The organism is Sphingomonas faeni (assembly GCF_030817315.1).
Classification (GTDB): domain Bacteria; phylum Pseudomonadota; class Alphaproteobacteria; order Sphingomonadales; family Sphingomonadaceae; genus Sphingomonas; species Sphingomonas faeni_C.
In genome coordinates this window covers 2,909,257-2,965,594 of the sequence record NZ_JAUSZF010000001.1, presented here as the reverse complement: position 1 = coordinate 2,965,594, position 56,338 = coordinate 2,909,257, and the positions used below count along the sequence as shown (strand labels likewise).

Genomic DNA, 56,338 nt, shown 5'->3' with positions numbered 1-56,338 from the left:
GGCGCTCGAACAAAGCTATCTGCGGACCAAGGCGACCGATCTCGCGGGATACATGAAGGTCGCGGCGCTAAAGGCGAATTCGTCGAACGACACGCTGTTCGCCGACAGCAAGGGCGAGATCGCGTTCCTGATGCCACAGTTCATGCCGGTCCGCGACGACCGGTTCGACTATACCCGCCCGGTCGACGGCAGCGACCCCGCGACCGACTGGCGTGGCCTGCACACGCTCCCCAGCCTGCCGAGCGTGCTCAATCCTCGCGTGGGATGGGCGCACAACACCAACGACTGGCCGTGGAGCGCGGCAGGTCCCGACAGCCCCAAGGCAGCGGACTATCCGCGCTACATGGACCAGGTCGGCGGCAATGCGCGCGGCGTCCATGCCGACCTGTTGCTGACGGGCAAGACCGGCTGGACACCCGACACGCTTAGGGCGGCCGCGTTCGATCCCTATTTGCCTGCGTTTGCGCGACTGCTGCCCGGACTGGTCGCGGCGTGGGAGGCGCTTCCCGCCAGCGATCCGCGTCGCGCCGCGCTCGCGGACCCGATCGCGTTGCTCAAGGGCTGGGACCATCGCTGGGCCTATGATTCCACCGCGACCAGCCTCGCGGTGTTCTGGGGCGATCAGTTGTGGCGCGAGGTCGGCAGCTTCGCGCAGGCCGAGCGGCTGAACGTCCCCGATTATATCGCCGCGCGGGTCGGCCAGGACGCGAAGCTCGCCGCGCTCAGCACGGCCGTCGCCCAGCTCAAGCAGGATTTCGGCGACTGGCGGACGCCGTGGAAGGACATCAACCGCTTCCAGCGACTGGACGATTCGATCGCGCCGCATTTTGACGACGCCCGCGCCTCAGTGCCGGTGCCGTTCACCTCGGCGCAGTGGGGCAGCCTCGCGTCGTTCGGCGCGAAGCCGTGGCCGGGGACGAAACGCTATTACGGGACCAGCGGCAACAGCTTCGTCGCGGTGGTCGAGTTCGGCGCGCGTGTGAAGGCGAGGGCAGTCATGGCCGGCGGCCAGAGCGGCGACGTCCGATCGCCGCATTTCGCCGACCAGATATCGCGCTATGCCGAGGGACGGTTGCGGCCGGTCTATTTCCATCCCGACGAACTGACGGGCCACGTCGAACGAACCTATCGGCCGGGTAACTGATCTACCGCATATCCAGCCATGTCGGCGCTTGCGGAGCCACCCAAGCTATTGCACGGACTGGATATGCCTGACGCCCCTCCCCTTCTCGCGGTCCGTGCGCTCGGTAAGTCGGTGCCGGGGCCGCGGCAGTTGTTCCGGCATCTCGATCTCGACGTGGGCGCGGGCGAACTGGTCGCGATCATCGGCGAATCGGGGGTCGGCAAATCGACGCTGCTCAATATCCTCGCTGGGCTGGACGAGGCGGACGAAGGCAGCGTCGCGATCGACGGGATCGAGCTGGGTACGCTCGACGAGACCGCGCGGACCCGGTTGCGGCGCGAGCGGATCGGCTTCGTCTTCCAGGCCTTCCACATCCTCCCCTATCTGACGCTGCGCCAGAACGTCGCGCTACCGCTGGCACTCGTCTCGCCGGACAATGTCGCGGCATCGGCGCGCGCCGAGGAGATGCTCGACGCGGTCGGCCTGGACGGTCGCGGCGACGGCTATGCGCGTGATCTGTCGGGGGGCGAGTTGCAGCGCGTGGCGATCGCCCGTGCGCTCGTCCACCGCCCCGCGCTGATCCTCGCGGACGAACCGACCGGCAACCTCGACCCGGAAACCGCCGCGCGCGTGCTGTCGCTGTTCGCCGATGCGGTGCGCGGCAATGGTGCGGCGGGCGTGATGGTGACGCATTCGGACGCGAGCGCGGCGATCGCCGACCGCGTGCTGACGCTGGGTGCCGAAGGACTGGTGGAGCGGCGTGGCGCCTGAGCACGACCTGAGATCGGGTTCCGGGCTCTGGTCGGGACGTCTGGGACTCAAGTGGCTGATCGCGGGCGAGTGGCGGTTCCACCCTGCCCGCTTCCTGTTGACGGCGGTCGCGATCGCGGTCGGCGTGGCGCTCGGCTTTGCGGTACATCTGGTCAACGGATCGGCGCTGGCGTCGTTCGATGGCGCGATGCGCGGCGTCAGCGGAGCCGCCGAACTGTCGGTCCGCGCGACCAGCCCGCTCGGCTTCGACGAACGCCTCTATCCCCGGGTCGCACGTGCCGATGGAGTCGGCGATACAAGCCCGGTGCTGCGCCTCGATGCGCGAATCGGCAAGGCGCGGCTGACTCTGTTGGGCGTCGACGTGATCCGTGCGGCCACGGTGACGCCGTCGCTGATCGGCATCCGCCCGCGTGGCCCCGATACCGGCAACGACGCGGCGTTCGACGAGGCCGCGCTGTTCCTGTCGCGCGCGGCGCTGACCCAGGTCGGCGCCAAGATCGGGACGCAAGTAATCGTCGTCGCCAATGGCCGATCGGTACCGCTGCGGGTGGCGGGCACGCTGCCGGCGACGGACGAATCGACCGCGGTCGGCGTCATGGATATCGCTGCGGCACAGTGGCGGTTCGGGCGTCTGGGGAGGATCGACCGGCTCGACCTGGCGCTGTCGGATCGTGCGACCGCGGAGCCGGCGTTGCGTGCGATCCTGCCGGCGGACGCTATCCTGTCGACCGCCGAGACGCAGAACGCGCAGGGCGATGCACTGTCGCGCGCGTACCGCGTCAATCTCGACATGCTGGCACTGGTCGCGCTGCTGACCGGCGGTTTCCTCGTCTATTCAGCGCAGTCGCTGTCGGTGGTGCGGCGGCAACGCGCGTTCGCACTGCTCCGGACATTGGGCATGCCGCGCGCCGGGATCATCGCCGCGGTCGTGATCGAGGGGCTCGCGATCGGACTGGTCGGCGCGGCGGCGGGATTGGCGGCAGGATACGGCCTGGCGTGGGCGGCACTCCACTGGTTCGGCGGCGATTTGGGTGCGGGCTATTTCGGCGGCAGCACTGCGCGCATCGTGATCCAGCCCGGTGCCGCGATCGGGTTCTTCGCGCTCGGCCTGCTCGCGGCGATCCTCGGCAGCGCGTTGCCTGCCCGCGTCGCGGCACGTGCAGCGCCGGCCGCAGCGCTCAAGAACGCGGGCGACGTGCTCGATCCGAGGCGGCCGGTCGCGTGGTGGCCCGCCGCCGCGTTGCTCGTTGCGGGAGGCGCCGCGTCGCTGTTGCCCGCGATCGCCGGACTGCCGCTGTTCGGTTTCCTGGGAATGGCATTGATGCTCGCGGGCGGCGTCGCGGGCGTGCCGTGGTTCGCGCGCGCGCTGCTGACCCCGCTGGCGAAGCGGACGCGGGGCAGCGTGCCCGGGCTGCTCGCGGTCCGTCACCTCCACGGCGCCCCCGGCGAAGCGGCGACCGCGTTGTGCGGGATCGTCGCATCGACCGCGCTGATGATCGCGATGGCGACGATGGTGACGAGCTTCCGCGGCGCGGTCGACGAGTGGCTCGACCAGGTGCTCGGCGCGGACCTGTATCTGCGCACCACTTCCGGCGCGACGTTCGATCCGGCGACCCGCACCCGCATCGCAGGGACACCCGGTATCGCCCGCCTCGCTTTCAGCCGCCAGATCCCGCTGACCATCGCCGCGGATCGCCCACCGGTCAGCCTGATCGCGCGACCCGAGCGTGGTGGCCGCGATCCGTTGCTGGTGCTGATCGATCGTGGACCGCCGGTGCCGAAGAACGCGCTGCCGATCTGGGTCTCCGAGCCCGCGCAACGGCTTTACGGCTGGGATCCGGGCGAGCGTATCACGCTGCCGATCGCCGGCCGCACGCAATTCGTGGTCGCCGGCATATGGCGTGATTACGGGCGGCAGGCGGGCGCGGTGCTGATCGACGAAGGCGATTACCAGCGCCTCACCGGCGACGATCGCCGCGACGAGATCTCCGCGACGATTGTGCCCGGTGCGGATCCGGCGAAGGTCGTGCGCGCGATGACCGATCGCCTGCCCGCCGACTTGCGCCCGCAGGTCGAGGTCGGCCAGCCGGCGACGCTGCGGAAACTCGCGCTGACGCTATTCGACCGCAGTTTCGCGGTCACCTATCTGCTGGAGGCGGTGGCGATCCTGGTCGGGCTGGCCGGCGTGGCAGCGACGATGTCGGCGCAGACGGTCGCGCGCGAACGCGAGTTCGGGATGCTGCGGCATCTCGGCCTCACGCGTGGCCAGTTGACCCGGATGCTCGCCACCGAGGGTGCGATCGTCGGTCTCACCGGTGCACTCGCAGGGATCGGGCTAGGGCTGCTCCTCTCGCAGGTGCTGATCCACGTCATCAACCCGCAGTCGTTTAACTGGACGATGACCACCCGCATTCCGATCGGCACACTGATCGGCGTCGCGACCGCGCTGACGGGTGCGGCGGCGGCAACCGCGATGCTGGCGGGGCGGCGTGCCACGGCAAAGAGCGCGGTACAGTCGGTGCGGGAGGATTGGTGATGCTGCGACCTTGGGCCCTGCTCGGCTGGATCGCCGCGATCGGTGTCGCCGCCCCAGCCGCCACGCCCTATCCCGTCGTGCGGCCGGGGATCAGCCTGCGCTTTCCAGCGGATCACGGCGCGCACCCGGCGTTTCGCACCGAATGGTGGTACGTCACCGGCTGGCTGAAGACCGCGGACGGTAAGGATCTCGGCTTCCAGGTTACGTTCTTCCGGACGCGCCCGCCGGTCGATCCGCGCAACCCGAGCCGGTTCGCCGCGCGCCAGGTCCTGTTCGCGCATGCCGCACTGTCCGATCCGGCCACCGGCAAGTTGCTTCACGGCGAGCAGGCGGCACGCGAAGGCTTCGGTCTGGCGCAGGCCCGTACCGGCGATGCCGACGTCGCAATCCGCAACTGGCGATTGCGCCGCGCAGGTGATGGCCGGTGGACGACACGCGTCGACCCGGACGGCTTCGGCCTCGCGCTCGACTTCCAGCCCACCCAGCCTCCGCTACCGCAGGGGATCGGAGGGTATAGCCGCAAGGGACCGCGCCCCGAGGAAGCGAGCTATTATTACTCGGTGCCGCATCTCCGCGTGACCGGCCGGGTCCGCCGCGGAACGGGAACGGTCGCCGTGACCGGCGAGGCGTGGCTGGACCGCGAATGGTCGTCCAACTATCTCGCGCCCACTGCGCAGGGTTGGGACTGGACCGGCCTCAATTTTGACGACGGGTCCGCGCTGATGGCGTTCCGCATCCGACGCAAGGGCGGCGGCACGGTCTGGACGGGCGGCTCGCTCCGCCGCGCCGACGGCAGCATGACGCTGTTCGGGCCCAACGACGTTGCCTTCCGCCCGCTCGCGACATGGCGGAGCAAGGCGACCGGCGCGGTCTATCCCGTCTCGCAGGAATTGAGCGTCCGCGTCGCCGGCGGCATCCAGCGCTGGCGCCTGGTGCCGATGTTCGCCGCGCAGGAACTCGACGCCCGCCGCAGCGGCCTGCCGGTCTATTGGGAGGGCGCGGTCCGCACGCGCGGTGGTCGCGGCTATCTCGAACTCACCGGCTACGAGCGCGCGCTGGAAATGTGAGCGCGCAAAATTTGCGGCAGCGGCGGACGAAACGCCCGCCAGCGCGTTGAGGTCGCTCGAACCGAAACGGGAGAGGACCAGGTTTGCCGCATTTTCTGGTTGCCGAAAGCGAGACTGCGGACGAGCGCGAGGCGCGTCGTCGCCATGCCGGCAAAAGCTCGGGCGAAACCTATGCCGCAACGCTCCGTCAGTTGCAGCCCGATGCCGAGATCACGATCGTCGCGCCCGCCGACGATGATGCACAGGTCTACGAAACCGACGCCCTGGGCGTGTTCGACGCGGTGTTCATCACCGGATCGCCGCTCCACGTCTATGACGACAATCCGGAGGTCCGGCGCCAGCTGACCTTCATGCGATCTGTATTCGCGTCGGGCACGCCGTCGTTCGGATCGTGCGCCGGGCTGCAGCTCGCGGTCGCCGCCGCGGGTGGGACGGTCCGCAAGATGCCTCAGCAGATGGAGGCCGGGATCGCCCGTCGCATCACCCCGACCGACGCCGGCCGCGACCACCCGCTTCTCGCCGGCCGCGCGGCCAGCTGGGATGCCCCCGCGATCCACGGCGACGAGGTCGAAACGCTCCCCGCCGATGCGACCCTGCTCGCGAGCAACGCGGTCACGACGATCCAGGCGGCCGAGATCCGTCACGACGGCGGGGTTTTCTGGGGCGTGCAATATCATCCCGAACTCGCGCTCGGCGAGATCGCCGTGGCGCTGCGTCGCCAGGCCGAGGACATCGTCGAAGCGGGGCTTGCGGAGACGACCGACGACGTCGAGCACCGCGCGGCGCAGCTCGCGGCGTTGCATGACGATCCCGATCGCCGTTCGCTGTTGTGGGCGCTGGGCGTCGACCGCGAGTTCGCCCACGAAGCACGGCGCCGCACCGAACTCAGCAACTTCCTCGATCACCTCGCGGACATCGACGCCAGCGATCGCGCGGATGCCGCATCGCCCGATCTGTGTTCCGCCTGACCCTTTGACCCGCAACAAGGAGCGACCAATGTCTACCACCCTCAAGGCGAAGTTCGATACCCGCCGCGAAGCCGAGATGACCGTCGAGCGCCTGGTCCAGGAGCAAGGCATCGAACGGACGGACATCTTCATCACCACCGACGGCGCAGACAACAGCGTCGGCGACGAGAAGGCCGGTTCGGATACCGAAGGCAAGGACCCGACGCCGGAGTCGCGTGACGATGCGGCGCTAAAAGGCAAGATCGTCGTTTCGGTCGATATCGAGGACGACGCCCGCGCCGCCGAAGTAAAGGCCGCGTTCAAGGAATTCGACGCGAGCGATATACAAGGCTGATATCCCGTCGAGGTACGGCGCCAACCACGCCGTACCTCGTACCTGTCAATGTGGGGCGAGTCTCCGGAACGTCTCCAAAACCGCGGACTCCATGATCGGCTTGTCGAGCACTTCGGCAGGCGGATCGCATGGCACGCAGGCTTCGGGCGTTCCGGTGATGAACATCACGGGGATATTGCCGTGCGCGGCTATGATCCGTTGAACAGCCAGCGGCCCGGTCCCCTCCCGCAGCCGGACGTCGGACACGATCATGTCAGGGATGCGCGCGCCCGCAGCGAAGACAGCGTCGGTTTCGCAATCCGCCTGATCATAGGAAGTCGCGCCGGCTTGTTCGATGAGACTGATGATATGATCCGCGATGAGCCAGTCGTCTTCGATCACAAGCACGTGGCACATCTGCGTTTCCCGTAATTCAGGGTCCCTCAACGCGCTGGGTCCGGGTCGGGTCCCGCCTGACCGCCGTTTACGGTTAAAAGCGTATTATTGTTACGCCGCGTCATCCGCAGTGTCATCGACCGTCGCAAACCAGTCCGCATACGGCGTCGTTCGCGCCATGTGCCGGTTGAGATCGGGTGCACCGTCGGTCCACCACACCGGGCCTCGCTCGCCGAGACCGTGCTTCGCGGCATCGACCGCGGACCGCGCAGCCGCCTCCGCCGCACTGTCACCGCCCCGCTTTGCCGCGGCCACGCCTCTCCGTCCGTCCATCAACGCCGCAACCAGTCGCGCGCGTTCATCGTCGGACAGGTCGGGATTCGCGGTACGCCAGAGCCGTCCGCGCACCACGATATACCGCCCGTCGGGCGTCGTCAGCGCAGGCGGTTTCGGCATCGATGCGCGCGGGCCTAGAGTGGCGCGTCGATCGTGAAGACGACCCCGGTACCGCGATACTCGATCTGCGCGGTGCCGCGCATATGCTGCGCGAGCACGCGTTCGATCATCCGCGATCCGAAGCCGGTGCGCGTCGGCGTCGTGACCACCGGGCCGCCGGTTTCCTCCCACATGAACGCCAGCCTGCGTCCGCCTTCGCCGATGCCGACGCTCCAGGCGATCGTGACATGCCCGCCCGCGACATGGAGCGCACCATATTTGGCGGCGTTGGTCGCCAGCTCGTGAAGCGCCATCGACAAGGCCAGCGTTACGCGCGGCTCGAGCCGGACGTGCGGCCCCTCGACCGAGAACAGGCGACCGCCGCCATCGTCGAACGGCGCCATCACGCCGGTCACGATATCGGCGATCGTCGCACCCTCGACCTCGTCGCGCAGCAACAGGTCGTGCGCGACCGCCAGCGATCCGATCCGCGCACCGATCGTGTCGCGCGCCTCGGACATCGACGCGGCATCACGCAACGTCTGGTTGACGATCGCGCTGACCGTGGCGAGCGTGTTCTTCACCCGGTGCGTCAATTCCCCCGCCAGCAGCGCGCGGTGTTCCTCGGTCCGCTTGCGCTCGGTGATGTCGGTCGAGAACCCGGTCATCGACAGAGCCGTACCATCCGCGCGCGTCAGCAATTCGCCGCGGATCGCGACCCAGCGCACTTCGGCCGCCGGCGTCACGATGCGGTATTCGATGTCGTAGTCGCATCCCGTCGCGACCGTTTCCGCGATCGCCGCGACGACGCGCGCGCGATCCTCCGCATGGATCGTTTCCAGGAATTCGGGATAGCCGAACTCGGCGTCGGGATCATAACCGAAGACGATCTTGCAGCCCGCCGACGCATCGAGCTGCTGGCTTGCCGGATCGAAGGTCCACGCGCCCAGCCGCCCCGCCTTCAACGCGAATTGCAGCCGTGCGGCGCTGTCGACGAGCCGAGCCTGCGTCTCCGCGGCGGAGGCCTCGAGTTCGCGCTGCTCGGCCTCCAGCAGCGCCAGCGTTTCGCGCTCAAGCGTCACGTCGTGCTGCGACGCGACGTAATAGCGCAGGTGCCGGCTGCGATCGAACACCGGCGCGACCAGCAGCCGGTTCCAGAACGGCGTCCCGTCCTTGCGGTGGTTGAGCAGGTCGATCTCGATCCGCTCCGACCGCCCTATCGCATCACGAACACGCGATACGTCCTCGGAATAGGTCTCCGGCCCTTGCAGGAACCGACAATTCCTCCCGATTACCTCGTCGCGGGCATAGCCCGTCAGGCGCTCGAATGCGGCGTTCACGTGAATGATCGGGTTGTCGGGAAGCGTCGGATCGCTGATCGCCATAGGCAAGATCGCTTCGTTGAACCCGACGACGAAAGGATCGGCCGCATCCAGCGAACGGCCGAAAGCCGCCATGATCAGCGTGTGATCGGCGTCCTCGTCCCGCAAGGACGTTTGGTTCGCACTCTGTTCCAAGCGTCTATTTGCTACTCAAAGTCCCACACGTCCACAATAGCATACCGGCATTATGGCAAAGCATTTCGACCGCCCGACAATATTTCGCGGCGCGACGGCGTACCGCACTCGAGGGGGCCACGGGCTCGACCATCGCGACGCGCTCACGCTGCAGAACTGCCGGCAAGCCGTCAGGCGGCGATCCGTGCGACAGGCGAAGGCTTGCCGCAAAGGACACGTTAAGGGAGTCGCACGCCCGGCGCCCTCCCCACCTGGCGATATCGATGCTGGCTACTCGCGCGTCCGAAAGAACCGCAGGATGACGGTCGTACCGCTGGCCACGTCGCCGAACGCCACGGTCGCGTTGAGGCGTGTGGCCGCCGACCGCACGATCGCCAGACCGAGGCCGCTGCCCTCCGAACTGCCGGGCGCGCCAAGCCGGACGAACCGGTCGAACGCCATCTCGCGCTGGTCGATCGGTATCCCCGGACCATCGTCGACGACCGCGATCGTCGTTTCCGACGGCGTCGTCTCGAGCCTGACCGACACGGTGCCGCCGCGCCGGTTGTAGCGGATGCCGTTGTCGATCAGGTTCGACACGATCTCGAAGATCAGCGTGCGGTGGCCGGGCACGACGTGGCTGACCTCCGGGTCGCCCTCGATCGTCAGGTCGATGCCCGCATCGATCGCGCGGTTGATCTGTCGCGTGATGACCGCCGCCGCCACCTCACGCAGGTCGACCGCCTCCAGCGGCGCAGACACGCCGGCCTCCTCCGCGCGCGCCAACGCCAGCAACTGCGTCACCAGCCGTTCGAGACGAGTCACCGCGTCGGCGATCTCGTCAAGCGCGACGCTGCGTTCCGGTCCCGAGCCGCGCCTAGCGAGCGCGACCTGGACCTTCAGCACCGACAAGGGCGTGCGCATCTGGTGCGAGGCGTCGGCGGTGAAGCGGCGGACGCCGACGGTCGCGGTGTCGAGCTGTGCCAAAAGGCGATCGAACGCACCGGCGAGCGGGCGGAGTTCGCTCGGAAGCGGACCGGTATCCAGCGGCGAGAAATCGGGGCGCGCGCGTCCGTCGCGTGCCTCGACCGCACCGCGGAGGCGGGCAAGCGGACGGAGACTCCAGCCTAGCGCAGGGCGGAGGAGCAGTGCCGCGGCACCGACGAGGACGCATTCGCCGATCAGCAAAGCGAGCATCAGCCGGCGAGTGAGTGCGCCGCGGTTGTCGAGCGTCTCGGCGATCTGGACGACGACCGGCTTGTCGATCCGGGGAAGCGAGCGGCGGACTTCGGCGATGCGGATCTGCTGACCGCGGTAGCGGGCGAAGCGGTAGCGCGGAACGTCGATGTCGAGCGTCGCGGAATCGGGGGCGGGGAGGTCCGCGTAACCAGTGAGCAGGTCTGGTCCCACGGCGACGCGGTAATAGACGTTGTCGCGCTCGGTGTTCTCCAGCATCCCGAACGCGGCGGAGGGCAGGTCGAGCGTCACCTCGCCCCGCTCGACCTGCACCGTCTCGGCGATCGCGCCGAGCGCGCCGCCGAGGACGCGGTCGTTGGTACGGCGGACGACGTCGGCGATCAGTGTCGCACCGACCACGCCGATCAGGATCGCCGCCGCCAGCAGCGGCCCGAGCACCGCGACCAGCAGGCGCGTTCTCAGCGCTGGGGTGCCCCGATCGGTAGCTATGGTCTCAGCCGGCATCGAGCATATAGCCGACACCGCGCACGGTACGGATACCGGGGCCATCGGGCGCCAGCTTGCCGCGAAGCCGCGTGACGTGGACCTCGATCGCGTTGTCGCCGACCGGCTCGTCGAACCCGAACACCTCGCCGATCAGGAGTTCGCGCGGCACCACGCGGCCTGCGCGGGTCGCCAGCGCCTCCAGCACCGCACGCTCGCGCCGCCGCAGGTCGAGTGCGCGGCCCGCAATGTCGGCCTCGCCCGTCGAGCGATTGATCGTGAGCGTTCCAACGCTCAGCACCGGCAGCGGATCGCCGCCCCGCCGCCGGCCAAGCGCCCGCACCCTCGCCTCCAGTTCCTCCGGCTCGAACGGCTTCCGCAGGTAATCGTCGGCACCGAGATCGAGCCCCCGCACCCGGTCGTCGAGCGCATCGCGCGCGGTGAGCATCAGTACGGGGACGCGTTCGCCACGCCGCCGCAACGTCTCCAACACGGTGAACCCGTCGATCCCGGGCAGCCCGACGTCGAGGATCACCAGCGCATACGGCTCGCCCGCGACCACCGACAACGCGTCCTCGCCGGTCGCGACGTGATCGACCGCATTCCCGCCCGCGCGCAGCAACGCCGCGATGCTGCGTGCCAATGCCGCATCGTCCTCGATCAGCAGGATGCGCATGAAAAACCATGAAAGGTTGGTGACAGGTTCGCTTCGTACTCCACCGATGCAGTCTATCCGAACACAGAGACGGAAGGCGAGGAGAGTGACGATGACCCGAATTTTTCTGAAGATCGCACTGCTGGCTACGAGTTTCACCGCGACCGCCGTCGTGGCGCAGCGCCCTGCCAATTATCCGCGCTCCTACGACCAGCTGATCTCCGACGCGCGCGCCGAGCGGCAGGTGCGGATCTACGGCAATGCCGATCGCGCCGAGCTGCTGCCGGTCGTCGCTGCATTCCGGAAGCGCTATCCGGGGATCACTGTTCTCTACGCCGACCTCGGCTCGACCGAGATGTACCGCCGCTTCGTCACCGAGACTCGTGCCAGGAAACTATCCGCCGACATCGTCTGGTCGTCGGCGATGGACCTCCAGGTCAAGCTGATCAACGACGGCTTCGCGCAAGGCTATGCCAGTCCCGAAAAGCCCGCGCTGCCGCCGGTGTCGGTGTGGAAGAACATGGGCTTCGGCGTCACCGCGGAGCCGATCGGGATCGTCTACAACAAGCGCCTCGTGCCCGCCGCCCAAGTGCCGCGCACGCACGCCGCGCTGGAGACGTGGCTGCGACGGAACGCCCGCGCGCTGACCGGCCGCGTCACGACGTTCGACCCGGCGCGCTCCAACGTCGGTTATCTATATCTGTCCGAAGACCTCGCGATTACGCGCGATACGCGATCGTTGCTGGAGGCGATCGCCGCGACCAAGCCCGTCCTGTCGCGGACCAGCGAGCCGATGCTGCGTGGCGTCGCCGAGGGGCGGCAAGCGATCGCTTACAACGTGATCGGCTCCTACGCGCTGGAACGCGCGCGAACCGATCCCCGCATCGGCGTCGCGTTCCTCCAAGACTATACGATCGTCACGTCGCGGATCGCGTTCATCGCGCGAGAGGCGGCGCACCCGGCGGCGGCGAAGCTGTTCCTCGATTTCCTGCTGTCGCGCGAGGGCCAGTCGCTGCTCGCCAAGCGCAGCCTGTGGCCGGTCCGCACGGATGTGGCCGCGCGCCGTCTTCCCGCCGCGCAGGCTCGACCGATCCGCGTCGGCCCACAACTTCTCGTCAACCTCGACCGCGTCAAGCGCCAGCGTTTCCTTCGCGACTGGACCGCGATTCTCGCCACCGGAGCCCAACAATGACTCTTTTCCGTACCGGGTGCGCCGCACTCGCGCTGATCGCCGCGACGCCGGCGCTAGGCCAGACTCCGAGCGACGCCGACCTTGCCGCGCTGGTGCGTGCGCAGGCTGCCGAGATCGCCGCGCTGAAGTCGCGGCTCGACCGGCTCGAGAATGTCACCGCCGTCGCGCAGGCATCCGCTCCGGTAGCGCCGGTGCAGATCGCGCCGCAGGCGGTCGCGCAGAATAACGAGCCACGTCGCACCCTGCCATTCGCCCCGCAGCTTGCGCCTCCGGGTCCCGCCGACCGCAGCGTCGCGCAAGCGGTCGCCGCGCGCGACAATCCGTCGGGCGTGACAACCGAATGGGGCGCCGGCCTGCCCGTGTTCCACTCGGCGGACGGCGTCTACACGTTCAAGCCGCGCGGCCGCATCCTGACCGACGTCAGCTCCAGCTTCGGCTCCAAGTACGACGGCCGCAACATCACGACGACGGGCATGCGCGCACTGCGTCTCGGCCTCGAAGGCGGCGTCGGCACGCATTTCTTCTACCAGTTCGAGAGCGACTTTTCGGAGAACGAGGTCGACGTCGTCACCGCGTTCGTCGGCTGGCGCAACCGCATCACGCCGGGCCTGGATTACGACGTCCGCGCCGGTCATTTGTTCAACGACCGCAGCTTCGAGGGCTCGACGGGCTCGGATTCGACGCCGTTCCTCGAGCGCTCCACCGTCTCGACCGCGATCATCCCGCAGCGCGGCTTCTACGGCATCGGCGTGATGCCGCGCATCTTCTGGAAGACCGGCCATGCGTCGGTCACCGTCACCGGCGACCGGATCGACGGCACGCAGGCGGTCGGCGACAGCCGCACGGTGCTGGGTCGTGCGCACTGGAACCCGATCAAGTCCGACACCGGCGTGCTCCACATCGGTGCGTGGGGCTTCGACGAATCACTGTCGTCGGTCGCGGGTACGCTGACTCGAAACACGGTGATCGGCGGCCGCTTCAATGGGGCGTTGCGCGTGTCGACCGGCCCGCTGATCGGCGGCACCGGCACGACCGGCTACGGAGTCGAGCTCGGCGGCTATCGCGGACCGTTGTGGGTGATGGGCGAAGCGGGTCGCCGCAACGCGCGGCTCGACGGCGGGCGTCCCGATTTCGTCAGCAAGGCGTGGAGCGTCTCCGGCGGGCTGTTCCTGACCGGCGACCTGCCGCCATACAACCCGCGGCTCGGCAGCTTCGGCCAGCCCAAGGTGTTGAAGCCGACCTTCGACGGCGGGGTCGGCGCGATCGAACTCACCGCGCGCTACGAAAGCCTCGATTTCGACAATCTGCTGACCGGTGGCGACGGCTGGGCCGCGACCGTCGGGGTCAACTGGTACCTCAACTCCTTCACCCGCTTCCAGGTGAACGCAATCCAGTGGAACACCGACAACCGCGCCGGCGACTACATCGGCAACGACAGCGGCCAGACCCTCAGCGCCCGCGTCGGCGTGACGTTCTGATGCTTGCCGGCATGCGAACCGCTGCCAAGGCGGACCGACCCCACCACTCCGTCATCCTGACGAAAGTCAGGACCCAGGGTTACAGGGTGCAATGCTGCTCGGCTCTGGATCCTGACTTTCGTCAGGATGACGGCGTGTTTGTGGCGCCCCCTGCGGCGGCAACGGCAACGGCGCCTGCCCCCACCCCCTTTTTCACGCCCTTTCCAAGGACGATGCGATGAACCTTGCCCTGCTCGGCTTCCTGATGGTGGCCACGTTCATGACGTTGATCATGACCAAGAAGATGACGCCGCTGGTCGCGCTCATCGTGATCCCGTCGATCTTCGGCGTGTTCGCGGGCGAGGCCGCGGGTCTTGGCCCGATGATGATCGACGGCATTAAGAACCTCGCGCCGACCGGCGTCATGCTGCTGTTCGCGATCCTGTTCTTCTCGACGATGACCGACACCGGCCTGTTCGATCCGCTGGTCGGACGCCTGATCCGGATGGTCCACGGCGATCCGATGCGGATCCTGATCGGGACGGTCGTGCTGTGCGCGCTCGTCAGCCTCGATGGCGACGGATCGACCACCTACATCATCACGATCGCCGCGCTGCTGCCGCTCTACAAGCGCTTCAACATGAACCGGCTGTACCTGGTCTGCCTGTTGATGACGACCAGCGGGATCATGAACCTGACGCCGTGGGGCGGCCCGACCGCGCGCGCGGCAAGCGCCCTCAAGCTCGATCCCGCGACGCTGTTCCTGCCGCTGATCCCCGGCATGATCGCGGGTCTCGCCTTCCTGATCGGTCTCGCCGTGTATTTCGGGCGGAAAGAGCGCGTCCGGATGGGTGAAGCGGGCATCACCGCAGACACCGAGTTCACCGGCATGGCCGTCTCGCAATATCCCGAAGCACGTCGCCCCAAGCTGATCTGGTTCAACGCAGCCCTCGTCATCACGCTGCTGACGCTGCTGGTCTGGGGCATCCTGCCGCTGTCGGTGCTGATGATGCTCGCGTTCGCGATCGCGATGATCGTCAACTATCCCGGCGTCGCCGACCAGAAGGAGCGCATCTCCGCACATGCTGGCAACGTGCTGGCGGTGGTGTCGCTGATCTTCGCGGCCGGCATCTTCACCGGGATCCTCGGCGGCACGGGCATGGTCGAGGCGATGAGCAAGGCGGTGGTCGGCGTGATCCCACCCGCGCTCGGGCCGTACATGGCGCCGATCACCGCGCTGCTGAGCATGCCGGCCACCTTCTTCATCTCGAACGACGCGTTCTATTTCGGAATGCTGCCGATCCTCGCCGAGGCCGGCGCGCATTACGGCGTCGCGCCCGAAGCGATCGCGCGCGCGTCGCTGATGGGCCAGCCGGTCCACCTGCTCAGCCCGCTGGTGCCGTCGACCTATCTGCTGGTCAGCCTGGTCGGGATCGACCTCGCCGATCACCAGCGCTTCACGCTCGTGCCGGCGATCGCGGTCTGCACGGTGATGACGCTGGTCGGCATGATCGCGCTCGCCTTCCCGTTCGTCGCCTGAGGTGAGCATCCCCGCAACCCGCCGCTACCGGAGATTTCGCATGGTCCGACCGCGTATACCGCTGATGCTGCTCCCCGCGATGGGCTGCGACGGGCAGCTCTGGGCCCGCCAGATCGTCGACCTCGCCGCCGTCGCGCAGGTCGAGTTCGGCGACCTCTCTCAGGACGATACGCTGTCCGAAATGGCCGCACGCGTCCTCGCCAGCGCACCGCCACGGTTCGCGGTCGCCGGCGTCAGCCTCGGCGGCTACGTCGCGATGGAGATGGTGCGGCAAGCCCCCGACCGGATCGAACGGATCGCGCTGTTCGGCACGCGCGCGTCGATGGAGGTGCGCCCCCGCACCGTCGTCGGCCAGGGCCTGCTCGCCACCGCGCCGCACGCCGACCCCCGCTTGACCGCGATCGTCGCCGGCCCCGCACAGGCGATGGCGGAGCGAGTCGGCCAGACCGTCTTCGAACGCCAGCAACGCGCCCTGCTCGCTCGTCCCGACATCAGCGAGGCGATCGCCGCGATCCACGTCCCGACCCTGGTAGCCGTCGGCGACCGCGACCTGATCTGCACCCCTGACGATGCACGCGCGCTGAGTGCGCGGATCGAAGGGTCTCGGTTCCACATGCTGCGCTCCTGCGGTCACCTCGCACCGATGGAGCGGCCCGGCGAAGTCACCGCGCTGCTCCGCCAATGGCTGAAGACCGGCTGACCGATCGCCGCGGTGACGCGCAACGCACCCGCCAAGGCACGCTAGATCATCGTGCCCTGCAAGAGCTTCGGCAGGTCGCCGCTTTCGCCACGCGCCTCCGCCATGAAGCGGTCCTTGAGCGGTGGGATCGCATTCACCGCGCTGATGCCGAACCGGCGGACGGCGCTGGCGGTCTTGCCGGGAAGGCCGAACAGGCGGGTGAGCGTATCGGTCGCGGCGGCGGTCATGAACGTGTCGAGCCCGCGCCAGCGCTGGTAGCGCGCGAGCAGCGCGGCGTCGCCGAGATCGAGGCCGAGGCGCTTGCCCTCGACCAGCACCTCCGCGAGCGTGGCCACGTCGCGGAAGCCGAGGTTGAGGCCCTGCCCGGCGATCGGGTGGATGCCGTGGCCGGCGTCGCCGACCAGCGCTAGCCGCGTGTCGGTAATGCGTGCGGCGTGGTGGAAGCCGAGCGGGTAGCTCGACCGGGGCGTCGCCATCGACAACGCGCCGAGGAAACCGCCCATGCTCTTTTCCGCTTCGGCGAGGAACGCGCGGTCGCCGAGCTTGAGCATGCCGGGGGCGTTCTTCGCGTCGACCGTCCAGACGATCGCCGAGCGGTGACCGTCGGCATCGTCGGGGAGCGGGAGCAGTGCGAACGGGCCGCTCGAATAGAAGATCTCGTACGCGACGTCCTCATGCGGGCGTTCGTGATGGAACGCGGCGATGATCGCGGTGTGCTCGTACGACCAGCGCGCGATCGTGATCCCGGCGGCCTCTCGCGTCGGTGAATTGCGACCCTCGGCGGCGATCATCAGCGGCGCGCGGATCGTGTCGCCCGAGTCCAGCGTGACGGTAACGCCCGATTCGGCGCGGTCGACCGATGTTGCGCGCGTCTTCATCCGCAGATCGACTTTGGCTGCGGCGGTCGCGGCATCGAACAATGTCCGGCGGATCAGCTTGTTCTCGTACATCGTACCGAGCGCACCATCGTCGGCAGCCGGGACGAAATCGAGCGCACCGGGCTCCAACCCATCGCTGACACGAATCTGGCGGATCGCACAGCCCTGCCCCGCCAGCTTCGCGCCGATGCCGATCGCGTCGAGCATGCGGTGGCTCGCGCTCGCCACGGCCGACGCACGACCGTCGAAGCCGGGCGCCAGCGTAACCGCCGGGTCCGCGGGATCGATCACGATCGTCGAAATGCCGTGCACGTCGAGCGCCACGGCGAGCGTCGCGCCGACCAGCCCGCCACCGAGGATGATTACATCTGTGTCCATGAGCCCGCTTTATCCCGCCTGCCGGTCGCTGCCAACGACGATCCGGACGCAGCTTAACCCGTGTTGTCGCGCGGTTAGCTTGACGTTGAGGCTGCCGAGGACGATGAATTTCTCCATTATTTCGAATTTGGAGAATACGGGTCATGGCCAGCCGCGCGCAGCCAGCCTTGTGGCGTGAGACGGTGAAGGCGGGCGCCGTCCGCAGCGGTGCGCTGATCGCGGCGATCGCGTTGTTCGTCGGCACGCTGCTGATGGCGTTGGCCCTGGCGAGCTATCACCCGAGCGACGCGGCCTTGAACACTGCGTCGGGCGGCTATCCGGCCAATCTGGTCGGTCCGCCGGGCGCGTGGTTCGCCGATATCGCACTCACCCTGTTCGGGCCCGCGGTGGCGCTGATGCTGCCAATCGGACCCATCCTCGGCATGCGGCTGTGGCGGGATGCACCGCTCGGGCATTGGCTGCGGATGGTACGCGGGGCAGCGATCGGCGTCGCGCTGATGGCGAGCGCGCTGGCATTCGTGTCGGGCAATTCGGTGTTGGCGCTCCCCGCCGGCTGGGGCGGCGTGATCGGCCTGTCGGTCTCCAGCGCGGTGCACTGGGCGCTGAGCTTCATCGGCCAGCCGGTCGCCGAACTCTGGTCCGCCCGCGCGGTCGGGCTGATCGCGGCGATCGCAGGCGCGATCGTCTGGGGCAAGAGCATCGAGATCGACCTCGGCGAGCGCAAATGGCGCCTTCCCCGCCGTAATCGGACCGAGGCGCTCGGTTATGACGGCTTTGCCGACATCAACGAGGACGACGACGAGCCGCTGACCCTCACGCGCAAACCGGTCGAGCCGCGTGCGGTCGCCGAACCGGACCCGCGCCCCGCCCCCGTGATCGCGGATCGCCAGAACGCACCGTCGCAGGCCAAGCCAAAAGAGCGCCAGTCGTCGCTCGACCTGCGCGACAATTTCACGTTGCCGAGCCTCGACCTTCTGACGCCGTCGCCGCCGAGCCAGGGCAACGTGATCGATAAGGCTGGGCTCGAGCGCAACGCACGGCTGCTCGAGAACGTGCTCGACGATTTCCACGTGAAGGGATCGATCATCGAGGTGCGGCCGGGCCCGGTCGTGACGATGTACGAACTCGAGCCCGCGCCCGGCATCAAGGCGAGCCGCGTGATCGCGCTGGCCGACGACATCGCGCGCAACATGTCCGCGATTTCGGCGCGCGTCGCGGTGATCCCGGGCCGCAACGTGATCGGTATCGAGCTGCCGAATGCGCGGCGCGAGGCGGTGTCCTTGCACGAACTCGTCGGCAGCCAGACGTTCGAGGATCAGTCGGCGCAGCTGCCGATCATCCTCGGCAAGAACATCGCGGGCGATTCGGTGATCGCCGATCTCGCGCCGATGCCGCATCTGCTGGTTGCTGGTACGACTGGTTCGGGCAAGTCGGTCGGCCTGAACAGCATGATCCTGTCGCTGCTGTACAAGCTCACGCCGAACCAGTGCCGGATGATCATGATCGATCCCAAGATGCTCGAACTGAGCATGTACGATGACATTCCGCATCTGCTGTCGCCGGTCGTCACCGACCCCGCCAAGGCCGTCCGCGCGCTAAAATGGGCGGTCGAGACGATGGAGGATCGTTATCGCCAGATGTCCTCCGTGGGTGTGCGCAGCCTCGCCGGTTTCAACGACAAGGTGCGCGGCGCGAAGGCCAAGGGGCAGCCTTTGGGTCGGAAGGTGCAGACCGGCTATCATCCGGACACCGGCGCGCCGATGTACGAGGAGGAGAAGCTCGAATACGACGTGCTGCCGCAGATCGTGGTAATCGTCGACGAGCTCGCCGACCTGATGATGACCGCGGGCAAGGAGGTCGAATTCCTCATCCAGCGGCTCGCGCAGAAGGCGCGCGCGGCGGGCATCCACCTGATCATGGCGACGCAGCGTCCGTCGGTCGACGTCATCACCGGCGTCATCAAGGCCAACCTGCCGACGCGGATCAGCTTCCACGTCACCTCGAAGATCGATTCGCGCACTATTCTTGGTGAGCAGGGTGCGGAGCAGCTGCTCGGCAAGGGCGACATGCTCTACATGCCGGGCGGCAAGGGCATCGTTCGCGTCCACGGCCCGTTCGTGACCGATGACGAAGTGCGGCTGGTGGCGGATCACTGGCGCTCGCAGGGGCTGCCGGATTACATCTCTTCCGTCACTGAAGAGCCCGAAGAGAGCTTCGCGCTGGAAGGCTCGCCGACCGGCGAGGATTCGGCGGAGGACCAGCAATATCGCCAGGCGATCCAGCTGGTCTGCGAGTCGCAAAAGGCGTCGACCTCGTGGCTGCAGCGCCAGTTGCGGATCGGCTACAATTCGGCCGCGCGCTTGATCGAGCGGATGGAAAAGGACGGCATCGTCGGCCGCCCCGATCACGTCGGCCGCCGCGAAGTGCTGCGCGATACCGAGGGGCATGCGATCTAAGGTTGGGGGTAGGCAAATTTTCTCCCCTGATTGTAATTACATACCGCCTGCCCCCCCCCCCCCTGTTCCCTCGCGAACGCGGGGGTCCAGGAGCCACGAGCGATACCGCCTGGAACCCTGGGCTCCCGCTTTCGCGGGAGAACCGAGAGGGAGTGACCGCCACCGAGTCCTCCGCGCTGCCAGAGGCTTTCGAACAGTCGACACCCCTTCTACGGGCTTGATACAAGTTACGAAAAACAGGTGGGCGTAATGAGGTATCGGCGGTTCTATGCGACAGCAGCGTTGGCGCTAGCCATGTCCGGCCAAGTCTCCGCGCAGGACACCGCCAAGCAAACCCCCGGCAGCAGCACCACCGACACCCAGCACCGCCCCCGCGCGGGTGTCCGCCGCGACAGCGATCTCTCCCCGTCCGCGCTGACCGCCGATACGCAGCGCACCCCGCCCCCCGGCCTGTTCGCGGACTGGTTCGATATCCGCAAACGCCTGACCGAGCGCGGGATCGGCGTCAGCGCGCGTTATGCCTCGGAAAGCGGCTATAATTTCGCAGGTGGCGACCGGAAGCTGCTGCGCGAGACGGGACAGTTCGACGTCGGTGTGCTGCTCGATCTCGACAAGGTGATCGGGCTGCAGGGCGGTGCGTTCCAGGCCACCCTCACCTATCGGCGTGGTCGCGATCTCGGTGCGGATGCCAATCTCGGCGTGCTGCAACAGGTGCAGGAAGTGTACGGCCGCGGCCAGACGCTGCGCCTGACGCAATTCTGGTACGAGCAGAAACTCGGTGAAAAGCTCGAGCTGAAGATCGGCCGTACCAATCCCGGCGAGGATTTCGCGGTATTCTCCTGCTATTTCCAGAACCTCAGCTTCTGCGGCGCGCAGCCCGGCAATCTGGTCGGCGATTACTGGTATAATTGGCCGGTCGGCCAATGGGGCGCACGGCTGCGCTACGACGTCAACGACCACCTCACGCTGAAGACCGCCGCCTACGAAGTGAACCCGCGCAACCTCGAAAAGGACTTCGTGATCGGCCGGTTCCACGGCGCGACCGGCGCGCTGATCCCCGTCGAGGCCGAATGGCGTCGCGGCGACGATGACGGCCGCGTTGGCGCATACAAGGTCGGCGGCTGGGTCAACACGTCGAACGGTGATGACGTGTTCTACGATGTGAACCGCCGGCCGATCGCGATCACCGGCCTCGAACCGCTCCGCCGCAGCGCGCGCTACGGCGTGTATTTCAATATCCAGCAACAGGTCACCGGCACCTCGAAGGACGGCAAGTCGGTCACCGGGCTCAGCGTGTTCCTCAACGCGACGCAGGCCGACCGCGCGACCTCGACCACCGACAACCAGGTCGCCGCCGGGCTGTTCTACAAGGGGCTGGTACCGTGGCGGCCGAACGACATCCTCGGCTTCGGCGTGGCGCGAACCAACGTGAACGGACGTGTCGCCAAGCGCCAGGCGCTCGATCCGACCCGGCCCGCGGTGCAAGATGCGGAATATGCGTCGGAGATATACTACAGCGTCCACCCGACGCGGTGGCTGGAGCTCCGCCCGAACGTGCAATGGGTCCACAACCCCGGTGGCGTGCATGACGCCAATGACGTCGGCGTACTAGGGATGAAGGCGGCGATTACCCTGTAACGGAACTCGTCGAATTCAGTGGCGGTTCAAGCGCGGGGCGGCAATTGTCCGCGTTCCAAGGAGATTTCGATGTTCAATACCCGCCCCGCGGTGATCGCTACGATCACCGCCCTATCGGTCGCCGCCGTACCGGCGCCGATCGCAGCCCAGGCCACCGGCGATCTCGCGGCCGTGCAGAAGCACCTCCAGTCGGTCGAGACGATGACCGCGAATTTCTCGCAGGCGGATCGCAACGGCAAGGTGCTGACCGGCGTGCTGACGCTGAAGAAGCCCGGCAAGCTGCGCTTCCAATACGAGAAGGGCGTGCCGATCCTGATCGTCGCGGAAGGCGGCGCGCTGACCTTCATCGATTATTCGGTGAAGCAGGTGCAGCGCTGGCCGATCAAGAATTCGCCGCTGGGCGTGCTGCTCGACCCGACCCGCGACATCACGCGTTATGCCAAACTCGTTCCCGGTTACGACCAGCGGATCGTGTCGGTCGAGGCGAACGATCCGAAGCACCCGGAATACGGCCGGATCACCTTGGTGTTCGTCCGCAACGCGGGCGCGCCGGGTGGGCTGATGCTGCAGGGCTGGGTCGCGCTCGACAGTCAGAACAACCGGACGACGATCCGCCTGACCAACCAGAAGTTCGGCGAGGCGGTCAGCGACAACACGTTCCGCTGGAACGACCCACGTCGCACGGGTGTAAGAAAGTAACATAAAAAACGCGTCATTCATGCAAGCGACAGGTTCTGCCCACTAGAGAGTGGCTCGCGGATGTGGGGCATTCGGGATTTTTCCCCCTGTTGCCCGGATGGTTTCCTCACCTCTCGCCTGCGTGACGAACGCTGAGTCGGCCCTCGCTCCATGCCCCCGGAGCGGGGGTCATTCGCGTAGAGCGGCAGGCAAATGAATTTGCCTAACTCGCTCAAGCGCGGCCGACGAGCTTCAGCTCGGTCGACGACATGGGCTTTGCCCGTGGCGCCTTCTACCTTCGTCAAGACAGTTCCCAACACGACGGTCAGAACTCGTGGAAGCCGACCCACCCCCTGCCCCTCCCTTTCAGGGATGGGAGACTGTCGCGCCTCAGACGCTTCCTTGTCCCCACCCCCCCGCAACGCTACATCGCGGCGGTGAAGATCGTCTCCTGGAACATCAACTCGGTCCGTTTCCGGATCGCCATCGTCGAACAGTTTCTGCGCGACGAGCAGCCCGACATCCTGTGCTTGCAAGAGACCAAGGTCATCGACGGCGACTTCCCGTTGGAGGCGTTCCGCGCGCTCGGCTACGAACACATCGTCCTGCACGGCCAACGCATGCATCACGGCGTCGCGATCCTGAGCCGAGTCCCGATCGTCGAGGACGACCGATTCGACTGGCAGGCGAACAGCGAGGCGCGTCACATCGGCGTCCGCCTCGAGAACGGCGTACGGCTCGAAAACGTCTACGTCCCGGCCGGCGGCGACGTCCCCGACCGCGAGGTAAATCCCAAATTCGGCCAGAAGCTGGACTTCATCGACCGCATGACGACGTGGTCCGAAACCCTCCCCGGCCCCACCATCCTGGTCGGCGACTTCAACATCGCCCCGCTCGAATCGGACGTCTGGAGCCACAAGCAGTTGCTCGACGTCGTCAGCCACACCCCCATCGAGGTCGAGGCGCTCGGCAAATTGCAAGCGGCCGGCGACTGGGTTGATCTCGGCCGTCGCTTCCACCCTGCCCCCGCCCGCCTGTTCACCTGGTGGAGCTACCGCGCCAAGGATTGGGCCGCATCGGACCGTGGGCGAAGGCTCGATCACATGTGGGCGACCGGTGCGGCTGCCGAAGCGGCGGTGTCGCACCATGTCTATGAACGCTGCCGAAGCTGGCTGAAGCCATCCGACCACGTCCCGATCATGACCGAGTTCGCGTTTTGACCAATCCCCGCGCCGCCGCCCGCGCGGTCGATGCACTGAGACGTGGCTGGCCGATCGCGATCGACGGGCTCGTGCTGCTCGCGGTCGAGACGGCGGATGCGGAACGGTTGGCAGCGTTCGATCCCGAAGCGAACGGCGGCGTGCTGATCTCGTCGGGCCGCGCGGTAACGTTGAAGCTCGCGAACCAGCTCGCGGCGGCGGACCCCACCGAACCCGTACTAGTCGATCGCGCGCCCTGGATCGACTTCGCCGCCGCGACCGCGCTGGCCGACCCGCAATTCGACCTGGCGACTCCGCTCAAGGGTCCGTTCCGCACGCTCCCGGTGACCGATCCCGAAGCGGCCGCCGCCGCGTTACGCCTCGCGCGAATTGCCGGACTGCTACCCGCCTTCTTCCTCGGCACCGGCGAACCCGAAGTCGGCATAACCACCGCCGACATCGACGCCCATGAGGACGCGAACCGCCTGACGCTGGCTACGCGCGCGCGCCTTCCGGTCGAGGGCGCGGAGGACGCCGAGATCGTCGCATTCCGCAGCCCCGAAAGCGCGGACGAGCACATCGCGTTGCTGATCGGCCAACCCAACGGTCAGCCGCCGCTGGTCCGATTGCACAGCGAGTGCCTGACGGGCGACGTGCTCGGCAGCCTCAAATGCGACTGCGGGCCGCAGTTGCACGCCGCGATCCACGCGATCCGGCATAGCGGCTGGGGCATCCTGCTGTATCTGCGGCAGGAGGGACGCGGGATCGGCCTGGTCAACAAGCTGCGCGCGTACGCTTTGCAGGATCAGGGTTTCGACACGGTCGATGCGAACACCCGGCTCGGCTTCGCGGTCGATGCGCGCGATTTCGGCGTGGCGGCACGGATGCTGACTCTGCTCGGCCAGCGCGAGGTGCGGTTGCTGACCAACAACCCCGCCAAGGTCGCGGGACTCGAAGCGGCAGGCGTGACGGTGATCGAACGCGTCCCGCACTTCTTGCCCTCCAATCCGCACAATGCGCAGTATCTCGCGACCAAGCGCGATCGCACGGGGCATCAGTTCTGACCGACATTTCACCTTCCCCACCACCCTCGCGCCGCCTGATCGTGGTGTTCGGCGCGGCCGTTCGTCCCGATGGCAGCCCGAGCCCGACTCTCGCCCGCCGCATCGCGTTCGCCGCCGCGGCGGCAGCGCGCTACGTCGATGCAGACCTGTTCTGCTCGGGTGCGAAGGGTACGCATGGACCTTCGGAAGCATCGGTCATGGCCGAAGTGCTGGCGGAAACGGTCGATCGTTCGCGGATCCATCTCGACGAGGCCAGCGTGGATACGTTGCAAAGCGTCGTCGCGGCGACCGCGTTCGCCCGCGCGGGCAAGTATGCGCAATGCATGATCTGCACCGACGGCTATCACCAGCCGCGCATCCGCATGCTGTTCGCGATGCTCGGCATGCCCGCGAGCGCGATCCACGTCCCGCATGGCGGCAGCCGGCGGTACCAACTCAAGATGCGAACGCGCGAGGCCGCGGCAATCCCGTATGACCTGGTCGCAGGGATCGGCGCGATCTGGCGGCGGAAGCGGGGCTGACCACCACCGGCGAGTGCGGGGGCCAGCATCGAAATGTCCACGACTTCCCCCCTCCCTGAAAGGGAGGGGTCGGGGGTGGGTAGGCCAGCTTTGGCCGCGACGGTACAGTAATACGGAACCCTACCCACCCCCGCCCCTCCCTTTCAGGGAGGGGAGCCTGTACTTTTCGGAATAGACAAAGTGGATGTATCCCCGCCTAAGCGAGCAACCGCGCCACGTCCTCGAAACTCTCCGCCAGCGCATCCACACCGATAGCCTTCAGCCGCGCCCCGTGCTCGGCATTGCAATGCGACCCCGCAGACAACCCGATGACATAACCTCCCGAGGCCACAGCCCCGGTCGCACCCACCGGCGAATCTTCAAGAATCGCAGTCCGCGCAATATCCACCCCAAGTTGCCGCGCGCCAAACAGGTACAGATCCGGCGCAGGCTTGCCGTTGGTGACGTGTTCGCGCCCACTATAAAGATGGTCGCCGAACGCATCGCGCAGCCCGATATGCTCCAGATGCCGCGCGATCCACGAGACCGGGCTCGAAGAAACGATCGCCTTGGGCAGGTCGGCAGGAAGCGAGCGGACGAACGCCACCGCGCCCTCGATCGCGTCGACGCCGGCCGCCATCACGCGCTCGTCCTCGGCTTTGCGCGCCGCGTAGAAGTCGTCGGTGAGCGGCCGATCGATCCAGCGTTCGACCGCGTCGATGAACTGCGGCCCGGCGAGCCCCATGAAATTCGCCATCGAATCTTCGGCGGTCGTCGGGTGACCGGCCGCCGTCAGCCATTCCGCTATGTGGCGGTTGCCGACGGCTTCGCTGTCGATCAACACGCCATCGAAGTCGAACAGCAGAGCGTCGAACCGTACCGAAATGCTCATGCTGCGACACCCCGCGCGCCGAACAACGCGCTGCCGATCCGAACGTGAGTCGCCCCGATCGTCACCGCGGTCTCGAAATCGTCGGACATCCCCATGCTCAGCCCGGTCAGCCCATGATCGCGCGCGAGCTTGGCGAGCAGCGCGAAATACGGCGCCGGCTCGACGTCCGCAGGCGGCAGGCACATCAGCCCGGCGATCGGCAAACCGGCGGCACGCGCCTGTTCCACCAGCGCGGGCAGGTCCGCGATCGCGCAGCCCCCCTTTTGCGGTTCGTCGCCGATATTGACCTGGAGGAAGCAGTCCGGGCGACGATCGCTCGCGGCCATCGCCTTCCCGAGTGCAGTCACCAGCGAGGGACGATCGACCGCGTGGATGCAGTCGAACAACGCCACCGCTTCCGCCGCCTTGTTGGACTGGAGCTGGCCGATCAGGTGCAGTTCGACGTCGGGATATTCCTCGCGCAACGCCGGCCATTTCTCGGACGCTTCCTGCACGCGATTCTCGCCGAACACGCGTTGGCCTTCGACGAGCAACGGCTCGATCGCCTCGACCGGATGCGTCTTGGAGACCGCGATCAGCGTCACGTCGGTAACGCGGCGATCGGCGATTTCGGCGGCCTTGGCGATCCGGCTGCGGATGGCCTGCAATTTGGTGGTGTCGTCAGCAATCATGCGGCGCGCTATAGGCAGCGGCGTGGCTCGTCGTAACCCCATTCCCGCGCGCTGGCTGATGACGGACGAGCGGATGGGCAGCGCGTTGTGGCGTGCCCTGACGCGATTGCCGCCTGGATCAGGCGTCGTGTTTCGACATTACGCGACACCCGAGCCGGAACGACGGGCTTTACTGCGGCGGGTCAAGCGCATCGCACAAGCGCGCCGGTTGGTCGTGGTGGTGGCCGGCAAATCCACGATCACAGCCGACGGCGTGCACGGTCGGGCCCGGACCGACGGGATCAGAACCTGGCCAGCGCATTCGAGACGCGAGGCCTTGGCCGGCAAGCGCGAAGAGGCTGATGCCCTGTTCGTATCCCCGATTCACGCCACCCGATCGCATGACGGGGCAGTCGGAATCGGTCCGGCGCAGGCCATGCGGATCGGACGAGGCCTCGGCATACCGATGATAGCGCTAGGCGGGATGAACGAGTCACGGTGGCGGCAAATCCGCCGTTTCGGCTTCCACGGCTGGGCCGCAATCGATGCTTGGCTGCCCACAACGCGCCGTCGTCCTGACGAACGTCAGGACCCAGAGTAACCGATCGCTGCGTCTCATGACCCTGGATTCTGACTTTCGTCAGGATGACGGGAATTGGGTGTTACTAAAACCGTTAGCCGCGATGCGTCTGGATCACCGAAGAGCATCGCTCCATCGAACGCTTAGAAGCGGAAGGCAGTGCCCAGATACACGGCTTGGCTGTCGCGGCGGTCGTCATCGACCTTCACGAAGCGCTCGCGGTCCGACCGGTACCGCACGCCGGCCGTCACGGCGAGACTACGCGTCAAGGCGTACGATCCGCCCAAATCGACCGAATAGCTCGGCGCGTCCTCGACGAGGTGCGGTGCATTCGACAGCGGACGATCCGCCGCGGCCTTCACCGTGCCGCTGAACCGCTTTGCACTATAGCTTACTGCCAGATCGGCCGCTTCACGGCTGCCCGGCATCGCGCCGAGATCGAGCTTGTTCACGTCGCCGGAGATCGCGAACCGCTTCCAGCCGACCGACATGCCGAGGTTGTAGGCGATCGGCGCGATGCCGACGGTCGGCGTCGTCGAGGCCAGGCTGGCCGTGTTGGCGATACCGCGGTTGGTCTGCGCACGGACAGCGACGGTCACTGCGCGATTGTCCTGCCGCGTTTCGGCTGGCGTAAAGCGGAAGCTGCGCGCATCGAAACCGCCGCGCGCGAACATCGCGGCAAGGCGGGGATCGGCGGCAGCCGGGGTGAACGAACCGATACCGCGTACCGCGGCGACATTCTGCTTGCCGATCCGGGCAGGCTGTTCGCTGGCACCGAAGGCGGGCGCGACGATCGCAGCGGTGGCGACAAGCGCCCCGGCAACCACCCCGAATATTCCCCCACGCGTCATCACAACGAATCTGTCCTTCGAATCCCGTATTCGGATCCTGTTAAACAGCATCTAACATGAATTGATCCCGAGCAAAGGCCGCAGAGCCGACCAATCTCACCCCTGGTCGCCGAATTGTCGGACAGTGTTGCAATCAGCACACATGTCACCGCGATAGCGCTACCGGATCGGCCCCAATCATACGCTGAAGGCGCTCGCTGATGCGCCTCGCCGCGATATTCGACGGGCGCTCTATACGGCGCGCTCTCGCATGCGGGCGTCTGCTTGCGGGCGCGCGGGCTCGCCTGTAGAGCAAACGCAGATTTTCTTGCCAGGATGATGCCCATGTTCCGCCGCTCGCGTATCGCAGTCGTGCTGTTTGCCCTGCCTCTCGTCGCTTGCGGCGGCGGATCGGCGCGTCCCAAGGCGGATCTCGCCGCGTCGAAGATCACGACGATCGGCGTGAACAGCTATCTGTGGCGCGCGAGCCTCGACACGCTCGGCTTCATGCCGCTGCTCCAGACCGATTCCAACGGCGGCGTGATCGTGACCGACTGGTACACCAACCCGCAGACCCCGACAGAGCGCATGAAGGTCACCGTGTCGATCCTCGATCAGGACCTGCGGGCCGATGCGCTGCGCGTCGCCGCCCTCCGCGAAGTCAACCGCAACGGCCAGTGGGTCTCGTCGCCGGTCCAGGCCGCGACCACGCAGAAGCTCGAAGACATCATCCTGACCAAGGCCCGCGACCTGCGCCGCGCCTCGATCGCGGGCTGAGGACGAAATAATGGCGTCGCGTTTCAATGCGTTGAAGGCGGACGCGGCGTGGCAGAAGGTCTGGGACGAGCGCAAGACGTTCGCCGCTGACGATCTGTCGACCAAGCCGCGTTCGTACGTGCTCGAGATGTTCCCCTATCCGTCGGGGCGCATCCACATGGGGCATGTCCGGAACTACACGATGGGCGACGTGCTCGCGCGTTTCCGTCGGATGAAGGGCATGGAAGTGCTCCATCCGATGGGCTGGGACGCGTTCGGCATGCCCGCCGAGAATGCGGCGATGGAAAAGGGCGTGCATCCGGGCAATTGGACGCGCGCCAACATCGCGACGATGAAGGCGCAGCTGAAGCGCCTGGGCTTCGCGCTCGATTGGACGCGCGAACTCGCGACCTGCGAGCCCGAATATTACGGGCATGAGCAGGCGCTGTTCCTGGATCTGTTCGCGGCAGGCTTGGTCTACCGCAAGGAATCGGCAGTAAACTGGGACCCGGTCGACATGACCGTGCTCGCCAACGAGCAGGTGATCGACGGTCGCGGCTGGCGTTCCGGCGCGCTGGTCGAGCGTCGGAAACTGTCGCAGTGGTTCCTGAAGATCACCGACTTCGCCGACGAGCTGGTGGACGGCCTCGGCGCGCTCGAGCATTGGCCAGACAAGGTCAAGCTGATGCAGGAAAACTGGATCGGCCGCAGCCAGGGCCTGCAGTTCAAGTTCCAGCTCACTGCTCCCTTCCCGCTCGCGGGAGGGGTCGGGGGAGGGCCTGACACGAACGCGACGGTAGCGATTGGGGGCGCCTCCCCTCCCCTAACCCCTCCCGCAAGCGGAAGGGGAATAGAGTCGGTCGAGGTCTTCACCACCCGCCCCGACACGATGTTCGGCTCCAGCTTCGTCGCGGTCGCCGCCGATCACCCGATCGCGCGCGCCATCGCCGAGACGAACCCGGACGCCGCCGCGTTCATCGAACTCTGCAAGCGCGGCGGCACCACCGCAGCGGAACTCGACACGCAGGAAAAGCTCGGCTTCGACACCGGCATTCGTGCGGTGCATCCGCTCGACAAGACGTGGCACCTCCCCGTTTACATCGCGAACTTCGTGCTGATGGAATACGGCACCGGCGCGGTGTTCGGCGTGCCTGCGCACGACCAGCGCGATCTCGATTTCGCACGCAAATACGACCTGCCTGTCAAGCGCGTCGTCAGCGAAGGCGATGACGAGGCCCCGGTGTTCGTCGGCGACACCGCCTGGACCGGCGCCGGCAGCCTGGTGAACTCGCACTTCCTCGACGGCATGGACATCGAGGACGCCAAGCGCACCGTGATCGAGCGCGCCGAGGGCGAAGGCTGGGGCAAGGGCACGACCGTGTTCCGCCTGCGCGACTGGGGCGTCAGCCGCCAGCGGTATTGGGGCACGCCGATCCCGATCATCCACTGCGACGCGTGCGGGGCGGTGCCGGTGCCCAAGGACCAATTGCCGATCGTGCTGCCCGAGGACGTCTCGTTCGACATCCCCGGCAACCCGCTCGATCGCCATCCGACGTGGAAGCACGTGCCCTGCCCGTCCTGCGGCGGCGATGCGCGGCGCGAGACCGACACGCTCGACACGTTCGTCGATTCGTCGTGGTATTTCATTCGCTTCGCCAGCCAGCCTGACGCGAAACCGTTCGACCGGGCGGGCGCGGAGAAGTGGCTGCCGGTCAACCAGTATATCGGCGGCGTCGAGCACGCGATCCTGCACCTGCTCTACGCACGCTTCTGGACGCGCGCGCTGAAGCATATCGGCATGCTCGACATCGCCGAGCCGTTCGCGGGACTGTTCACGCAAGGCATGGTGACGCACGAGACGTATAGTCGAGGCGACGCCGGCGACACGCAGCCGGAGATCGACACCGACGAGGACGATTCGAGCGACGCGCCGGTGAAGACGAAGTGGCTGTCTCCCGACGAGGTCCGCAAGATCGATGCAGGGTATATCGAGATCGCGACCGGAGGCCCTGTGACGGTCGGTCGCGTGACGAAGATGTCGAAGTCGAAGAAGAACACCGTCGATCCCGAGCCGATCGTCGACCAATATGGCGCCGACGCGGTCCGGTGGTTCGTGCTCTCCGACTCGCCCCCCGAGCGCGATCTCCCGTGGAGCGAATCCGGCATCGAAGGCGCCTGGCGGTTCGTCCAGCGGCTCTGGCGGCTGATCGAGTCCGACGATGCCGCCAAGGCCGAGGGCGACGACGTCGCGCTGCGCAAACTCTGCCACCGGACGACCGTCGGTATCGAGAGCGATATCAACGCCTTGCAGTTCAACAAGGCAGTCGCGCGGCTCTATTCCTTGTGCACCGCGATCGAGAAGGCACCGCCCTCCGCCGACCGCGAACAGGGAGTCCGCACGTTGCTGCTGCTCGTCAGCCCGATGGTCCCGCACGTCGCCGAGGAAGCCTGGGCGACCGCGGGCAATGACGGCCTGATCGCCGATGCCGCGTGGCCGATCGTCGATCCCGCGATGCTGGTCGACGACGAAGTCACGATCGCGGTGCAGGTCAACGGCAAGCTGCGCGACACGCTCGTCTTCGCCAAGGGCGCGCCGAAGGATGAGGTCGAAGCCGCCGCGCTAGCCTCCGAGAAGATCGTCCGCCTGCTCGAGGGCAATCCGCCCCGGAAAGTGATCGTCGTGCCCGACCGTCTCGTGAACATCGTCGCATGAAGCGGCTTGCGATCCTCGCCGGTGCACTCGTGCTATCGGTAACGCTGTCCGGCTGCGGTCTGCATCCGCTCTACGCAGGCGGCAGCAGCGGTCCGGTTGCGGGTGCGCTCGGCCAGGTCGAGATCGCGCCGATCGCGGGCAAGAACGGCTGGCTGATGGCCACCGCCCTGCGCGACCGCCTGCCATCGAACGGTGCGCCCGCACTCTACCGGATCGACATCCGCCTCGACGACCAGATCAGCGGCCTCGGCGTCCGCACCGACGACAGCGTCTCGCGCGAACGCCGGACTCTACGCGCGCGCTATCAACTCGTACGGATCGGTGACGGCTCGGTACTGCTCGACGCGACTGCTGGCTCCGACGCCGGCATTGACGTCGTTCGCTCGGAATATGCGACGATCGCGGCCGAGAACACAGCGCTCGAACGCCTGTCGCAGATCGTCGCCGACCAGATCGTCGCGCGTATTGCGCTGTATGCGCGGAATACGCCTGCGGTCGCGGCGGCGCAGGCCACCACGCCCGCAAAGTGAAGGCCAGCGCCGGCCAGATCCGCGGTGCGCTGGCCAAGCCTAGCGGCGACATCCGCTTGTACCTGCTCCACGGCCCCGACGAGGCCGGTGCAAGTGATCTTGCCCGCGTGCTCGCCAAGGCGATGGGGGCTGATGCCGAGCGCGTCGATCTCGACGGCTCGACACTCAAGAGCGATCCGGGCCGGCTGACCGACGAAGCCGCATCGCTGTCGCTGTTCGCAGGCGCTCGGTTCGTCCGCGTCGCCTCAGCCGGCGAGGAAAGCCTGGAGGCCTTTACCAACCTGCTCGCGGCCGAGCGCGTCGGCAATCCGGTCGTCGCGATCGCGCCAACCGTCAAATCAACCGCCAAGATCGTCAAGCTCGCGATCGACTCCCCCCGCGCGATGGCGTTCGCCTGCTACGCCCCGACCGCGCAGGACGCCGAACGCCTCGCAACAACGATCGCCGGCGAGCACGGCCTCCGCCCCGCCCCGGGCGTCGCGCGTCGCCTGGTGGATACGACCGGTGGCGATCGCGCCGTCATCACGCGAGAGATCGAGAAGCTGGCACTCTACCTCGATGCCGCACCCGATCGCCCGGCGGACCTCGATCATCACGCTCTCGATGCGGTCGGAGCCGACCTCGGCGATGCCGAAATGAGCCGCGCTATCGATGCCGTGATAGATGGACGGGTCGACGATCTAGGCGCCGAACTTGCCGTGCTCGAAGAAGCCGGCACCTCGCCAATACCGTGGCTCCGCCAACTCGTCCGCCGCCTGATCGCGCTAGCCGACATGCGCGGCGAAATCGACCGCGGCGAAGCAGTCGACGCGGTAATGAAACGCCACCGGGTGTTCTTCAAGGAAGAGGCGAGCACCGCGCGATCCTTGCGCCGCTGGTCACCGGTAATGCTCGCCACCGCGATCCAGCGCGTACGAACCGCAGAGCGCGCGATCATGGCCTCGGGGAATGCCGGCGGGGTAGTCGCCGAAGCGGCTGTGGTCGCGCTGTCCCAAGCGATCGCTCGGCGAAACTAATGGGCCTCCGCAACCTCATTCGCGTCTGCCTCCGCTCCCCCTCGCCGTTCGTCTCACCCTTCCCCCGTTCGTCCTGAGCGAAGTCGAAGGATGGTCCGGTGCGCAGGTGCTTCGACTTCGCTCAGCACGAACGAAAGGGTTAATTCGTACACGCGTACTCTCGACCTAGATCGCCCCACCCGTCAGCCGCTGGCACACCATATCGAGCTGGTCCAACGTAGAATAACTAAGGGTCAGCGTGCCCCCAGTCTCGGTATGCGCAACCCGCACCTGAAGCCCGAGCAGATCCGCCAGTTGCCGCTCCAAAGCTGCAATATCCGCATCCGGAATCCGAGGCTCGGCCGGCTTCCCGGTACGGCTCCGCCCAGGCTTCGCATCGCGCGCCAGCTTCTCCGTCTCGCGCACCGACAAGCCGCGCGCGACAACCTGATCCGCCAGCGACTCCACGTCGGGCGACCCCAGCAACGCCCGTGCATGCCCCATCGACAGCGACCCATCGACCACCTGCGACTGCACCTGCGCCGGCAGTTCCAGCAACCGTAGCAAGTTCGCGACATGGCTGCGCGACTTGTGGACGATCTTGGCGAGGACCTCCTGCGTATGGCCGTATTCACCGGCCAACCGCTGATACGCCTGCGCCTCTTCGATCGCGTTGAGGTCCTCGCGCTGGATGTTCTCGATCAGCGCGATCTCGAGCGTCTCGGCATCGTCGAAGTCGCGGACGACGACGGGCACCTCGTGCAGCCGCGCCCGCTGTGCCGCCCGCCAGCGCCGCTCGCCCGCGACGATCTGGTAATCATGGCCATGTGGCCGGACGACGATAGGCTGGATCAGCCCACGCGACGCGATCGACGCCGCCAGCTCGTCGAGCATCGCCTCGTCGAAATGCCGCCGCGGCTGATCGGGATGCGGCGATAGCGAACTGACGGGCAGCATCCGCACGCCCGACGATTGCTGCGCTGCACCATCAGCCGACACTGGCGTCTCACGCGCCATCTCGCCGAGCAGCGCGTTGAGGCCCCTGCCCAGCCCTGGACGGCCGCGTTTGTTACCGTCGCTCATGCCGCCGCCTGCGTCGTTGCGGGAAGCCGGCCGATCAGTTCACGCGCGAGCGCAATATACGCCTGTGACCCCGAACACCGGTGATCGTAGATCAACGCAGGCAACCCATGGCTCGGCGCCTCCGACAATCGCACGTTCCGCGGGATCACCGTCTCGAACACGACCTTGCCCAGCACAGCCCGGACGTCCGCCGAGACCTGGTCGGTCAGGCGATTCCGCCTATCGAACATCGTCAGCGCGACCCCCAGAATCGACAACCCCGGATTGAACCGCTGGCGGATGCGCTCGACCGTACTCAACAACTGCGACAACCCCTCAAGCGCGAAAAACTCACATTGCAGTGGCACCAGCAGCGAGTCCGCCGCGACCATCGCGTTGATCGTCAGCAGCCCGAGCGACGGCGGGCAATCGATCAGCGCGATATCCCACGGCCCCTGCGCCGCCTTCACCGCGCGATCCAGCCGATGCGTGCGTGCGTCGAAATCGACCAGCTCGATCTCCGCCCCCGACAGGTCCACCGTGGCGGGCACGATATCGAGCCGAGGCACGCGCGTATGGACCACCGCCTCTTCGATCGAGGTCTCGCCGACCAGCACGTCATAGCTCGATCGCTCGCGCTGCGAATGGCCGATGCCGAGCCCGGTCGACGCATTGCCCTGCGGATCGAGATCGACCAGCAGCACACGCATGCCCGTCGCCGCGAGCGCGGTCGCGAGGTTGATAGCGCTAGTGGTCTTGCCCACCCCGCCCTTTTGATTGGCGACCGCGATGGTGATCATCGCGCGCTTACCCGATCCAGAACCACGATCGACGACTCCGGGTTCGTGACGCTTTGTTCCACGTGGAACATAAACCGCCAATGCTGCTTGAGCGCGGCCAGCTCTTCTCCGTCGAAACGCCCCCGAGGAAGCAACCACCGCGTCTGCGTTGTGGCGCAGTGTGCCGCCCCACGCAAAAGGTTTTGCAGCGACGCGACCGCACGAGCGGAAATGATCGACGCGTCCGCAGTTGCGTTCTCCACTTTGGAAGAATGGACACGAACCTGATCGCCGAGGCCAAGCCGAGCGACACAGAGCTGAAGAAAGTCTGCACGCCGTCGCCGGGGTTCGACAAGATCGACCCGCCCCTCGCGAACCAGGGCTACAACCATACCGGGAAAGCCCCCGCCCGTGCCGATATCGAGCCACCGCTTCGCCGACGTATCCGCCCCCGCAAGGGCAACGAGTTGAAGCGAGTCGACCACGTGCCGGTCCCAAATGGTGGGGATCGTCGACGGCGCGATCAGATTCTGATGCGGTGCTTCCTCGACGACCATCGCCACGAACGCCGCCAGACGCCCGGTCGCCTCCGCCCCGAACCGCTCGGTCGTCCAACTCTGCGCGTCGTCTTCGGTCATGCTGGCACTCGTTTCGTATGCAATAATACCGCCGACAACGCAGCCGGCGTAATCCCGCGCACCCGAGCCGCCGCCGCTAGCGAGGTCGGCCGCGCCGCGCTCAGACGATCGATCATCTCGTTCGACAGGCCCGGCACGCGGTCATAGGCAAGGTCTTCCGGCAACCGGATCGCCTCGTCGGCCCGCAGCCGCGCGACCTCCTGCGCCTGCCGCTCGATATACGGAGCATAGCGCGCGTCCTCTAACACTTCGTCAACGACCGCCGCCGGGATCCCCGCCGCCGCGTCCGGCGCGACATGCGCGAGCGTCACGCCCTCGAACCGGAGCCAGTCGAACGCAGTCCGCCGCGCACCGTCTCGACCAATCGCTACACCCTGATCGGCCACATGGGTTGCGGTCCGCTCCCCGTCGAGCGCCGAGCGGAAACGGGCGCGATCTTGAGCCAGCGCATGCTGATGCGCCAGCCGCTTCGGTCCAAGACACCCCGCCGCCTCCGCGATCCCACCCAGCCGCGTCTCGGCATTATCCGCGCGCAACGACAACCGGAACTCCGCCCGCGCCGTCAGCATTCGATACGGCTCGGTCACGCCTTGCAGCGTGAGATCGTCGATCATCACACCGAGATAGCTGGAAGCGCGATCAAGGATCACCGGGGCCAAGTCGCACGCATCCGCCGCAGCATTGAGCCCCGCAACGAGCCCCTGCCCCGCCGCTTCTTCATAGCCGGTGGTACCGTTGATCTGACCCGCGCAGAACACCCCTTCGATCGCACCGAGCGCGAGCCGCGTATCGAGCGCCCGCGGATCGATATAATCATACTCGACCGCATAGCCCGGCATCGTCATTCGCACGCGTTCGAGACCGGGAATGCTGGCGAGCATCTCTGCCTGGACCTCTGCCGGCAACGAGGTCGACAACCCGTTCGGGTAGACAGTAAAGTCGTCGAGCCCCTCGGGTTCGAGGAAAACCTGATGCCCGTCGCGGTCGCCGAACCGATGGACCTTGTCTTCGATCGAAGGACAATAGCGCGGACCTGCCGCCTCGATCGCACCGGTGAACAGCGGCGACCGATGGAACGCCTCTCGAATAAGTGCGTGCGTGCGATCGGTCGTACGAGTGATAGCGCAGGCGATCTGCGGGAGCGGGCGGGCGCGGGTCATCGGCGACATCGTCCACGGATCGAGGTCCGACGGTTGTTCGGCGAGTGCGCCCCAGTCGATCGTGCGGCCGTCCAATCGAGGCGGTGTGCCAGTCTTCAGTCGCGCCATCGGCAGGTCCCGCGCGCGCAACTGGTCCGCGAGTGGCTTGGCCGCGCGTTCGCCGATCCTGCCACCTTCCTCGCGATCATCCCCCCGGAAGATCCGCCCACCGAGAAACGTGCCGGTCGCCAGCACGATTGCGCGGGCTGCGACGATCGAGCCATCCGCGAGCACGACGCCAGCTACCCGATCGCCGTCGAAATGCAGCGCAGTCGCTTCACCTTCGACGATAGCGAGCCCTTCGGTCGCGGCCAGCATAGTCTGGATTGCACCCGAATAGAGCCGACGGTCTGCCTGGATGCGAGGGCCCTGCACCGCCGATCCCTTGCTCCGATTGAGCATCCGGTAGTGGATCGCCGCCGCATCCGCAGCACGTGCGATCAGCCCGTCGAACGCATCAACCTCGCGGACCATATGCCCTTTGCCCAGGCCGCCAATCGCCGGATTGCAGGACATCGCACCGATATGCCGCGCGTCGAACGACACGAGCGCAGTGCGCGCGCCCCTACGCGCCGCCGCGGCTGCGGCTTCGGTTCCGGCATGGCCACCGCCAACCACCACTACATCGAACATAGCTCAGCCCTAGTGCGGCCCAGTCGGCGCGTCAAAGATGTTCCACGTGGAACATCACTTGCCGATGCAGAAGCGTCCGAACAGTGCGTCGAGCATCTCCCCGGTCGCGTCGAGACCCAGAACGCCGGCCAAGATCGCGCGGGCTTGGCGAAGATGCTCAGCGACAATGAGCGCGTCGGAACTCCGGTAGCGCAGCGCCTCGGCGGCCAGTCCGCACTGCCGCCGCTGAAGCTGCTTGAGCGCAATTCCATCGCTGCGTGGGAGCAGGGTCATGGCGCGATTATGCATCTCCGTCCAAAGCCGATCGAGCGAACCGCGATCGGTCTGCGCAATGGCGAGCGCGCGTCCTGCCGGGATACCCCCCCGCCCCGGCAAGTCCGCACGGGCATGGATCCACAGAGCATCCGTCCGCGGCGGTGGGGTGTCGGCGAGCCACAACACGATGTCGGCTGCGGCGAGTGCGTCCTCGGCTAGAGTCACGCCGATCGCCTCGATCGGATCCTGCGTATCGATCAGGCCGGCGGTGTCGGTCAGCACATAGGCGACACCGTTGCGGATCACCGGCACCTCGATCCGGTCGCGGGTGGTGCCGGAGATCGGCGAAACGATCGCTGCGTCGCGCTCTCCGAGCAGGTTGAGCAGCGTCGACTTGCCGCTATTGGGCGGACCGCCGATGACGACACCAAGCCCATCCCTCAGGCGCTCGACCGGCGGGGCGTCGACCACCGCCTCGATCTTCGCGGCCAGCGAGTCGATGTCCGCAACGATCGCGTCGAACGCGGCAGTATCGCTCGCCACATCGTCCTCGTCCGCGAAATCGAGCATCGCCTCGATCCGCGCGGACAGCATTGCGACGGAGTCCATCCAGCCGCGAACCGTCTGGCTCACGCGACCCTCGGCTGCGGTCATTGCGGCGATGCGCTGACTCTCGGTCTCCGCCTCGAGCAGATCGGCGAGGCCTTCCGCTTCGGTGAGATCGATACGGCCATTGGTCAGTGCACGGCGGGTAAACTCACCGGGCTCGGCCGGACGGAGACCGGACTGCGCCGACAACGCGCGCTCGACAACGGCGATAACCGCACGGCCCCCATGGCAATGAAGTTCGACCAGATCCTCACCGGTCGCCGTCGTCGGTCCCGGAAAGACGATCACCAGCGCACGATCGAGCAATGCCCCATCCGCATCGCGCAACCCCCGCAGGCTTGCGTGGCGGGCGGCTGGCAACGAGCCTGCCAGCGCTTCGGCCGCCGCGAACGCTTGCGGTCCGCTGATCCGGACGACAGCGATCGCCGCGGGCGGTCGCCCGCTCGATACCGCAAAAATCGTATCCACGTGAAACTCAGCTACCGCTTTTGGTCGCGGTATCGAACATCCGTTTCCACATCGCCATCCCCGCCTCGCCCATCGGCTGCCAGCCGCGCATCATCGATTCGAGCATCTCCGGCTTCATCTGGCCGTCGGGAATCGCGTCCATCATCATCGCGACATAGCGATCGTGGATCGGTGTCAGATCGGGCAGGCCGACCGCGCGGCGCGCCTCTTCGGGGGTGCATTCGATCTCGATATTCATCTTCATGTACCGCGTCCCAGATGGCGCTTGAGCCGCCCATCCGCGCGCTGCATAGCGTGGCAATGTATGCGCGCGATGCAGCCTCGATCGCAACGCCAATCGGACTGGTCCGCGTGACCGGTACCGCAAACCGGATCGACGCTATCGAGATCCTCGCATCGGGCGATGCGGTGGCGAGCAATGCGCCAGCCATCCAAGAAGCGCTCCGTCAACTCAAGGCGTATTTCGCCGGGCGGCTGACGGCGTTCGACCTACCGCTCGCCCCCTCGCCTACCGAACGCGGCGCGGTCCTGCGGCAGGGGATCGTAGACATCGCATACGGCGAGACTGCGAGCTACGGCGCGCGCGCGAAAGCGATCGGGTCCAGCCCGCGCGCGATCGGCCGGGCGTGTGCGCGCAATCCTTTTCCGATCGTCGTGCCCTGTCACCGGATCCTTGGAGCCGGCGGGGCGCTTGGTGCGTATTCCGCGGGCAACGGCCCCATCACCAAATCCAGGCTGCTCGATCACGAGCGGCCGCAAGGAGGATTGCTATGACGAACACGACAACCATCGCGACGCTCGACGGCTCTGGCGATTTCCATGCCTATCGCGCCGCCCCCGCCGGCACGCCCAAAGCCGCGATCATCGTGATTCAGGAAATCTTCGGCGTGAACGCAGGCATCCGCCGCAAGTGCGATACGCTCGCCGAGGCCGGCTATCTGGCGATCGCGCCCGACCTGTTCTGGCGGCTGGAACGCGGCATCGAACTGGATCCGGACATCAAGCCCGAGTTCGATCACGCGCTCGAGCTCATGGGGCAGTTCGACCAAGATAAGGGCGTGGCAGATATCGAGGCCACGATCCGCACGGCGCGTGCCGAGCTCGGCGATAGCAGCAAGGTCGGCGTAGTGGGCTACTGCCTCGGCGGACGGCTAGCGTTCATGACCGCGGCCCGGACCGACGTTGATGCGAGCGTCGGCTATTACGGCGTCGGGATCGACGGTCTGTTGGGCGAGAAGCACGCGATCGCCCACCCGGTGCTGTTGCACGTGCCGCAGGAGGATCACTTCGTCGACAAGAACGCGCAGGCGGCGATGCATGCCGGGCTCGACGATCACCCCAAGGTGAGGATCTACGATTACGCGGGCGAGGATCACGGCTTCGCGACCGAGTTCGGCGAGCGGCGCTCGAACGCATCTGCGAAGCTGGCCGATGAGCGTACGGCAAGGTTCTTCGCGGAGAACCTGGGCTAACGTCCCCTCCCCGTCAGCCCGGGCTTATTCCAGCATGACGGGGGCGCTGACGACAGATATGAAAAAGGCCTCGCCGGGATCACATGGCAAGGCCTTTTTCTATCCCACAATCGGCGATCGATCAGCGCAGCAGCGTGATAATCCCCAGCGTATCGCCGGTGCCGACCCAGCCTTCGTAGATCATCTTGATCGCAACCACGAGGATCACGGCGAGACCGATATAGGCGATCCAGCGATACTTGTTGATGACGCGCGCGATGTAGTTCGCGGCAAGACCCATCATCGCGACCGACAGCAGCAGGCCGATGACGAGGATGCCCGGATGCTCGCGCGCCGCGCCAGCGACCGCCAAGACGTTGTCCAGGCTCATCGACACGTCGGCAACGGCAACCGCCCAGGCCGCGCTTGCGAAACCCTTCGAGGACCGCAGACCCGAGCGTTCATCGCCCTCGATCTCCTCGGACCCTGCGTTCTGTGCGCCCTCGCGGATTTCGCGCCAGAACTTCCAGCAGACCCACAGCAGCAACAGGCCGCCCGCGAAGATCAGCCCGACGATGCCCATCAACCACGTCACGATCAGCGCGAAGAAGATGCGCAGCACCAGCGCCGCGCCGATACCAATCAGGATGACCTTCTTGCGCTGATCGGCCGGGAGGCCGGCGGCGAGTGCACCGACGACGATCGCGTTGTCGCCCGCCAGGACGAGGTCGATCATCAGGACCGATCCGAACGCGGCGAGCGCCTTCGGATCGCCGAGGTTGGAGAAGTCCGCGACGATGTGCTGCCAAATCTCCAGCGGTGAGCCGGGTCCGGCGACTCCCGATGCGGCGGTTGCCAGCATGGCGATGATACTCAAGATGTCAGCTCCCGGTGACGGATTTCATGGTGGGGTAATAGCAAAGCGGCACGCGAAAGCCATGCTCTCGCGTGCCGCTTTGGTCTTCTTGGCAGGACATGGGCAAAGCCCATGTCGTCGGTCGGGGCCCTGCCCCGCCGGCCGAACCGGTGCGAGTCCCGCGCTAGTTTGGCGCAGGCCGCATCCGGTTATTGATTCATGCTGTCGAAGAAATTCTCGTTGGTCTTCGAATCCTTCATCTTGTCTAGCAGGAACTCCATCGCGTCGATCGTGCCCATCTGCATCAGGATGCGACGCAGCACCCACATCTTGCTGAGCTTGGCCTTGTCGACCAGCAACTCTTCCTTGCGCGTGCCCGACTTGCCGACGTCGAGCGCCGGGAAGATGCGCTTGTCCGCGACCTTGCGATCGAGCACGATTTCCGAGTTGCCGGTACCCTTGAACTCCTCGAAGATCACCTCGTCCATGCGGCTGCCGGTGTCGATCAGCGCGGTGGCGATGATCGAGAGCGAACCGCCCTCCTCGATGTTGCGCGCGGCACCGAAAAAGCGCTTCGGACGCTGCAGTGCGTTCGCATCGACACCACCGGTCAGGACCTTGCCCGACGACGGCACGACGGTGTTGTAGGCGCGACCCAGACGCGTGATCGAGTCGAGCAGGATCACCACGTCCTTCTTGTGCTCGACTAGGCGCTTGGCCTTTTCGATCACCATTTCAGCGACTTGGACGTGGCGCTGCGCGGGTTCGTCGAAGGTCGAGCTGACGACCTCGCCCTTCACGCTGCGCTGCATGTCGGTGACTTCCTCGGGGCGCTCGTCGATCAGCAGGACGATCAGGAACACCTCGGGGTGATTGTCGGTGATCGCCTTGGCCATGTTCTGCAACATGACGGTTTTACCAACACGTGGCGGCGCGACGATAAGCGTGCGCTGGCCCTTACCCTGCGGCGACACGATGTCGATCACCCGCGCCGACTTGTCCTTGACGGTCGGGTCGGCGGGATCGAGCGTCAGCTTGCTCTCGGGGTAGAGCGGCGTGAGGTTGTCGAAATTGACGCGGTGGCGGACGACGTCGGGGTCGTCGAAGTTGACGGCCGTGAGCTTCACCAGCGAGAAATAGCGCTCGCCATCCTTCGGCCCGCGGATCTCGCCTTCGACCGTGTCGCCGGTGCGCAGCCCGAACTTCCGCACCTGGTTCGGCGAGATATAGATGTCGTCAGGACCGGCCAGATAGTTCGACTCCGGCGAGCGCAGGAAGCCAAAGCCGTCGGGCAGGACCTCGATCGTGCCGAGCCCCATGATCTGGTCGCCATTGTCAGCCTGCACCTTCAGGATCGCGAACAGCAGGTCCTGCTTGCGCAGCGTCGAGGCGCTCTCGACCCCCAATTCCTCGGCCAGCTGGACCAGCTCGGCGGGCTTCTTCTTCTTCAGGTCTTTGAGATGCATGGGGATTTCCGGATAGCAATCAACGGGCAATAGCTCGGTCGGCGGGTACGCTTGGGAAGCGAAACTGGGCGAGACGAAGCTGGCAGGACACGACCGGGCAGGACGCCAGGAGGCCGTGTTGGGAGAAGGGGTTAGAATTGGGGGGCGGGTTAGTCAAGCGGGGACGGGAGAACCGCTCTTACCGTTCTCCTGCGAACGCAGGAGAACACGCTGTCAGAACGGCTTCACGATCGCCAACACGACGATCAGCGTGACCGCGAGCGCCGGCACTTCGTTCAGCATCCGCAACTGCTTCCCCGTCAGCGTCGGCTTCCCCGCGGCGAGCTTCTTCGCATAGCCGACCATCCAACCGTGATACCCCGTCAACAGGAACACCAGCAGCAGCTTCAGGTGCAGCCACCCGAGCCCGGGCGCACCGTCCGCCAGCCCAAGGTTCAGCGCCAAGGCGATTCCCAGCACCCAGACGACGATCATCGCCGGCGTCAGGATGATATGCCGAATCTTGCCCTCGCGCTCGACCCAGTTCGCGGCCTCGCCCGCATTTCCGGCCGCGAGCGCCTCCTGATGATACACGAGGTAGCGCGGCAGCATGAACAGCCCGGCCATCCAGAAGATCACGAAGATCAGATGCGCCGCCTTCACCCAGTCATACGCAGCGCCGAGAAAACCGCTCATGTCGTGCTCCTTACGCGGGCGATCAGCTGCTCGACGTGCGCGATGGGCGTGTCGGGCAGGATGCCGTGGCCGAGATTGAAGACGTGCGGGCGCTCGACGAACGCCGCCAGAATCCGGTCGGTCGCCGCATCGAGATCCGCTCCGCCCGCGATCAGCGCGAGCGGATCGAGATTGCCCTGCACCGGCATGTCCGCAGGCAACGATGCGTGTGCCCAGACCGGATCGACCGTCTCGTCCAGCCCGATCGCATCGACGCCGGTTTCCCGCGCATAAGCGGGAAGCTTGCCCCCTGCCCCCTTGGGAAAGCCGATGATCGGCACGCCGGGGCAGCGCGCGTGGAGCCGCTCGACGATCGACGCGGTCGGCGCGATCACCCAGCGTTCGAACTGCGCGGGCGAGAGCGAGCCGGACCAGCTGTCGAACAACTGCACCACGTCGACGCCCGTTTCGATCTGTCGCGCGAGATACTCGACGGTGTTGTCCGCGATCGCATCGATGATCGCGCCGAACGCCTCGGGATCACGATAGGCAAAGCGCCGCGTCTCGGACTGATCCTTGCTCCCCTTCCCCGCCACCATATAGGTCGCGACCGTCCAGGGAGACCCCGCAAAGCCCAGAAACGTCGTCGCAGCAGGCAAGGCAGCGGCAACCTTCGCGACGGTGCCATAGACCGGCTCCAGCCGGCTCATGACCGGTTGCAACCGATCCAGCGCATGGTCGACCAGCGCCGGCTCGAGCCGAGGCCCCTCGCCCACCCCAAAGCTCAGATCCTGGCCGAGCGCCCAGGGAATCATCAGGATGTCCGAGAACAGGATCGAACCGTCGAACCCGAACCGGCGGATCGGTTGGAGCGTCACCTCGGCTGCCGCATCGGGATCGGTCGCGAGCGCGAGGAAGCCACCCTTCTCGGCACGCAGCTCGCGGTATTCGGGGAGATACCGCCCCGCCTGCCGCATGAGCCACAGCGGCGGGACCGCCTGCTGCTCACCCCGAAGGGTCGCCAACAGCGGCTTTAAGACAGGCGAGTTGGGGGTCGGATCGGTCAGCGGAGCACCCTTCTTCTACTATAAGAAGATTCAAGAATTAGGTTGTTGCAGTGGTTGGGCGGTTGAACCCGGGACTTATGCGGTGATCCCGGAAATGCCAACAGCTTGACCCCTCGGCACCCGCACAAACGCGCTGATTCGATTCAAGGCTCCCCGTTACCCACAGCCTGTGGATAAAATCGGCGGCTGTGCGCGAGCGTGTGGATAGAATCACTGTTATCCACGACGCCACGGTCGCTTGGCGAGGGGGGCGAGTTACGCTAGCTCTTTTCCCCATGTTATCCACAGATTCATACCCAGGGACCCACTCGCCGGGGACAGAACGCCGATGATGCGGCTTCACCTTCATCTGTTGTCGGACTCGACCGGCGAGACGCTGGAGAACATCGCTAAGGCGGCGCTGGCACAATATGATGACGTCGAGACGGTGCGCCATTTCTGGCCGATGGTCCGGACCGAAGCGCATCTCGAACGCATCCTCCAGGAAATTGCGCAGAACCCCGGGCTGGTGATCTTCACGCTGGTGAACCCGACAACGCGGCGGATTCTCGAGCAGCGGTGTTTGGCGCTTGGGTTGCCGGCAGTAGCGCCGCTCGACCCGGTCAACGATGCGCTTTCCGGCCTGCTCGGGCAGCAGGCGAAGGCGCGGCCGGGTCGTCAGCACGTCCTCGATGCCGCGTATTTTGCCCGCGTCGATGCGATCCAGTGGACGATCGCGCACGACGATGGGATTGCGTGGGAGGAATGGGAGGAGGCCGATATCGTCCTCGCAGGCGTGTCGCGCTCGTCGAAGACGCCGACCTCGATCTACCTTGCCAACCGGGGCTACAAGGCCGCGAATATCCCGATCGTGGTCGAGAGCCCGCCGCCGAAGATCCTGTATGGCCTCAAGAACCCGCTGATCGTCGGCCTTACGACGAGTGCCGACCGACTTATCCAAGTACGCCGCAACCGCCTGCTGTCGCTCAACCAGCAGCCCGACACATCCTATGTCGAGGAGGAAGCGGTGATGCGCGAACTGGCGTTTGCGCGACGCATGTTCGCCGACAATGGCTGGCCGGTGATCGACGTCACGCGGCGTTCGATCGAGGAGACGGCGGCGGCGATCATCGCCTTATGCAACCAGCGCCGCAGCGACGACGCCGTGAAGGTCGAGGCATGAGCCTGATCCTCGCCTCGCAAAGCGCCTCGCGTCGCGCGATGCTGACCGCGGCGGGCGTACCGTTCGAGGCGACGTTCGCAGGCGTCGACGAGGATGCGGCCAAGGCGGCGCTCCGCGACCTGCCCCCGCGCGATCTCGCCGATGCGCTGGCGGAGTTGAAGGCGGTCAAAGTGTCGGCGCGCATGCCGGGCTATCTCGTCCTCGGCAGCGACTCGCTGGTCGCGCTGGAGGACGGCACGATCCTCGACAAGCCAGTCGACCGCGCGGACGCGGCGGCGCATCTGCGGTTGATGTCGGGCAAACGGCACGACCTCTGGAGCGCCGCGGTCATCGCCGAAAACGGCCAGGCGATATGGCGCCACGTCGAGCGCGCGAAGATGCACGTCCGCCCGCTGTCCGACGCGTTCATCGAAACCTATCTGGATGCGGAATGGCCCGCGATCTCAGGCTGCGTCGGCTGCTACCGTATCGAGGGCCCCGGCGCGCAACTCTTCGCCAAGATCGAGGGGAGCCAGTTCACTGTGCTGGGGATGCCGCTGCTGAACGTCCTCGATTTCCTGCGCGTGCGTGGCGAATTGCCGGCATAATCCGAAACTTCTGATCCCCCTTGCAAGGGGGAGGATTGTTCGTGGCGGCGGACGGCGCATGGCAATCCAACTGCAGTAGACTAAACCGCGCTCACCCGCGAAGGCGGGTGCCCAAACTGGATCCCCACCATCGCGGGGAACACGGAGCTTCGAATGACCCGCCCCTATGCAGAAGTGATCGGCGATCCGATCGCACAGTCGAAATCTCCACTGATCCACGGCTTCTGGCTCGACGCGCTCGGGATCGACGCCGAGTATCGCCACAAACACGTAACACCGGACGAACTCCCCGCCTATTTTGCCGAGCGCAAAGCCGACCTCGCCTGGCGCGGGTGCAACATCACCATGCCGCACAAGCTCGCCGCGCTCGACCACGTTTCCGACCCCGGCGACGTCCGCGGGACGATCGGCGCGATTAACACCGTTTTCCGCAACCAGGCGGGAGACTGCATCGGCACCAACACCGATGCCGCCGGATTCTGGGCGCCGATCGACGATCTCGATATCGCCGGCCAACCCGTCACGGTGATCGGCGCCGGCGGCGCGGCCCGCGCGATCCTTTTCGCGCTATCCCGAATGGACGTCGGCCCGGTGACCATCCTCAACCGCAATCCGCTCAAGGGTGCAGCGCTGCTGTCGGCGTTCGGGCTGAAGGGCCAGGCACTCCCGATCGGTCCCGCCGCCCCGCCTTCGCGCTTGCTCGTCAACGCCAGCGTCCTCGGCATGACCGGTCAACCGCCGCTAGATATCGACCTCGGCGCGCTCGACCCGGACTCGCTGGTCTACGATATCGTCTACTCGCCCCTCGAAACGGGTCTGCTCAAGGCGGCGCGCGCGCGGGACCTTGAAACCGTCGATGGCCTGGAAATGCTCATCGGCCAAGCAGCAGTAGCATTCGAGATATTGTTCCACGTGGAACCTCCGCGCGATCGTGACGAGGACCTCCGGGCGTTGCTGGTCAAATGATCATCGGGCTGACCGGCTCGATCGGAATGGGCAAGTCGACCGTCGCTGCGATGTTCGCCGACGAGGGCGTGCCCGTATTCGACGCCGACGCGACCGTTCACGGGTTGCTGGGTGTCGGCGGTCGGCTGGTCCCCACGATCGAAGCCGCCTTCCCCGGCACGACCGCGAATGGCGCAATCGACCGTACCAAACTCGGCGCGGCTGTGTTTGGCGACGATGCCGCGATCAAGCGCCTCGAAGCCATCGTCCACCCGGCGGTGGGCGAAGAGCGTGTCGCCTTCCTCGCCCAACATACCGGCAAGCGAGTCGTCTTCGACGTCCCCTTGCTCTTCGAGACCGGCGGCAATCGCAACGTCGACCTGATCGTCGTCGTCTCCGCGGCCCCCGACGTCCAACGTGCGCGCGTCCTTGCCCGCCCCGGCATGACCGTAGAGAAGTTCGCCGCGATCTTGGCTCGCCAGACCCCCGACGCCGAGAAACGCGCCCGCGCGGATCATGTCATCCGCACGGACATCAGCTTCGACGAGACACGTGCGCAAGTCCGGGCGGTGCTTGCATCCTTGGAAATCTGAGCCGATACCATCACGATGCGTGAGATCGTCTTCGATACCGAAACCACCGGCCTCAGTTTTTCCGGGGGCGACCGCATGGTCGAAATCGGCTGCGTCGAGATGGTCAACAGGGTCGAGACCGGCCGCACCTTTCACGCCTATTACCATCCAGAACGCGACATGCCGGTCGAGGCGTTCAACGTCCACGGCCTCAGCCAACAGTTCCTGTCCGACAAGCCCAGATTCGCCGACGCCGTCGAGGATCTGCTGGACTTCGTCGGCGATGCGCCGATGATCGCGCACAATGCCGGCTTCGACTTCTCGTTCCTAAACGGCGAGCTGACGAAATGCGGCCGCCAGATCATCCACATGAAGCGGATGGTCGACACGCTGCAGATCGCGCGCAGCCGTCATCCGGGCGCCAAGCATTCGCTCGATGCGCTCTGCTCACGCTTCGGGATCGATCGCAGCCACCGTGTGCTGCACGGCGCGCTGCTCGACGCTCAGTTGCTTGCGCAGGTCTATGTCGAGCTGATGGGTGGTCGCCAGATCGGCCTCGGCCTGCTCAACGCCACCGGCAGCAGCGCATCGACTCCGATCGTCGCACAGGCGCCTCGTGTCGTTCGTCCGCCGCGTGTTTTCGCGGTGAGCGAGGGAGACCTTGCGGCGCATGCGGCGTTTATGAAGGGGATCAAGGATCCGATTTGGGGGGCCGTGGCGTCCGGATGACGCTGGCAGGGTGGAGCCAACAGGACCGCCCGAGACTGTAACGCCGACAAGGAGACGACAATGGATATCCGGATTTCTGGTCATCAGGTTGACACTGGCGAAGCACTCAACAGCCACGTGGAAGACCGACTCCAGGGTATCGCCGACAAGTATTTCTCACGCGCCATTTCGGCGGAAGTGACGTTCGGCAAGGGGCCGCACGATGCAGGCTTCAAATGCGATATCGTCTCGCACGTGATGAAGGGCCTCGTGCTCAAGGGGCACGGCGACGCGTATGACGCTCGCGCCGCGTTCGACGCTGCCGCGGCCAAGATCGAAACCCAGCTCCGTCGCTACATGCGCCGCCTGAAGGATCGTCATGCCGGCGAAGCGGTCGCGATGGCCGAGAGCAATGGCTATGACAATGCAGGCTACACGCTGTTCCAGGAAAGCGTCGAGGAAGACGATGTCGCTGACGCACCGCTGATCATCGCCGAAACCCGCGTCGACATCCCAGAGGCCAGCGTATCCGACGCGGTGATGATGCTCGATCTGCGTAACACCGCCGCGTTGCTCTTCATGAATGCAGGCACCGGCGCGCACAACATGGTCTATCGTCGTGGCGACGGCACGATCGGCTGGGTCGAACCACAGCGGGCAGCGGCCTCCCCCCCTCAGTAATAATGGTCCATAAAGGCGCTGGTCTCTCGGCCGCGCCTTTACGCCCTCGCGCAACCCGTTAAGGCGGACGCGCGCGGGGGCGCTTGAGACACATGAAGACCATGACCGATTTCAGTGATTTGTTGCGTCCCGACGCGGTGCAGACGGGCGTCATCGCTACTAACAAGAAGGCGGTGTTCCAGCATCTCGCCACGGTTGCGTCGGACTTGATCGGCGCCGACCCTAAGTTGATCGCAGACCGCCTCGCCGCGCGTGAAAAGCTCGGCTCGACCGGGTTCGGCGGCGGTGTTGCGATTCCCCATGCCAAGCTCGAAGGCCTTGCTCAAGTGACGGGCGTCTTCGCGCGGCTTGCGCAGCCGGTGGACTTCCAGGCGGTCGACGACCTGCCCGTCGATCTCGTCTTCATGCTGCTGTCCCCCACCGATGCCGGCGCAGTCCACCTGAAGGCACTCGCCCGCGTCTCGCGCCGACTGCGCGACAAGGCGTTCCTCGAAAAACTACGCGGCGGCGGATCCCCCGACGCGGTCTACGCGCTGTTCACTGCCGACGAGGTCCGCGATGCAGCGTGATCCCCACGCCGTCCCTGCGCTCGTCATCCTGACGAAAGTCAGGACCCAGGGTAACCAATGGCTGCCCTTCGTAGCTCCGGGTCCTGACTTTCGTCAGAATGGCCAAGCGGGTTTGGCCGGGCAGCGCTCGCATGTCTGACACCCCCAACACAGCAGGCGCAGACGCACACTTCCGCGCTCTCGAGTCCCTCTACGCCCAGGCCCCGATCAACCGCTTCTTCGACTCCTCGCTGGAAATCCCCGAAGCCGGCGTCGCGCGCATTCATTTCACGATCGACGAACGCCATTATCATGCCGGCGGCGCGGCGCACGGCACGAGCTATTTCAAGATGCTCGACGATGCCGCCTTCTACGCCTGCAACAGCTTGGTCACCGACCGTTTCCTGCTCACCACCGCCTTCAACCTGCTGCTCACGCGCCCGCTGAAGGTCGGCCCCGTCATCGCCGAGGGACGCTGGATCAGCGGCAAGCGACGCGTATTCGTCGCAGACGCGCGCCTGATCGACGCCGACGGCGAAGAGGCTGCGCGCGGCACCGGCACCTTCATGCGCTCGCGGATCGCGCTCGCGGGTCTCCCAGGATACCGCAGCGCAGCATGAGCGGCCGTCTACCCAGCGGAATCCTCGTCAGCGCCTTGCTGCGGCGCGTCAACGACGCCGGCGGCTTCGGTGCCGTGATGGCGAAGGGCGACCCACAAGGCGGCGCGATCCTGGTCATCGCAATCGATAAGGGCGCCCCTCCCCGCTTGTTGGAGCGCGGCATAGGACCTGAGGGACGAACCGCCCTGATCGACTCCACCCCGCTCGAGGATCTCGACGGGTATTGGCGTCGTCGCCGCGCCCGCGATCCTGATCTGTGGGTGATCGAGGTGGACATCGCAGCGGCGGAACGGTTCGCCGCTGAAACGATCCTCGACGATTGACTCGAAAGCCCCCCCAATAGAGGGGGATTGCATCATTGATTGGCGTTGTGTCGATCCGGGTGCGATCCGGATCGATTACGCAGTCGGGGGGATGCTCGGGCGATCGTCTTTGACGAACGAACCGCGGTCCAACCGCACCTGAATAAGTTTGAATGACGATTCTTCAGCGGGCTGCAACGATCGCAGTCATGACGTTCTCTCTCGCCGGCCTGCTCGGCAACAGCGCTCCGGGTCAGGCTACTGGCATCGATCGCTCGACTACCAATCTTACCGCTCTCGCAAATCTAAACGCGCTCTCCCCGCAGAATGTTCCGCAGATTGCTCCCGCCGCAACCACCGTTGCAGCCGTCGAGCCGATCGCTCCTGCCGAGGAAGAAGAATTCGACACGCTCGCCCAGGCCGTTGCCGCGCAGGATATCGCCGCCGCCGACGACGCGCTTCAGTGCCTTGCCGGTGCTATCTATTTCGAGTCCAAGGGTGAGCCGCTGACCGGCCAGCTCGCGGTTGCCGAAGTCATCATCAACCGTGCCAAGTCGGGTCGTTTTCCCGCCGACGTCTGTGCCGTCGTCAAGCAGCGCGGCCAGTTCAGCTTCGTCCGCGGTGGCCAGATCCCCAATATCAACGCCGGCACCGCCTATCGCACCGCGATCGCAGTCGCCAAGGTCGCTCTCGCCGACGCGTGGAACAGTCCGGCCGACAAGGCGCTGTACTTCAACACCCCCGATCGCCGCCCGTCGGTCCGTGCGATCAAGGTCGCCTCGATCGGCAACCACATCTTCTACCGCTGATATCCACGCGATATCGCGGAAGTTCGACCCCGTCCCGCAACCCGCGGGGCGGGGTTTTCTGTATCCGGCGATGTCTCACCTATCGCAGGACCCGCGCCGCTAACCCCGCACAATCCGCATCGCTGGCCGTCGGGCCCTGCTTCCCCGTAATGGCCCGCCCGATCGCCTTGAAGATATTCCCCACCGATTTCACCTCCGGCGGGATCGTCACATGCGGCTGCTGGATCGTGCCCGTCATGTACGCCGACCCAGGCAATTGCAGCAGCGCATGCTGCTTCGGCGCGCCACTCAGCCGGATGTCGATCGCTTCGGCAGGAAACACGACGCTCCCCTGCCCGCGCAACTGGCTGGCGGTGGTGTCGACGATCATCGGATCGACCCGCCCTCGCCCACGAGTCACGTCGAGCTTGACCACCACGCAGCGTAGTCCCGCCCGTTCCCCGTCCTTCGCCAACAGCGCACGCGCCGCGTCGAATCCCAGTGCCGCGGCGATCCCCTGCGGCAATTGCCCGTCCCGCGCGACGAACCCGATGCTACCATCAGCGTTTCCTACCGCCGCCCGGATCGTCTCGCCCGGTCCCTTCAGCCGCACCCGCGCACTCACATTCCCGCTGAAGTCGCCGCGCCCGCCTGCCAGCGCCTGCACGCTGCTGCCCCGCAACCGCAGGTCGATCGCCACGGTCGGCGTCTTGCGATTGCCCCTCTGGTCGACGGTCACCTTGCCGGAAACGGTCCCCTGCGGCAGCCTTGCGACCAGCCGGTCGAGCGTCAGCAACCGGTGATCGATCGCGATCCGTCCCTTCGCGGACACGATCGGCGACGTCCCCTTCGCGGCGACGATATGCTGAATGCGGAACCCGAACGCCGCGTCGGTGGTGTCGATCTTGCCGATGTCGATCCGCGTATTCGGTACCAGCCTCGGCCCGATCGCGCGTTCCAGCGCGGCGCCCTTCGCCTGCGCCTCGTCCGACGACAGATCCGCGAAGTCGAACTGGCGCGACACGATATCGCCGTTCACCTTGCTGCGGCCGTCGCGCTTGTCGACCGTGACGTATCCGGCGAAATCGGACCGCCCGACCATGCCCTTCAACTGCGTGATCGCCCATTTCGGCGAATCGTGTCGGACGTGCGCGCTGAACGACACCGGCTGCGTCCGGAACAGCCCCGCCTCGATCACCGCATCGATCAGCTTCAAGTCGGTCGCCCGCGCCGTCACATCCAGCGTCATCGCATCGGTATCGAGCGGCCGATCCATCAGCCCCTTCGCCGAGATCGACAGTTGATCCCCGTCGATCGACGCGGTGAACGGCCACGGCTTGCCCAGCGACCTCTCGATCGAAGGCCCCGCAACCGCGATCCGCACCGCCGCCCCCCGCACGGTGCCAGTACCGTTCGCGCGGATGCCCGCAACCGGATCGGACGAGAACCTCGCGGTGATCTGTCGCCCCTGCTTGGCGTCGCGGTACGAGATCACGCTGTCGCGAATGACGAGGCCCTGCAGGTCGTTCGAACTGCCGCCACCCTTGGCCTCGCCCGGACGATCCCAGTTGGTCCGCCCCTGCTTGTCGCGCACCAGCGCCAGGTACAGCCCGGACGCCTTCACGTCGCGCGGACCGAACCCGCCCTTCAATAGCGATAGCGCGGAGAAGGTCGCCTCGGCCTCGCGCAACCGCACGAAATCGCCCTTCCCGGCCCATGTGGCCTGCGGAATACGAACCTGCGTGATGCGGATCGTCGGCGAGAAGCCGAACCCGTCGACCCGCTCGATCACGCCGATCGTCACCGGCCGACCAAAGCGTGCGGTCAGTTGCCGCTCGATCACGCCCTTCAACGATCCCCAGGCGAACATGGCGAGCCCGACGAGCCCCAGCGCGACCACGGCCACGACGACGATGCCGGTGACTCGCACCCAGCGCTTAGCAAACCATGTTCTCATCTAGTGCGGCGACGCGTCGAGGCACGAAAACGTTCCGCAAGCGTCAGGACCGCTGCCGCAGAATTACCGCGGCGTCAGCGGATCGTCAGACCCGCACACTCTTCGGCGCCAACCGCCGGATATCGAGGACATCGACCTGCGCGAGCATAACCGCCCCCAGTGCCTTGTCCCCGGTCTCCACCAGGATGCCCTCATGCGTCGCCCGCACCGTCCGCCACGACACCTCACGTACTGCCAGATGCTTGCCGATCCGCTTGATCGCCGCGACGCGTCCGTCGTCCGCGATCGCCAGTGCACCCTGGCCATCCGCACCGACCACAGCCCCCGCCACCGCAAACCCGCGTAGCTGCGCCTGCGCCGCATCCGCCGCCTCTTCCGGAGTCTCGATCTTTACGACTCGCCGCATCCGTAAGATGACCCAGCCCAGACCGGCGAGCAGCACGACAACGACCGCGACGATGCCGCCGACGATCGCAGGCGTCATTGCGGCCCTGCGAGCGCGTCCAGCATCGGGCGAATTCCGCGTAGGTCATACCCAGCGTCCTCGGCCTGCGCGAGCAGCAGGTTCGGGTTGCGCCCGGCCTTCGCCGCCGCCAGCGCCCACAGGTTGCAGCTCCGTGTCCCCGACCGGCAATACGCCAGCACAGGCCCATCCGCCTCGACCAAAGCCTGCGTCATCGCGTCGATCTGCGGATGCGAAAACCCCGCATGCGTCACCGGGATCGCGACATAGTTGAGGCCCGCCGCCTCCGCCGCCGCACGGATCGCGTCACCCGAAGGCTGCCCCGCATCCTCGTCGTCCGGCCGGTTGTTGACGATCGTCTTGAAGCCCGCCGCGGCGATCTCCGCGACGTGCTCGACGCCGATCTGCGGCGCGACCGAAATACTTTCGTTGATGTGCCGTATCATGCGGACTCGCGGATCACCTGGAGGAAGGCATCCCCATAGGCGTCGAGTTTCCGCGCGCCAATGCCTGAAAGCACCGCGAGCGCCGCCCGCGACGCCGGCCGCTGCGCCGCCATGTCACGCAGCACCGAATCGTGGAAGATCACATACGGCGGAACGCCCGCCTCCTTCGCCAGGTCGCGCCGCCGCACCCGCAGCGCCTCGAACAGCGGATCGTCGACGGGGTTCGGCGTCGCGCCCGGCGCGGCCTTGCGCCGCCGCTCGCGCTTGGGCGGCACGACGATCGACACCGTCGCCTCGCCCTTGAGGATAGCCTTGGCCGCCGGCCCGAACTCGAGGCCCCCGTGCGGATTGGTGCGCAACGCATCCTTCAGCATCAGCGCACGCGACACCGGCTTCAGCAACGCCACCTCGTCGCCCTCGACGATCCCGTACACCGACAGCGCCTCATGCCCGTTCATCAGGCTCCGCTCCGACGACACCCCCGTCAGGATGCCCTCGATATACCCGACCCCGAACATCTGCCCGGTCCGGAACACCGCCGACAGGAATTTCCGCGCCGTCTCCGTCGCATCCACCGCATCGACGTTACCGAGGCAGTTGTCGCAATTCCCGCAGTCCTCCAGCCGCTCCTCGCCGAAATGCTTGAGCAGGATGCGCCGCCGACACCCCGCCGTCTCGACCAGCCCACCCATCGCCGTCAGCCGCTGCCGCTCGCCCGCCTGCCGCTCCGGCTCGACCTCGCCGATCCGCTGCCGGGCGCGCGCGAAATCCTCCGCACCCCAGAACAGATGCGCGATCGCCGGGTCGCCGTCGCGCCCCGCGCGCCCGGTCTCCTGATAATAGGCCTCGATCGATTTCGGCAGCCCGGCATGGCACACGAACCGCACATCGGGCTTGTCGATCCCCATCCCGAACGCGACCGTGGCGCAGATCACCATGTCCTCGCTCGCGACGAAATCCGCCTGGTTCTTCGCGCGCACCTGCGGATCGAGCCCCGCATGATAGGCCCGCGTCGGCCGGCCGCTCCGCCCCAGCGCCTCGGCCAGCTTCTCGGTCGCCGCGCGCGTCTGCGCATAGACGATCCCCGGCCCGGGGATCTTCTCCAGGATGTCCGCGATCTGCCGGTTGACGTTGTCGCGCCCCGAAATCGCATAGCGGATGTTCGGCCGGTCGAATCCCGACACGATCAGCCCCTCGCGCGAAATCCCCAGCTGCTCGAGGATATCCGCCCGCGTATGCGCATCCGCGGTCGCGGTCAGCGCGAGGCGCGGCACTTCCGGAAAGCTGTCGAGCAACGGCCGCAGCAACCGGTAGTCCGGCCGGAAATCATGCCCCCACTCACTGACGCAATGCGCCTCGTCGATCGCGAATAAGCTGAGCTTGGCCTGTGACAGAAGATTGCGAAAGCTCTCGTTCGAAGCCCGCTCCGGCGCCACATACAGCAGGTCCAGATCGCCCGCCCGAAACCGTGCGATCGTCTCCTCACGGTTCGTATCGACGCTCGTCAAAGTCGCCGCCTTGATCCCAACCGCGGTCGCCGCCCGCAACTGGTCGTGCATCAAGGCGATCAGCGGCGACACGACCACGCACGTCCCTTCCAGCATCGTCGCCGGCAACTGATAACACAGCGACTTCCCCGCCCCCGTCGGCATCACCGCCAGCGTCCGCTGCCCCGCGAGCACCCGGTCGACGACATCGCGCTGCACGCCACGAAAATCAGGAAAGCCAAAGATGCGCTGGAGATCGGGAAGAGGGTCGAGTGCCATTGCCCCGGACCTAGGGTTCGATCGCGCCTGCCGCAATGCGTGATCCGCCATCGCGCCCGATCAGGATGCCGCGACAACTAGATCGAAATCGGGGCAAGTTGTTTCGCCACCGTCATGGACCGACACGACTTCCCTGCGCATCCTCTGCCGTTCACCTGGGGGGAAGCACATGGAACTGAGCATCAGGCTGGCGGAGCTACAGAAGCGCACGATCGAACATCGCGAGGTGCTGCTGACGGAAGAAGCGGCGAAGACCGCGCTCGTCATGCCGTTCCTCCAGTCGCTCGGCTACGACGTCTTCAATCCGTCCGAAGTCGTGCCCGAATTTACCGCCGACGTCGGCACCAAGAAGGGCGAGAAGGTCGACTATGCGATCTGCGCGGGCGGAAAAGTGTCGATCCTGATCGAGTGCAAGCCGTCCTCGGTCCAGCTTAACGTCAACCACGCGGGGCAATTGTTCCGCTATTTCAGCGTCACCGACGCGCGCCTCGCAGTGCTCACCAACGGCGTCGTCTACCAATTCTATTCGGACATCGAGCGTCCGAATAAGATGGACGACAAGCCGTTCTTCACCTTCACGATGGACGCGA

57 protein-coding genes (2 of these 57 running past the window's edge) are annotated in these 56,338 nt (G+C 66.3%); 34 read left to right on the top strand and 23 right to left on the bottom strand.

Annotated elements, in window-relative coordinates; all coding sequences use genetic code 11:
- The 6 genes from QFZ54_RS13855 to QFZ54_RS13830 form a co-directional block, all read left to right on the top strand.
- Positions 1-1,144 carry the 3' portion of a penicillin acylase family protein gene (locus tag QFZ54_RS13855; RefSeq protein ID WP_307088001.1) on the top strand. It extends 1,052 nt beyond the left edge of the window, so 1,144 of the gene's 2,196 nt are visible here — the last part of the coding sequence; its start codon lies off the left edge, out of view; the stop codon is at positions 1,142-1,144.
- A 63-nt stretch (positions 1,145-1,207) separates the two neighbouring features.
- A complete protein-coding gene (locus tag QFZ54_RS13850; RefSeq protein ID WP_307088000.1) occupies positions 1,208-1,894 on the top strand; it encodes an ABC transporter ATP-binding protein in 687 nt (228 codons plus the stop codon).
- Positions 1,884-4,430: an FtsX-like permease family protein gene (locus QFZ54_RS13845; RefSeq protein WP_307087998.1), complete on the top strand. Its 2,547-nt coding sequence runs from the start codon at positions 1,884-1,886 to the stop codon at positions 4,428-4,430. The genes QFZ54_RS13850 and QFZ54_RS13845 overlap by 11 nt, the downstream gene beginning before the upstream one ends.
- Positions 4,430-5,497 carry a lipocalin-like domain-containing protein gene (locus QFZ54_RS13840; RefSeq protein ID WP_307087994.1) on the top strand — a complete coding sequence of 356 codons (1,068 nt, stop codon included), beginning with the start codon at positions 4,430-4,432 and terminating at the stop codon, positions 5,495-5,497. Before QFZ54_RS13845 ends, QFZ54_RS13840 begins: the two co-directional genes overlap by 1 nt.
- 83 nt (positions 5,498-5,580) lie before the next feature.
- Positions 5,581-6,465 (top strand): type 1 glutamine amidotransferase, encoded by an 885-nt coding sequence (locus QFZ54_RS13835; protein ID WP_307087992.1) that lies wholly within the window; start codon positions 5,581-5,583, stop codon positions 6,463-6,465.
- Between the two features lie 28 nt (positions 6,466-6,493).
- On the top strand, positions 6,494-6,799 hold the full coding sequence (locus tag QFZ54_RS13830) for a hypothetical protein (RefSeq protein WP_307087990.1): 306 nt from the start codon (positions 6,494-6,496) through the stop codon (positions 6,797-6,799).
- A gap of 45 nt (positions 6,800-6,844) precedes the next feature.
- Here QFZ54_RS13830 and QFZ54_RS13825 read toward each other — a convergent pair whose 3' ends face one another.
- The 5 genes from QFZ54_RS13825 to QFZ54_RS13805 form a co-directional block, all read right to left on the bottom strand.
- On the bottom strand, positions 6,845-7,180 hold the full coding sequence (locus QFZ54_RS13825) for a response regulator (RefSeq protein WP_307087989.1): 336 nt from the start codon (positions 7,178-7,180) through the stop codon (positions 6,845-6,847).
- A 105-nt stretch (positions 7,181-7,285) separates the two neighbouring features.
- Entirely contained in the window at positions 7,286-7,630 is a 345-nt protein-coding gene (locus QFZ54_RS13820; protein ID WP_307087987.1) for a hypothetical protein, read from the bottom strand.
- Between the two features lie 14 nt (positions 7,631-7,644).
- On the bottom strand, positions 7,645-9,099 hold the full coding sequence (locus QFZ54_RS13815) for a PAS domain-containing protein (RefSeq protein ID WP_307087985.1): 1,455 nt from the start codon (positions 9,097-9,099) through the stop codon (positions 7,645-7,647).
- Between the two features lie 297 nt (positions 9,100-9,396).
- A complete protein-coding gene (locus tag QFZ54_RS13810) occupies positions 9,397-10,806 on the bottom strand; it encodes a sensor histidine kinase (protein ID WP_307087983.1) in 1,410 nt (469 codons plus the stop codon).
- Positions 10,796-11,461: a response regulator transcription factor gene (locus tag QFZ54_RS13805; protein WP_307087982.1), complete on the bottom strand. Its 666-nt coding sequence runs from the start codon at positions 11,459-11,461 to the stop codon at positions 10,796-10,798. The genes QFZ54_RS13810 and QFZ54_RS13805 overlap by 11 nt, the downstream gene beginning before the upstream one ends.
- Positions 11,462-11,552: 91 nt before the next feature.
- On the opposite strand from QFZ54_RS13805, the gene QFZ54_RS13800 reads away from it, so the two are divergent.
- The 4 genes from QFZ54_RS13800 to QFZ54_RS13785 all read left to right on the top strand — a co-directional run bounded on the left by QFZ54_RS13800 (position 11,553) and on the right by QFZ54_RS13785 (position 16,329).
- A complete protein-coding gene (locus QFZ54_RS13800) occupies positions 11,553-12,632 on the top strand; it encodes an ABC transporter substrate-binding protein (RefSeq protein WP_307087980.1) in 1,080 nt (359 codons plus the stop codon).
- On the top strand, positions 12,629-14,110 hold the full coding sequence (locus QFZ54_RS13795) for an OprO/OprP family phosphate-selective porin (RefSeq protein WP_307087978.1): 1,482 nt from the start codon (positions 12,629-12,631) through the stop codon (positions 14,108-14,110). The genes QFZ54_RS13800 and QFZ54_RS13795 overlap by 4 nt, the downstream gene beginning before the upstream one ends.
- Positions 14,111-14,327: 217 nt before the next feature.
- Positions 14,328-15,629 (top strand): CitMHS family transporter, encoded by a 1,302-nt coding sequence (locus QFZ54_RS13790; protein ID WP_307087976.1) that lies wholly within the window; start codon positions 14,328-14,330, stop codon positions 15,627-15,629.
- 40 nt (positions 15,630-15,669) lie between these two features.
- Entirely contained in the window at positions 15,670-16,329 is a 660-nt protein-coding gene (locus tag QFZ54_RS13785; protein ID WP_307087973.1) for an alpha/beta fold hydrolase, read from the top strand.
- Between the two features lie 41 nt (positions 16,330-16,370).
- On the opposite strand, the gene QFZ54_RS13780 is transcribed toward QFZ54_RS13785, so the two are convergent.
- Positions 16,371-17,585 carry a UbiH/UbiF/VisC/COQ6 family ubiquinone biosynthesis hydroxylase gene (locus tag QFZ54_RS13780; RefSeq protein ID WP_307087971.1) on the bottom strand — a complete coding sequence of 405 codons (1,215 nt, stop codon included), beginning with the start codon at positions 17,583-17,585 and terminating at the stop codon, positions 16,371-16,373.
- 143 nt (positions 17,586-17,728) lie between these two features.
- On the opposite strand from QFZ54_RS13780, the gene QFZ54_RS13775 reads away from it, so the two are divergent.
- The 6 genes from QFZ54_RS13775 (at position 17,729) to QFZ54_RS13750 (ending at position 25,141) form a co-directional block, all read left to right on the top strand.
- Positions 17,729-20,041 (top strand): DNA translocase FtsK, encoded by a 2,313-nt coding sequence (locus QFZ54_RS13775; protein WP_307087969.1) that lies wholly within the window; start codon positions 17,729-17,731, stop codon positions 20,039-20,041.
- A 294-nt stretch (positions 20,042-20,335) separates the two neighbouring features.
- Positions 20,336-21,679, top strand: coding sequence for a carbohydrate porin (locus QFZ54_RS13770; protein ID WP_307087967.1), 1,344 nt, complete (start codon positions 20,336-20,338; stop codon positions 21,677-21,679).
- A 69-nt stretch (positions 21,680-21,748) separates the two neighbouring features.
- A complete protein-coding gene (locus QFZ54_RS13765) occupies positions 21,749-22,378 on the top strand; it encodes a LolA family protein (RefSeq protein WP_307087965.1) in 630 nt (209 codons plus the stop codon).
- 416 nt (positions 22,379-22,794) lie between these two features.
- Entirely contained in the window at positions 22,795-23,577 is a 783-nt protein-coding gene (locus QFZ54_RS13760) for an exodeoxyribonuclease III (protein WP_307087963.1), read from the top strand.
- A complete protein-coding gene (gene ribA, locus QFZ54_RS13755; RefSeq protein WP_307087961.1) occupies positions 23,574-24,620 on the top strand; it encodes a GTP cyclohydrolase II in 1,047 nt (348 codons plus the stop codon). The genes QFZ54_RS13760 and ribA overlap by 4 nt, the downstream gene beginning before the upstream one ends.
- A gap of 41 nt (positions 24,621-24,661) precedes the next feature.
- Entirely contained in the window at positions 24,662-25,141 is a 480-nt protein-coding gene (locus tag QFZ54_RS13750; protein ID WP_307087958.1) for a YdcF family protein, read from the top strand.
- Positions 25,142-25,337: 196 nt separating this feature from the next.
- On the opposite strand, the gene QFZ54_RS13745 is transcribed toward QFZ54_RS13750, so the two are convergent.
- Positions 25,338-26,012: an HAD family hydrolase gene (locus QFZ54_RS13745; RefSeq protein WP_307087955.1), complete on the bottom strand. Its 675-nt coding sequence runs from the start codon at positions 26,010-26,012 to the stop codon at positions 25,338-25,340.
- Positions 26,009-26,683, bottom strand: coding sequence for a YggS family pyridoxal phosphate-dependent enzyme (locus QFZ54_RS13740; RefSeq protein ID WP_307087954.1), 675 nt, complete (start codon positions 26,681-26,683; stop codon positions 26,009-26,011). The genes QFZ54_RS13745 and QFZ54_RS13740 overlap by 4 nt, the downstream gene beginning before the upstream one ends.
- Before the next feature lie 22 nt (positions 26,684-26,705).
- Here QFZ54_RS13740 and QFZ54_RS13735 point away from each other — a divergent pair, with 22 nt between their 5' ends.
- Entirely contained in the window at positions 26,706-27,263 is a 558-nt protein-coding gene (locus tag QFZ54_RS13735; protein ID WP_307087953.1) for a thiamine phosphate synthase, read from the top strand.
- 122 nt (positions 27,264-27,385) lie between these two features.
- On the opposite strand, the gene QFZ54_RS13730 is transcribed toward QFZ54_RS13735, so the two are convergent.
- Positions 27,386-28,093 (bottom strand): hypothetical protein, encoded by a 708-nt coding sequence (locus QFZ54_RS13730; protein WP_307087952.1) that lies wholly within the window; start codon positions 28,091-28,093, stop codon positions 27,386-27,388.
- Positions 28,094-28,417: 324 nt separating this feature from the next.
- Here QFZ54_RS13730 and QFZ54_RS13725 point away from each other — a divergent pair, with 324 nt between their 5' ends.
- Genes QFZ54_RS13725 through holA form a run of 4 tightly spaced genes read left to right on the top strand, consistent with a single transcriptional unit; the run spans position 28,418 to position 33,087 of the window.
- Entirely contained in the window at positions 28,418-28,849 is a 432-nt protein-coding gene (locus QFZ54_RS13725) for a DUF3576 domain-containing protein (RefSeq protein ID WP_056419732.1), read from the top strand.
- Between the two features lie 10 nt (positions 28,850-28,859).
- Positions 28,860-31,541, top strand: coding sequence for a leucine--tRNA ligase (leuS, locus tag QFZ54_RS13720; RefSeq protein WP_307087950.1), 2,682 nt, complete (start codon positions 28,860-28,862; stop codon positions 31,539-31,541).
- A complete protein-coding gene (gene lptE, locus QFZ54_RS13715; protein ID WP_307087948.1) occupies positions 31,538-32,071 on the top strand; it encodes an LPS assembly lipoprotein LptE in 534 nt (177 codons plus the stop codon). The genes leuS and lptE overlap by 4 nt, the downstream gene beginning before the upstream one ends.
- On the top strand, positions 32,068-33,087 hold the full coding sequence (gene holA / locus QFZ54_RS13710; protein ID WP_307087945.1) for a DNA polymerase III subunit delta: 1,020 nt from the start codon (positions 32,068-32,070) through the stop codon (positions 33,085-33,087). The genes lptE and holA overlap by 4 nt, the downstream gene beginning before the upstream one ends.
- A 165-nt stretch (positions 33,088-33,252) precedes the next feature.
- Here holA and QFZ54_RS13705 read toward each other — a convergent pair whose 3' ends face one another.
- The 6 genes from QFZ54_RS13705 to QFZ54_RS13680 are packed head-to-tail and all read right to left on the bottom strand — an operon-like array spanning position 33,253 to position 38,953.
- Entirely contained in the window at positions 33,253-34,149 is an 897-nt protein-coding gene (locus tag QFZ54_RS13705; RefSeq protein ID WP_307087943.1) for a ParB/RepB/Spo0J family partition protein, read from the bottom strand.
- Positions 34,146-34,928 carry a ParA family protein gene (locus QFZ54_RS13700; protein WP_307087942.1) on the bottom strand — a complete coding sequence of 261 codons (783 nt, stop codon included), beginning with the start codon at positions 34,926-34,928 and terminating at the stop codon, positions 34,146-34,148. The genes QFZ54_RS13705 and QFZ54_RS13700 overlap by 4 nt, the downstream gene beginning before the upstream one ends.
- On the bottom strand, positions 34,925-35,545 hold the full coding sequence (gene rsmG, locus QFZ54_RS13695; RefSeq protein ID WP_307087940.1) for a 16S rRNA (guanine(527)-N(7))-methyltransferase RsmG: 621 nt from the start codon (positions 35,543-35,545) through the stop codon (positions 34,925-34,927). The genes QFZ54_RS13700 and rsmG overlap by 4 nt, the downstream gene beginning before the upstream one ends.
- Positions 35,542-37,377, bottom strand: a complete 1,836-nt coding sequence (gene mnmG / locus QFZ54_RS13690; protein ID WP_307087938.1) for a tRNA uridine-5-carboxymethylaminomethyl(34) synthesis enzyme MnmG — start codon at positions 37,375-37,377, stop codon at positions 35,542-35,544. Before mnmG ends, rsmG begins: the two co-directional genes overlap by 4 nt.
- A gap of 54 nt (positions 37,378-37,431) precedes the next feature.
- A complete protein-coding gene (mnmE, locus tag QFZ54_RS13685; protein ID WP_307087937.1) occupies positions 37,432-38,709 on the bottom strand; it encodes a tRNA uridine-5-carboxymethylaminomethyl(34) synthesis GTPase MnmE in 1,278 nt (425 codons plus the stop codon).
- Between the two features lie 7 nt (positions 38,710-38,716).
- On the bottom strand, positions 38,717-38,953 hold the full coding sequence (locus tag QFZ54_RS13680; RefSeq protein ID WP_187502488.1) for a DUF6489 family protein: 237 nt from the start codon (positions 38,951-38,953) through the stop codon (positions 38,717-38,719).
- A gap of 14 nt (positions 38,954-38,967) precedes the next feature.
- Between QFZ54_RS13680 and QFZ54_RS13675 the strand changes: the two genes are divergently transcribed.
- On the top strand, positions 38,968-39,483 hold the full coding sequence (locus QFZ54_RS13675) for a methylated-DNA--[protein]-cysteine S-methyltransferase (RefSeq protein WP_307087935.1): 516 nt from the start codon (positions 38,968-38,970) through the stop codon (positions 39,481-39,483).
- The gene (locus tag QFZ54_RS13670; protein ID WP_307087933.1) at positions 39,480-40,181 is read left to right on the top strand and encodes a dienelactone hydrolase family protein; all 702 of its coding nucleotides are present in this window, start codon (positions 39,480-39,482) and stop codon (positions 40,179-40,181) included. The genes QFZ54_RS13675 and QFZ54_RS13670 overlap by 4 nt, the downstream gene beginning before the upstream one ends.
- A gap of 121 nt (positions 40,182-40,302) precedes the next feature.
- Here QFZ54_RS13670 and QFZ54_RS13665 read toward each other — a convergent pair whose 3' ends face one another.
- The 4 genes from QFZ54_RS13665 to hemE all read right to left on the bottom strand — a co-directional run bounded on the left by QFZ54_RS13665 (position 40,303) and on the right by hemE (position 44,203).
- The gene (locus tag QFZ54_RS13665; RefSeq protein ID WP_307089460.1) at positions 40,303-41,022 is read right to left on the bottom strand and encodes a TerC family protein; all 720 of its coding nucleotides are present in this window, start codon (positions 41,020-41,022) and stop codon (positions 40,303-40,305) included.
- 203 nt (positions 41,023-41,225) lie between these two features.
- Positions 41,226-42,482, bottom strand: coding sequence for a transcription termination factor Rho (gene rho, locus QFZ54_RS13660; RefSeq protein WP_031395107.1), 1,257 nt, complete (start codon positions 42,480-42,482; stop codon positions 41,226-41,228).
- Positions 42,483-42,695: 213 nt separating this feature from the next.
- Complete coding sequence (locus QFZ54_RS13655; protein ID WP_307087929.1) at positions 42,696-43,157, bottom strand: CopD family protein; 462 nt, start codon at positions 43,155-43,157, stop codon at positions 42,696-42,698.
- On the bottom strand, positions 43,154-44,203 hold the full coding sequence (gene hemE, locus QFZ54_RS13650) for a uroporphyrinogen decarboxylase (protein WP_307089458.1): 1,050 nt from the start codon (positions 44,201-44,203) through the stop codon (positions 43,154-43,156). Before hemE ends, QFZ54_RS13655 begins: the two co-directional genes overlap by 4 nt.
- A 328-nt stretch (positions 44,204-44,531) precedes the next feature.
- Between hemE and QFZ54_RS13645 the strand changes: the two genes are divergently transcribed.
- From QFZ54_RS13645 to QFZ54_RS13600, 10 genes are all read left to right on the top strand, one after another.
- A complete protein-coding gene (locus tag QFZ54_RS13645) occupies positions 44,532-45,365 on the top strand; it encodes a pyruvate, water dikinase regulatory protein (RefSeq protein WP_307087927.1) in 834 nt (277 codons plus the stop codon).
- Positions 45,362-45,952 carry a Maf family protein gene (locus tag QFZ54_RS13640; RefSeq protein ID WP_307087925.1) on the top strand — a complete coding sequence of 197 codons (591 nt, stop codon included), beginning with the start codon at positions 45,362-45,364 and terminating at the stop codon, positions 45,950-45,952. The genes QFZ54_RS13645 and QFZ54_RS13640 overlap by 4 nt, the downstream gene beginning before the upstream one ends.
- A 153-nt stretch (positions 45,953-46,105) precedes the next feature.
- Positions 46,106-46,918, top strand: a complete 813-nt coding sequence (locus QFZ54_RS13635; protein ID WP_307087923.1) for a shikimate dehydrogenase family protein — start codon at positions 46,106-46,108, stop codon at positions 46,916-46,918.
- Complete coding sequence (gene coaE / locus QFZ54_RS13630) at positions 46,915-47,490, top strand: dephospho-CoA kinase (RefSeq protein ID WP_307087921.1); 576 nt, start codon at positions 46,915-46,917, stop codon at positions 47,488-47,490. The genes QFZ54_RS13635 and coaE overlap by 4 nt, the downstream gene beginning before the upstream one ends.
- A gap of 15 nt (positions 47,491-47,505) precedes the next feature.
- Entirely contained in the window at positions 47,506-48,198 is a 693-nt protein-coding gene (dnaQ, locus tag QFZ54_RS13625; RefSeq protein ID WP_307087919.1) for a DNA polymerase III subunit epsilon, read from the top strand.
- Positions 48,199-48,258: 60 nt separating this feature from the next.
- The gene (hpf, locus tag QFZ54_RS13620) at positions 48,259-48,858 is read left to right on the top strand and encodes a ribosome hibernation-promoting factor, HPF/YfiA family (protein ID WP_307087917.1); all 600 of its coding nucleotides are present in this window, start codon (positions 48,259-48,261) and stop codon (positions 48,856-48,858) included.
- A gap of 101 nt (positions 48,859-48,959) precedes the next feature.
- Positions 48,960-49,427 carry a PTS sugar transporter subunit IIA gene (locus tag QFZ54_RS13615; RefSeq protein ID WP_307087915.1) on the top strand — a complete coding sequence of 156 codons (468 nt, stop codon included), beginning with the start codon at positions 48,960-48,962 and terminating at the stop codon, positions 49,425-49,427.
- A 131-nt stretch (positions 49,428-49,558) separates the two neighbouring features.
- Complete coding sequence (locus tag QFZ54_RS13610) at positions 49,559-50,026, top strand: PaaI family thioesterase (RefSeq protein ID WP_107954180.1); 468 nt, start codon at positions 49,559-49,561, stop codon at positions 50,024-50,026.
- Positions 50,023-50,349: a DUF1491 family protein gene (locus tag QFZ54_RS13605; protein ID WP_307087912.1), complete on the top strand. Its 327-nt coding sequence runs from the start codon at positions 50,023-50,025 to the stop codon at positions 50,347-50,349. Before QFZ54_RS13610 ends, QFZ54_RS13605 begins: the two co-directional genes overlap by 4 nt.
- Positions 50,350-50,537: 188 nt before the next feature.
- On the top strand, positions 50,538-51,137 hold the full coding sequence (locus QFZ54_RS13600; RefSeq protein ID WP_307087910.1) for a cell wall hydrolase: 600 nt from the start codon (positions 50,538-50,540) through the stop codon (positions 51,135-51,137).
- Between the two features lie 79 nt (positions 51,138-51,216).
- Here QFZ54_RS13600 and QFZ54_RS13595 read toward each other — a convergent pair whose 3' ends face one another.
- The 4 genes from QFZ54_RS13595 to recQ all read right to left on the bottom strand — a co-directional run bounded on the left by QFZ54_RS13595 (position 51,217) and on the right by recQ (position 55,748).
- Positions 51,217-53,073, bottom strand: coding sequence for an AsmA family protein (locus QFZ54_RS13595; RefSeq protein WP_307087907.1), 1,857 nt, complete (start codon positions 53,071-53,073; stop codon positions 51,217-51,219).
- A gap of 85 nt (positions 53,074-53,158) precedes the next feature.
- Positions 53,159-53,557 carry a hypothetical protein gene (locus tag QFZ54_RS13590; RefSeq protein WP_307087905.1) on the bottom strand — a complete coding sequence of 133 codons (399 nt, stop codon included), beginning with the start codon at positions 53,555-53,557 and terminating at the stop codon, positions 53,159-53,161.
- Complete coding sequence (locus tag QFZ54_RS13585) at positions 53,554-53,982, bottom strand: TIGR01244 family sulfur transferase (protein WP_307087903.1); 429 nt, start codon at positions 53,980-53,982, stop codon at positions 53,554-53,556. The genes QFZ54_RS13590 and QFZ54_RS13585 overlap by 4 nt, the downstream gene beginning before the upstream one ends.
- The gene (gene recQ / locus QFZ54_RS13580) at positions 53,979-55,748 is read right to left on the bottom strand and encodes a DNA helicase RecQ (protein WP_307087901.1); all 1,770 of its coding nucleotides are present in this window, start codon (positions 55,746-55,748) and stop codon (positions 53,979-53,981) included. The genes QFZ54_RS13585 and recQ overlap by 4 nt, the downstream gene beginning before the upstream one ends.
- A gap of 169 nt (positions 55,749-55,917) precedes the next feature.
- Between recQ and QFZ54_RS13575 the strand changes: the two genes are divergently transcribed.
- Positions 55,918-56,338, top strand: the start of a protein-coding gene (locus QFZ54_RS13575) for a type I restriction endonuclease (protein ID WP_307087900.1). It continues 581 nt past the right edge of the window; the window shows 421 of its 1,002 coding nt (coding positions 1-421); the start codon lies at positions 55,918-55,920; its stop codon lies beyond the right edge, outside the window.

Coding starts and splice junctions, on each gene's coding strand:
- QFZ54_RS13850 (WP_307088000.1), top strand. CDS start 1,208: ATGCCTGACGCCCCTCCCCTTCTCGCGGTCCGTGCGCTCGGTAAGTCG.
- QFZ54_RS13840 (WP_307087994.1), top strand. CDS start 4,430: ATGCTGCGACCTTGGGCCCTGCTCGGCTGGATCGCCGCGATCGGTGTC.
- QFZ54_RS13830 (WP_307087990.1), top strand. CDS start 6,494: ATGTCTACCACCCTCAAGGCGAAGTTCGATACCCGCCGCGAAGCCGAG.
- QFZ54_RS13820 (WP_307087987.1), bottom strand. CDS start 7,630: ATGCCGAAACCGCCTGCGCTGACGACGCCCGACGGGCGGTATATCGTG.
- QFZ54_RS13810 (WP_307087983.1), bottom strand. CDS start 10,806: ATGCCGGCTGAGACCATAGCTACCGATCGGGGCACCCCAGCGCTGAGA.
- QFZ54_RS13805 (WP_307087982.1), bottom strand. CDS start 11,461: ATGCGCATCCTGCTGATCGAGGACGATGCGGCATTGGCACGCAGCATC.
- QFZ54_RS13800 (WP_307087980.1), top strand. CDS start 11,553: ATGACCCGAATTTTTCTGAAGATCGCACTGCTGGCTACGAGTTTCACC.
- QFZ54_RS13795 (WP_307087978.1), top strand. CDS start 12,629: ATGACTCTTTTCCGTACCGGGTGCGCCGCACTCGCGCTGATCGCCGCG.
- QFZ54_RS13790 (WP_307087976.1), top strand. CDS start 14,328: ATGAACCTTGCCCTGCTCGGCTTCCTGATGGTGGCCACGTTCATGACG.
- QFZ54_RS13785 (WP_307087973.1), top strand. CDS start 15,670: ATGGTCCGACCGCGTATACCGCTGATGCTGCTCCCCGCGATGGGCTGC.
- QFZ54_RS13780 (WP_307087971.1), bottom strand. CDS start 17,585: ATGGACACAGATGTAATCATCCTCGGTGGCGGGCTGGTCGGCGCGACG.
- QFZ54_RS13775 (WP_307087969.1), top strand. CDS start 17,729: ATGGCCAGCCGCGCGCAGCCAGCCTTGTGGCGTGAGACGGTGAAGGCG.
- QFZ54_RS13770 (WP_307087967.1), top strand. CDS start 20,336: ATGTCCGGCCAAGTCTCCGCGCAGGACACCGCCAAGCAAACCCCCGGC.
- QFZ54_RS13765 (WP_307087965.1), top strand. CDS start 21,749: ATGTTCAATACCCGCCCCGCGGTGATCGCTACGATCACCGCCCTATCG.
- QFZ54_RS13745 (WP_307087955.1), bottom strand. CDS start 26,012: ATGAGCATTTCGGTACGGTTCGACGCTCTGCTGTTCGACTTCGATGGC.
- QFZ54_RS13740 (WP_307087954.1), bottom strand. CDS start 26,683: ATGATTGCTGACGACACCACCAAATTGCAGGCCATCCGCAGCCGGATC.
- QFZ54_RS13730 (WP_307087952.1), bottom strand. CDS start 28,093: ATGACGCGTGGGGGAATATTCGGGGTGGTTGCCGGGGCGCTTGTCGCC.
- QFZ54_RS13725 (WP_056419732.1), top strand. CDS start 28,418: ATGTTCCGCCGCTCGCGTATCGCAGTCGTGCTGTTTGCCCTGCCTCTC.
- leuS (WP_307087950.1), top strand. CDS start 28,860: ATGGCGTCGCGTTTCAATGCGTTGAAGGCGGACGCGGCGTGGCAGAAG.
- lptE (WP_307087948.1), top strand. CDS start 31,538: ATGAAGCGGCTTGCGATCCTCGCCGGTGCACTCGTGCTATCGGTAACG.
- QFZ54_RS13705 (WP_307087943.1), bottom strand. CDS start 34,149: ATGAGCGACGGTAACAAACGCGGCCGTCCAGGGCTGGGCAGGGGCCTC.
- QFZ54_RS13700 (WP_307087942.1), bottom strand. CDS start 34,928: ATGATCACCATCGCGGTCGCCAATCAAAAGGGCGGGGTGGGCAAGACC.
- rsmG (WP_307087940.1), bottom strand. CDS start 35,545: ATGACCGAAGACGACGCGCAGAGTTGGACGACCGAGCGGTTCGGGGCG.
- mnmG (WP_307087938.1), bottom strand. CDS start 37,377: ATGTTCGATGTAGTGGTGGTTGGCGGTGGCCATGCCGGAACCGAAGCC.
- QFZ54_RS13680 (WP_187502488.1), bottom strand. CDS start 38,953: ATGAAGATGAATATCGAGATCGAATGCACCCCCGAAGAGGCGCGCCGC.
- QFZ54_RS13675 (WP_307087935.1), top strand. CDS start 38,968: ATGGCGCTTGAGCCGCCCATCCGCGCGCTGCATAGCGTGGCAATGTAT.
- QFZ54_RS13670 (WP_307087933.1), top strand. CDS start 39,480: ATGACGAACACGACAACCATCGCGACGCTCGACGGCTCTGGCGATTTC.
- QFZ54_RS13665 (WP_307089460.1), bottom strand. CDS start 41,022: ATGCTGGCAACCGCCGCATCGGGAGTCGCCGGACCCGGCTCACCGCTG.
- rho (WP_031395107.1), bottom strand. CDS start 42,482: ATGCATCTCAAAGACCTGAAGAAGAAGAAGCCCGCCGAGCTGGTCCAG.
- QFZ54_RS13655 (WP_307087929.1), bottom strand. CDS start 43,157: ATGAGCGGTTTTCTCGGCGCTGCGTATGACTGGGTGAAGGCGGCGCAT.
- QFZ54_RS13645 (WP_307087927.1), top strand. CDS start 44,532: ATGATGCGGCTTCACCTTCATCTGTTGTCGGACTCGACCGGCGAGACG.
- QFZ54_RS13640 (WP_307087925.1), top strand. CDS start 45,362: ATGAGCCTGATCCTCGCCTCGCAAAGCGCCTCGCGTCGCGCGATGCTG.
- QFZ54_RS13635 (WP_307087923.1), top strand. CDS start 46,106: ATGACCCGCCCCTATGCAGAAGTGATCGGCGATCCGATCGCACAGTCG.
- coaE (WP_307087921.1), top strand. CDS start 46,915: ATGATCATCGGGCTGACCGGCTCGATCGGAATGGGCAAGTCGACCGTC.
- dnaQ (WP_307087919.1), top strand. CDS start 47,506: ATGCGTGAGATCGTCTTCGATACCGAAACCACCGGCCTCAGTTTTTCC.
- hpf (WP_307087917.1), top strand. CDS start 48,259: ATGGATATCCGGATTTCTGGTCATCAGGTTGACACTGGCGAAGCACTC.
- QFZ54_RS13615 (WP_307087915.1), top strand. CDS start 48,960: ATGACCGATTTCAGTGATTTGTTGCGTCCCGACGCGGTGCAGACGGGC.
- QFZ54_RS13610 (WP_107954180.1), top strand. CDS start 49,559: ATGTCTGACACCCCCAACACAGCAGGCGCAGACGCACACTTCCGCGCT.
- QFZ54_RS13605 (WP_307087912.1), top strand. CDS start 50,023: ATGAGCGGCCGTCTACCCAGCGGAATCCTCGTCAGCGCCTTGCTGCGG.
- QFZ54_RS13600 (WP_307087910.1), top strand. CDS start 50,538: ATGACGTTCTCTCTCGCCGGCCTGCTCGGCAACAGCGCTCCGGGTCAG.
- QFZ54_RS13595 (WP_307087907.1), bottom strand. CDS start 53,073: ATGAGAACATGGTTTGCTAAGCGCTGGGTGCGAGTCACCGGCATCGTC.
- QFZ54_RS13590 (WP_307087905.1), bottom strand. CDS start 53,557: ATGACGCCTGCGATCGTCGGCGGCATCGTCGCGGTCGTTGTCGTGCTG.
- QFZ54_RS13585 (WP_307087903.1), bottom strand. CDS start 53,982: ATGATACGGCACATCAACGAAAGTATTTCGGTCGCGCCGCAGATCGGC.
- recQ (WP_307087901.1), bottom strand. CDS start 55,748: ATGGCACTCGACCCTCTTCCCGATCTCCAGCGCATCTTTGGCTTTCCT.